General features: G+C 59.3%; 55 protein-coding genes, 1 other RNA gene and 2 CRISPR repeat arrays (1 of these 58 running past the window's edge). Of the genes, 18 read left to right on the plus strand and 38 right to left on the minus strand.

All coding sequences use genetic code 11. The annotated features are described in order from the left end of the window. Positions 1 to 525: 525 nt before the first annotated feature. The 4 genes from secB (at position 526) to PZA18_RS08705 (ending at position 3,328) form a co-directional block, all read left to right on the plus strand. Entirely contained in the window at positions 526 to 975 is a 450-nt protein-coding gene (secB, locus tag PZA18_RS08690; protein ID WP_284100433.1) for a protein-export chaperone SecB, read from the plus strand. Then, complete coding sequence (locus PZA18_RS08695; protein ID WP_284100434.1) at positions 956 to 1,402, plus strand: SH3 domain-containing protein; 447 nt, start codon at positions 956 to 958, stop codon at positions 1,400 to 1,402. The genes secB and PZA18_RS08695 overlap by 20 nt, the downstream gene beginning before the upstream one ends. Continuing rightward, a complete protein-coding gene (locus PZA18_RS08700; RefSeq protein WP_284100435.1) occupies positions 1,399 to 2,385 on the plus strand; it encodes an NAD(P)H-dependent glycerol-3-phosphate dehydrogenase in 987 nt (328 codons plus the stop codon). Before PZA18_RS08695 ends, PZA18_RS08700 begins: the two co-directional genes overlap by 4 nt. A 787-nt stretch (positions 2,386 to 3,172) precedes the next feature. After that, positions 3,173 to 3,328, plus strand: coding sequence for a hypothetical protein (locus PZA18_RS08705; protein ID WP_284100436.1), 156 nt, complete (start codon positions 3,173 to 3,175; stop codon positions 3,326 to 3,328). Between the two features lie 73 nt (positions 3,329 to 3,401). On the opposite strand, the gene PZA18_RS08710 is transcribed toward PZA18_RS08705, so the two are convergent. Further along, a complete protein-coding gene (locus PZA18_RS08710) occupies positions 3,402 to 3,638 on the minus strand; it encodes a hypothetical protein (RefSeq protein WP_284100437.1) in 237 nt (78 codons plus the stop codon). Next, a complete protein-coding gene (locus PZA18_RS08715; protein WP_284100438.1) occupies positions 3,635 to 3,835 on the minus strand; it encodes a hypothetical protein in 201 nt (66 codons plus the stop codon). The genes PZA18_RS08710 and PZA18_RS08715 overlap by 4 nt, the downstream gene beginning before the upstream one ends. A 385-nt stretch (positions 3,836 to 4,220) precedes the next feature. Here PZA18_RS08715 and PZA18_RS08720 point away from each other — a divergent pair, with 385 nt between their 5' ends. Next, a complete protein-coding gene (locus tag PZA18_RS08720) occupies positions 4,221 to 5,093 on the plus strand; it encodes a BRO-N domain-containing protein (protein ID WP_284100439.1) in 873 nt (290 codons plus the stop codon). Between the two features lie 29 nt (positions 5,094 to 5,122). Then, a CRISPR array of direct repeats spans positions 5,123 to 5,991; the repeat unit is 28 nt; unit sequence CTTCTAAACCGCCTACTCGGCGGCAAAC. Between the two features lie 134 nt (positions 5,992 to 6,125). Here PZA18_RS08720 and PZA18_RS08725 read toward each other — a convergent pair. From PZA18_RS08725 to PZA18_RS08735, 3 genes are read right to left on the minus strand one after another with little or no spacing between them, the layout of a single operon-like run. Then, entirely contained in the window at positions 6,126 to 6,809 is a 684-nt protein-coding gene (locus PZA18_RS08725; protein ID WP_284100440.1) for an autoinducer binding domain-containing protein, read from the minus strand. Positions 6,810 to 6,811: 2 nt separating this feature from the next. Then, complete coding sequence (locus tag PZA18_RS08730; RefSeq protein WP_284100441.1) at positions 6,812 to 7,057, minus strand: hypothetical protein; 246 nt, start codon at positions 7,055 to 7,057, stop codon at positions 6,812 to 6,814. After that, complete coding sequence (locus tag PZA18_RS08735) at positions 7,057 to 7,956, minus strand: hypothetical protein (protein WP_284100442.1); 900 nt, start codon at positions 7,954 to 7,956, stop codon at positions 7,057 to 7,059. Before PZA18_RS08735 ends, PZA18_RS08730 begins: the two co-directional genes overlap by 1 nt. 191 nt (positions 7,957 to 8,147) lie before the next feature. Between PZA18_RS08735 and PZA18_RS08740 the strand changes: the two genes are divergently transcribed. Both PZA18_RS08740 and PZA18_RS08745 read left to right on the plus strand, forming a co-directional pair. Then, on the plus strand, positions 8,148 to 8,696 hold the full coding sequence (locus tag PZA18_RS08740; protein ID WP_284100443.1) for a hypothetical protein: 549 nt from the start codon (positions 8,148 to 8,150) through the stop codon (positions 8,694 to 8,696). Positions 8,697 to 8,757: 61 nt separating this feature from the next. Further along, complete coding sequence (locus PZA18_RS08745; RefSeq protein ID WP_284100444.1) at positions 8,758 to 9,162, plus strand: hypothetical protein; 405 nt, start codon at positions 8,758 to 8,760, stop codon at positions 9,160 to 9,162. 244 nt (positions 9,163 to 9,406) lie between these two features. Here PZA18_RS08745 and PZA18_RS08750 read toward each other — a convergent pair whose 3' ends face one another. The 20 genes from PZA18_RS08750 to PZA18_RS08845 all read right to left on the minus strand — a co-directional run bounded on the left by PZA18_RS08750 (position 9,407) and on the right by PZA18_RS08845 (position 28,420). After that, the gene (locus tag PZA18_RS08750; protein ID WP_284100445.1) at positions 9,407 to 9,787 is read right to left on the minus strand and encodes a PIN domain-containing protein; all 381 of its coding nucleotides are present in this window, start codon (positions 9,785 to 9,787) and stop codon (positions 9,407 to 9,409) included. Next, the gene (locus PZA18_RS08755; RefSeq protein WP_284100446.1) at positions 9,784 to 9,981 is read right to left on the minus strand and encodes a type II toxin-antitoxin system VapB family antitoxin; all 198 of its coding nucleotides are present in this window, start codon (positions 9,979 to 9,981) and stop codon (positions 9,784 to 9,786) included. Before PZA18_RS08755 ends, PZA18_RS08750 begins: the two co-directional genes overlap by 4 nt. Before the next feature lie 95 nt (positions 9,982 to 10,076). Then, positions 10,077 to 10,475 carry a type II toxin-antitoxin system VapC family toxin gene (locus tag PZA18_RS08760; protein WP_284100447.1) on the minus strand — a complete coding sequence of 133 codons (399 nt, stop codon included), beginning with the start codon at positions 10,473 to 10,475 and terminating at the stop codon, positions 10,077 to 10,079. Next, positions 10,472 to 10,732: an antitoxin gene (locus PZA18_RS08765; RefSeq protein ID WP_284100448.1), complete on the minus strand. Its 261-nt coding sequence runs from the start codon at positions 10,730 to 10,732 to the stop codon at positions 10,472 to 10,474. The genes PZA18_RS08760 and PZA18_RS08765 overlap by 4 nt, the downstream gene beginning before the upstream one ends. Before the next feature lie 50 nt (positions 10,733 to 10,782). Continuing rightward, positions 10,783 to 11,310, minus strand: a complete 528-nt coding sequence (locus PZA18_RS08770; protein WP_284100449.1) for a hypothetical protein — start codon at positions 11,308 to 11,310, stop codon at positions 10,783 to 10,785. A gap of 95 nt (positions 11,311 to 11,405) precedes the next feature. Further along, entirely contained in the window at positions 11,406 to 12,011 is a 606-nt protein-coding gene (locus tag PZA18_RS08775; RefSeq protein WP_284100450.1) for a glycoside hydrolase family 19 protein, read from the minus strand. Beyond that, positions 12,008 to 12,535 (minus strand): hypothetical protein, encoded by a 528-nt coding sequence (locus PZA18_RS08780; protein ID WP_284100451.1) that lies wholly within the window; start codon positions 12,533 to 12,535, stop codon positions 12,008 to 12,010. Before PZA18_RS08780 ends, PZA18_RS08775 begins: the two co-directional genes overlap by 4 nt. Next, positions 12,532 to 13,035 (minus strand): hypothetical protein, encoded by a 504-nt coding sequence (locus tag PZA18_RS08785; protein WP_284100452.1) that lies wholly within the window; start codon positions 13,033 to 13,035, stop codon positions 12,532 to 12,534. The genes PZA18_RS08780 and PZA18_RS08785 overlap by 4 nt, the downstream gene beginning before the upstream one ends. A gap of 2 nt (positions 13,036 to 13,037) precedes the next feature. Further along, positions 13,038 to 14,048, minus strand: coding sequence for a hypothetical protein (locus PZA18_RS08790; protein WP_284100453.1), 1,011 nt, complete (start codon positions 14,046 to 14,048; stop codon positions 13,038 to 13,040). A 7-nt stretch (positions 14,049 to 14,055) separates the two neighbouring features. Further along, positions 14,056 to 14,724, minus strand: coding sequence for a hypothetical protein (locus tag PZA18_RS08795; RefSeq protein ID WP_284100454.1), 669 nt, complete (start codon positions 14,722 to 14,724; stop codon positions 14,056 to 14,058). Continuing rightward, positions 14,721 to 15,572 carry a hypothetical protein gene (locus PZA18_RS08800; RefSeq protein WP_284100455.1) on the minus strand — a complete coding sequence of 284 codons (852 nt, stop codon included), beginning with the start codon at positions 15,570 to 15,572 and terminating at the stop codon, positions 14,721 to 14,723. The genes PZA18_RS08795 and PZA18_RS08800 overlap by 4 nt, the downstream gene beginning before the upstream one ends. 5 nt (positions 15,573 to 15,577) lie before the next feature. Next, positions 15,578 to 17,098 carry a hypothetical protein gene (locus PZA18_RS08805; protein WP_284100456.1) on the minus strand — a complete coding sequence of 507 codons (1,521 nt, stop codon included), beginning with the start codon at positions 17,096 to 17,098 and terminating at the stop codon, positions 15,578 to 15,580. Further along, positions 17,095 to 23,364, minus strand: coding sequence for a hypothetical protein (locus tag PZA18_RS08810; RefSeq protein ID WP_284100457.1), 6,270 nt, complete (start codon positions 23,362 to 23,364; stop codon positions 17,095 to 17,097). The genes PZA18_RS08805 and PZA18_RS08810 overlap by 4 nt, the downstream gene beginning before the upstream one ends. Further along, positions 23,357 to 23,695: a phage tail assembly chaperone gene (locus PZA18_RS25755; RefSeq protein WP_456238570.1), complete on the minus strand. Its 339-nt coding sequence runs from the start codon at positions 23,693 to 23,695 to the stop codon at positions 23,357 to 23,359. The genes PZA18_RS08810 and PZA18_RS25755 overlap by 8 nt, the downstream gene beginning before the upstream one ends. Then, entirely contained in the window at positions 23,692 to 24,084 is a 393-nt protein-coding gene (locus PZA18_RS08820) for a hypothetical protein (protein ID WP_284100459.1), read from the minus strand. Before PZA18_RS08820 ends, PZA18_RS25755 begins: the two co-directional genes overlap by 4 nt. Positions 24,085 to 24,113: 29 nt before the next feature. Beyond that, positions 24,114 to 25,271 carry a phage tail tube protein gene (locus PZA18_RS08825; RefSeq protein WP_284100460.1) on the minus strand — a complete coding sequence of 386 codons (1,158 nt, stop codon included), beginning with the start codon at positions 25,269 to 25,271 and terminating at the stop codon, positions 24,114 to 24,116. A 15-nt stretch (positions 25,272 to 25,286) separates the two neighbouring features. Continuing rightward, a complete protein-coding gene (locus PZA18_RS08830; RefSeq protein ID WP_284100461.1) occupies positions 25,287 to 25,736 on the minus strand; it encodes a hypothetical protein in 450 nt (149 codons plus the stop codon). A 2-nt stretch (positions 25,737 to 25,738) separates the two neighbouring features. Further along, positions 25,739 to 26,029, minus strand: a complete 291-nt coding sequence (locus tag PZA18_RS08835; RefSeq protein WP_284100462.1) for a hypothetical protein — start codon at positions 26,027 to 26,029, stop codon at positions 25,739 to 25,741. Continuing rightward, positions 26,022 to 26,348, minus strand: a complete 327-nt coding sequence (locus PZA18_RS08840; protein ID WP_284100463.1) for a DUF2190 family protein — start codon at positions 26,346 to 26,348, stop codon at positions 26,022 to 26,024. The genes PZA18_RS08835 and PZA18_RS08840 overlap by 8 nt, the downstream gene beginning before the upstream one ends. An 11-nt stretch (positions 26,349 to 26,359) precedes the next feature. Then, positions 26,360 to 28,420: a ClpP-like prohead protease/major capsid protein fusion protein gene (locus tag PZA18_RS08845; protein WP_284100464.1), complete on the minus strand. Its 2,061-nt coding sequence runs from the start codon at positions 28,418 to 28,420 to the stop codon at positions 26,360 to 26,362. 235 nt (positions 28,421 to 28,655) lie between these two features. Between PZA18_RS08845 and PZA18_RS08850 the strand changes: the two genes are divergently transcribed. Further along, on the plus strand, positions 28,656 to 30,890 hold the full coding sequence (locus PZA18_RS08850) for a beta propeller repeat protein (RefSeq protein WP_284100465.1): 2,235 nt from the start codon (positions 28,656 to 28,658) through the stop codon (positions 30,888 to 30,890). Between the two features lie 542 nt (positions 30,891 to 31,432). Next, positions 31,433 to 33,646 (plus strand): hypothetical protein, encoded by a 2,214-nt coding sequence (locus PZA18_RS08855; RefSeq protein ID WP_284100466.1) that lies wholly within the window; start codon positions 31,433 to 31,435, stop codon positions 33,644 to 33,646. A 67-nt stretch (positions 33,647 to 33,713) separates the two neighbouring features. On the opposite strand, the gene PZA18_RS08860 is transcribed toward PZA18_RS08855, so the two are convergent. The 8 genes from PZA18_RS08860 to PZA18_RS08895 all read right to left on the minus strand — a co-directional run bounded on the left by PZA18_RS08860 (position 33,714) and on the right by PZA18_RS08895 (position 42,273). Beyond that, complete coding sequence (locus PZA18_RS08860; protein ID WP_284100467.1) at positions 33,714 to 35,222, minus strand: phage portal protein; 1,509 nt, start codon at positions 35,220 to 35,222, stop codon at positions 33,714 to 33,716. Then, positions 35,222 to 35,437: a hypothetical protein gene (locus tag PZA18_RS08865; protein ID WP_284100468.1), complete on the minus strand. Its 216-nt coding sequence runs from the start codon at positions 35,435 to 35,437 to the stop codon at positions 35,222 to 35,224. Before PZA18_RS08865 ends, PZA18_RS08860 begins: the two co-directional genes overlap by 1 nt. Further along, on the minus strand, positions 35,434 to 35,718 hold the full coding sequence (locus PZA18_RS08870) for a Mor transcription activator family protein (protein ID WP_284100469.1): 285 nt from the start codon (positions 35,716 to 35,718) through the stop codon (positions 35,434 to 35,436). Before PZA18_RS08870 ends, PZA18_RS08865 begins: the two co-directional genes overlap by 4 nt. Further along, on the minus strand, positions 35,715 to 37,649 hold the full coding sequence (locus PZA18_RS08875) for a phage terminase large subunit family protein (RefSeq protein ID WP_284100470.1): 1,935 nt from the start codon (positions 37,647 to 37,649) through the stop codon (positions 35,715 to 35,717). The genes PZA18_RS08870 and PZA18_RS08875 overlap by 4 nt, the downstream gene beginning before the upstream one ends. Beyond that, positions 37,646 to 38,179 carry a hypothetical protein gene (locus tag PZA18_RS08880; protein WP_284100471.1) on the minus strand — a complete coding sequence of 178 codons (534 nt, stop codon included), beginning with the start codon at positions 38,177 to 38,179 and terminating at the stop codon, positions 37,646 to 37,648. The genes PZA18_RS08875 and PZA18_RS08880 overlap by 4 nt, the downstream gene beginning before the upstream one ends. Beyond that, the gene (locus PZA18_RS08885; protein WP_284100472.1) at positions 38,176 to 38,898 is read right to left on the minus strand and encodes a hypothetical protein; all 723 of its coding nucleotides are present in this window, start codon (positions 38,896 to 38,898) and stop codon (positions 38,176 to 38,178) included. Before PZA18_RS08885 ends, PZA18_RS08880 begins: the two co-directional genes overlap by 4 nt. Positions 38,899 to 39,259: 361 nt before the next feature. After that, positions 39,260 to 41,572, minus strand: coding sequence for a DUF5906 domain-containing protein (locus PZA18_RS08890; protein WP_284100473.1), 2,313 nt, complete (start codon positions 41,570 to 41,572; stop codon positions 39,260 to 39,262). Between the two features lie 185 nt (positions 41,573 to 41,757). Further along, positions 41,758 to 42,273: a phage regulatory CII family protein gene (locus PZA18_RS08895; RefSeq protein WP_284100474.1), complete on the minus strand. Its 516-nt coding sequence runs from the start codon at positions 42,271 to 42,273 to the stop codon at positions 41,758 to 41,760. Between the two features lie 182 nt (positions 42,274 to 42,455). Between PZA18_RS08895 and PZA18_RS08900 the strand changes: the two genes are divergently transcribed. From PZA18_RS08900 to PZA18_RS08920, 5 genes are all read left to right on the plus strand, one after another. After that, complete coding sequence (locus tag PZA18_RS08900; protein ID WP_284100475.1) at positions 42,456 to 43,160, plus strand: LexA family transcriptional regulator; 705 nt, start codon at positions 42,456 to 42,458, stop codon at positions 43,158 to 43,160. Positions 43,161 to 43,293: 133 nt separating this feature from the next. Further along, positions 43,294 to 43,802: a CRISPR direct-repeat array (repeat unit 29 nt; unit sequence GGTTTGCCGCCGAGTAGGCGGTTTAGAAG). 421 nt (positions 43,803 to 44,223) lie between these two features. Then, positions 44,224 to 44,562, plus strand: coding sequence for a hypothetical protein (locus tag PZA18_RS08905; RefSeq protein ID WP_284100476.1), 339 nt, complete (start codon positions 44,224 to 44,226; stop codon positions 44,560 to 44,562). 11 nt (positions 44,563 to 44,573) lie between these two features. After that, positions 44,574 to 44,783, plus strand: a complete 210-nt coding sequence (locus PZA18_RS08910) for a TraR/DksA C4-type zinc finger protein (RefSeq protein WP_284100477.1) — start codon at positions 44,574 to 44,576, stop codon at positions 44,781 to 44,783. 18 nt (positions 44,784 to 44,801) lie between these two features. Further along, on the plus strand, positions 44,802 to 45,680 hold the full coding sequence (locus PZA18_RS08915; protein ID WP_284100478.1) for a DUF2303 family protein: 879 nt from the start codon (positions 44,802 to 44,804) through the stop codon (positions 45,678 to 45,680). A gap of 69 nt (positions 45,681 to 45,749) precedes the next feature. Further along, positions 45,750 to 46,004, plus strand: a complete 255-nt coding sequence (locus PZA18_RS08920; RefSeq protein ID WP_284100479.1) for a helix-turn-helix transcriptional regulator — start codon at positions 45,750 to 45,752, stop codon at positions 46,002 to 46,004. Here PZA18_RS08920 and PZA18_RS08925 read toward each other — a convergent pair. The 3 genes from PZA18_RS08925 to smpB all read right to left on the minus strand — a co-directional run bounded on the left by PZA18_RS08925 (position 45,982) and on the right by smpB (position 49,756). Next, positions 45,982 to 47,187 carry a tyrosine-type recombinase/integrase gene (locus PZA18_RS08925; RefSeq protein ID WP_284100480.1) on the minus strand — a complete coding sequence of 402 codons (1,206 nt, stop codon included), beginning with the start codon at positions 47,185 to 47,187 and terminating at the stop codon, positions 45,982 to 45,984. The genes PZA18_RS08920 and PZA18_RS08925 overlap by 23 nt on opposite strands. A 306-nt stretch (positions 47,188 to 47,493) precedes the next feature. Continuing rightward, positions 47,494 to 49,071: a glutamine-hydrolyzing GMP synthase gene (gene guaA, locus PZA18_RS08930; protein ID WP_284100481.1), complete on the minus strand. Its 1,578-nt coding sequence runs from the start codon at positions 49,069 to 49,071 to the stop codon at positions 47,494 to 47,496. A gap of 235 nt (positions 49,072 to 49,306) precedes the next feature. Then, positions 49,307 to 49,756 carry an SsrA-binding protein SmpB gene (gene smpB, locus PZA18_RS08935; protein ID WP_284100482.1) on the minus strand — a complete coding sequence of 150 codons (450 nt, stop codon included), beginning with the start codon at positions 49,754 to 49,756 and terminating at the stop codon, positions 49,307 to 49,309. A 439-nt stretch (positions 49,757 to 50,195) separates the two neighbouring features. On the opposite strand from smpB, the gene ansA reads away from it, so the two are divergent. The 4 genes from ansA (at position 50,196) to PZA18_RS08955 (ending at position 53,534) form a co-directional block, all read left to right on the plus strand. Then, positions 50,196 to 51,212, plus strand: coding sequence for an asparaginase (gene ansA, locus PZA18_RS08940; protein WP_284100483.1), 1,017 nt, complete (start codon positions 50,196 to 50,198; stop codon positions 51,210 to 51,212). Between the two features lie 76 nt (positions 51,213 to 51,288). Next, positions 51,289 to 52,569, plus strand: a complete 1,281-nt coding sequence (locus tag PZA18_RS08945; protein WP_284100484.1) for a sensor domain-containing phosphodiesterase — start codon at positions 51,289 to 51,291, stop codon at positions 52,567 to 52,569. Positions 52,570 to 52,663: 94 nt separating this feature from the next. Beyond that, positions 52,664 to 52,762: signal recognition particle sRNA small type (gene ffs, locus PZA18_RS08950), an RNA gene on the plus strand. 127 nt (positions 52,763 to 52,889) lie between these two features. Next, the gene (locus tag PZA18_RS08955; RefSeq protein WP_284100485.1) at positions 52,890 to 53,534 is read left to right on the plus strand and encodes a TetR/AcrR family transcriptional regulator; all 645 of its coding nucleotides are present in this window, start codon (positions 52,890 to 52,892) and stop codon (positions 53,532 to 53,534) included. A 104-nt stretch (positions 53,535 to 53,638) separates the two neighbouring features. Here the strand turns inward: PZA18_RS08955 and PZA18_RS08960 are convergent, their stop codons facing one another. Further along, positions 53,639 to 55,267, minus strand: a complete 1,629-nt coding sequence (locus tag PZA18_RS08960) for a GMC family oxidoreductase (protein WP_284100486.1) — start codon at positions 55,265 to 55,267, stop codon at positions 53,639 to 53,641. Next, on the minus strand, positions 55,260 to 55,649 hold the 3' portion of the coding sequence (locus PZA18_RS08965) for a hypothetical protein (protein WP_284100487.1). It continues 168 nt past the right edge of the window; the window shows 390 of its 558 coding nt (coding positions 169–558); the start codon falls outside the window, past its right edge — the gene reads right to left on this strand; it ends in the stop codon at positions 55,260 to 55,262. Before PZA18_RS08965 ends, PZA18_RS08960 begins: the two co-directional genes overlap by 8 nt.

Raw genomic sequence — 55,649 nt, forward strand, 5'->3', positions numbered from 1 at the left:
AGCACTCACACTTATCGACTGTATCTTGTTAAAGAACACTTGCTGGCCTGACTAACTATCGCTAAACTTCCCGGTTGCCCGTTTCGTTTCGCTGCGTCAGCAGCAGAGGAAGCGAACTATACGCCCCACCCCTGAACTCGTCAACACCCCACACCAAAATATCTTTCAGCAATTCATCAAATACCTGATTTATAACGAAATTTATTTGAAAAATCTTTGGCAATGCTCTCAGATTTTGTGGAAACAACCGATGAGATGAGGGAGATTTTGGTTAGAACTTGCTCTTGCTTTCAATAGAGAAGCGTAATTGGTCTAACTCGCACAACCAATCACTGCAAGATCCAGCAAGATCCAGACCGAAACACATATGTATAGTATGTGGAATGGAAAGAGTACTCATTATGTCGGTACCCAATACATGATCTCAGACACGGTTCTCTGGTTTATCTGCAGCTAACATGCGATGATTCCGGCCGCCTGATATCTAGGCCAATTTTGTAACAATTTTGAGTATTAGGAGTAGTAATGAGCGAACAACAGTCTCAACCCATGTTTTCAATTGAGAAGATCTATGTGAAGGATCTTTCTCTGGAGATTCCTCATGCACCTCAGGTATTTCTGGATCGTGAACAACCAGAAATCGACATGCAGCTGCATACCGAAGGCAAAGCAATCGACGACGGCTACTATGAGACTGTATTGACAGTGACGGTTACCGCCAAGGCCGGTGAAAAGACTATTTTCCTGGTTGAAGCGGCCCAAGCTGGCATTTTCCAAATTCGTAACGTACCCACCGAAGATCTTGACCCGATTCTTGGTGTCGCCTGCCCGAACATCCTGTTCCCGTATGCTCGTGAAACCATTTCGGATATGGTAAATCGCGCCGGCTTCCCTCCTGTACTGCTGGCTCCGATTAACTTCGAAGCGTTGTACATGCAGCGTCAACAGCAAGCAAATGGACAAGCGCCTAATTAATGCTTGCCTGGCGGGGCTGTTGCTGACAGCAGCTCCGTCTTTTGCGCTGGAATTCAGATCAACCGCAGAACACGGCACGATTTTGTATGAAAGCCCGTCAGAGCAAGCAAAGAAAGTGTTCCTCGTCAGCAAATCCACACCGCTTGAAGTCTTAGTCGAGCATAGGGACTGGCTCAGGGTGAGGGACCAGGCCGGATCGTTAGCCTGGGTTCAAAAGAAGTCCGTTTCCAGTCGGCGTACTGTTCAAGTTACCGCCATTAAGACAGAACTCCGAAAAGACTACAGCCCTAAATCCACCTTGATTGCTAGGCTAGAGCGAGGCGTAGTAGTTGACCTGCTGGACATGGGTAAAAATGGTTGGGTAAAAGTCCAGCATCGCGATGGCGCTGTAGGTTACTTAAGAATCGAGGAAGTCTGGGGCTTATGAAAATTACCGTAATGGGTGCAGGGGCTTGGGGAACTGCATTAGCCATCAGCCTTGCGGAGAAACATCAAGTCATACTGTGGGGGCGTGATGCCAACCAAGTACACGCAATGCAGACTGATAGGGAAAATACACGCTATCTTCCGGGGATCGCCTTCCCGAGCAACCTATCCATTGATGAGAGCTTAGGCCAAGCCACGCAGCAAAGTGATTTGGTATTGGTTGTCACCCCGACAGCAGGGCTCCGACCCAGCCTCAATGCTTTAGTCGCGCTACAGAAATCTTGTCCAGTTGTATGGGCATGCAAAGGGCTGGAAGTCGGTAGCATGCTTCCTCCTCATGCGATTGCCGACACCATACTCCCACCCTCTATTCCTAGAGGAGTGTTGTCCGGTCCAAGCTTTGCCCAGGAAGTTGCAACAGGCTTACCCGCAGCGCTCACTCTTGCCGCAGAAGATGCCGCGTTCGCCAACCATACCTCATCCGAGCTACATGGGCGCAAGCTGAGGGTTTACTCCAGTACCGATGTTGTTGGCGTGGAAATCGGTGGCGCAGTCAAGAACGTCATGGCGATTGCGGCCGGTGTATGTGATGGTTTGAAGTTAGGGAACAACGCCCGTGCGGCACTAATCACCCGTGGGTTAGCCGAAATTACCCGGCTAGGTGCGGCACTTGGAGCAAAAGCAGAAACATTTACTGGCCTTTCGGGCTTGGGCGACTTGCTTTTGACCTGTACTGGCGATCTCTCCCGCAACCGAAAGGTCGGCTTACTCTTGGCTCAAGGGCAAACCTTAGCAGAAGTACTAGCTAATCTTGGTCACGTCGCGGAAGGAGTCAATACAGCCAAAGAAGTTCTGCGGCAAGCTAATACCCATAGCGTTGACATGCCAATTACGGCAGCTGTTTGCCGTCTACTGTTTGAAAATGTCAGCGCAGCTGAAATAGTGGCAGAGTTAATGGAACGCGAGCATAAGCAAGAAGTATAGAGTTCTCCCAAAAACATCAACCCAAAAAACGCCTCGAATCTTCAGGGCGTTTTTTGGTTTGGAGTCAAGTCAACAGCGATAAGCCCCCGAAGGGAAATCACTCCCACTCAATTGTATTTTTGTTAAAAAATACTTTTTATATCAACGAACTAAAAAATTCCTCGTCGTTGATGCCATGAAAAATACCATACAAACTTGCCGAACTGCTGTCCAAACCTCATAAAACAGCAACACACACATATATATTTAGATCAGACGAGTGATGCTTTTTCGTTAAGGGGTGGATATGAAAATATTCTGTCGCGCCAACATTGTCTTGGCTCAGAGTTTTCTAATCATCCTGCTCACGAGGGCAGTCGCCGCTGGGTACGATCCAACCTGCGGGAACCTGCCAGTCCTCCAGGAACATTCTGGTGATCAAAAAATTGAGGGATGCATTTGTGATGCCCGGCTTCGCAACGTGTCCGCCCCACTCCGTGCGAACTTTCGCCTAAAAGCCGCATGCCACTTACAGTGGCCTTTCACGCAAGATGGAGTCAAGCCCATCAACATAGGCAGGGAGAGAGTGTCTTATGCACATTACACCCAAGGCAATCTGCCCGACGGGAGCTTATTGATAAAGGGTTCGGCTACATTGCGCGGTGAACTCGAATACATGAATGACCCCGAGGGCGACACTTGGTGGCGGTTCATGCCCGATGGCAAGCCCATTGCACCACGAGGGCCACTTGCACAAGAACTATCAGTCCTTCAGCTTTGGCGTATACATACACCACAAGATTTTCGAGTGCCAAAATCCCTGCGAAAGGCTGACTGCTGGCGCGCACGAGCTACCATTAGCTTCACGCATATCTGGCTGGAAATCAACGATGGCCCAGGCGCCGGCGCCTACCCTACTGACTACCGCATCGCCGATCCAACCGGCCATAAGCCCTGTCTGTAACGACAGAACAGACCATCCCCCGCCAAGCACTTGAAGTGGTGGAAATCGACTCTCCCAAAACACTGCAGGCCCTTCAGCCCGCCCAATTGATCACCTGACGCTGAATACACTGGCCGGTTTCTCCCCGGCTGGCTTCCCTTTGTAAAACGCAGACCTTGCCGGCAGTGGATTGTGCCTGTGCCACTGGCCAAGTATCCGGCCGTGGCGGGCCCAGCAGATAGCAGAGAATAATGCCGCCCAGAACCAGCGGCATCGCTGTTAAAAACGCCAGATCTTTGGCGTAGTCCAAACCATCGCCGGCATCCATCATTCGCGGGCCTCGCTGCACTGATGCGCGGCTTCCAGCTGCCGCAGCAGCACCCCGGCCAGGTTGCTGGTTATAAGCGGGGAGACTTGTGGCGCCAGCAGCTTGATGGCCAACGCCAGCGACGACGCCTCATCCAGCTGCTGTTTGATGCCCTCTACGGTCTCGACATCCTCACTCACTACCGCCATCGCACGACCCATGCTGATTTCTCCAAATTGTCTGACATTGTTTGTGCATGTCGTACACAGTCAGCGCGCCGGACCGCGCCAGACCTCTCGACAAGTCTTCAGTTTTTTTGTTTTAGAAGTGTAGCGGCGGGTGAAGTGGCGTCAATGCAGGGGCAGCCAGAACTGGCCGTTTCGGGCCAGTTCCAGTCATCGCAAAAGAATATGCGCGAATTTGCGTGAATGAGCGAAATGTCTATAATCGCGGGCAGGTGCTCAACACACCTCACAGTAATCCGCGCCGGCCGCGGAAATTTTTACGTCCATAGAATTCACTTGGCCTGCGCCAAGTAACGTTTATGGTCGGGTGGCGCGCAGCCATACAATACTCTCGAAAGAGAGGAAATCTGCGGGCGGCCCTGTGACCGTGTTGAAGCACCCGACTGCCCCTCTCAACAAGTGGCATATTCAACAAATCACAGGAGGCCAAGTCATGGCTAGTCAGTCTTCAGTCGTTGCATCAAACGACGTTCCCTCTATAGACACATTCAACTTCGATAGCTTGTCCGTCCGTACATTCAACAAAGCAGGAGAAATCTGGTTCGTTGCCGCTGATGTGTGCGCGGCACTAGATATCAACAATCCCAGTCAAGCGATAAGTAGACTCGATGAAGACGAACGATCTGCCCTCATTACTAATGAGGTCAGGTCAAAAAACGGTGTAGCACAGCGCCGCGAAGTTACCGTCATCAACGAATCCGGCCTCTACAGTCTTATCCTCACCAGCCGCAAACCGGAAGCGAAACGCTTCAAGCGCTGGGTCACTCATGAAGTGTTGCCTGCCATCCGCAAAACGGGCAGTTATCATCACACCGCTGATTTTGAAGACCGGCCGCTGGGCGAGGTCGGCGAATACATCGTGCGCAGTCATGGCCAGTTCATTGCCTGCTATATCACGCGCCACGGCGAAGTGTCGCGGGCGGTGAACGGGATGGTCCGGCAACACTTCAATGTGCGTCACGCCAGCGAGTTGACCACAGCACAGCTGCCCGAATTGTTGTCGCTGCTGGAAACCTGGGGCGACCATGCGTACCGGCTGTGGCGCGTGCTGTTCCAGCTCGAAACCACCGCACTCAAACAACCGCGCAAACCGTATCGCGAGCTGTACCCGGCCTGGCTCGTCGCGGAAATGGAAAAAATCGCGGTACCCGACCACCAAGACTGCGTGAAGCACACGGTACGGAAAGAATTGCCGGACTGGGCCCGCTGCCGGCTGCAGCGTCACGCCAGCTGAAAAAAACGGGGGCAGCTGCCCCCGTTATCCATTCAAACCGCCTACTCGGCGGCAAACACGAAGAAGCCCTTGGCGGCTGTGGCCATGCCCTTCTAAACCGCCTACTCGGCGGCAAACGACCGACATAACCGTTGCGCAGGCCCTGCGCACTTCTAAACCGCCTACTCGGCGGCAAACCTTTGTGTTGCGCTGCCCTTAGATCTGGTGTCCTTCTAAACCGCCTACTCGGCGGCAAACGTTGATCGTAGTTATTTCTTGCTGTCCACCAACTTCTAAACCGCCTACTCGGCGGCAAACCGGAGAAACTATCGAAGTTGAATGCGTGTGAGCTTCTAAACCGCCTACTCGGCGGCAAACCAGGTATGGAGACTCTGTAGTAGTGTTGTGTCCTTCTAAACCGCCTACTCGGCGGCAAACTACGCACGATGTATTCGCCGACGTCACCGAGCCTTCTAAACCGCCTACTCGGCGGCAAACGCCACCCGGCCATAAGCTTTGGTCGCCACGCTGCTTCTAAACCGCCTACTCGGCGGCAAACTAATCGCGGTCGGTGCTCAAAACACCTCGCAACTTCTAAACCGCCTACTCGGCGGCAAACTGCTCCACGGCTTCGCCTTCCAGCGGCTGGACCTTCTAAACCGCCTACTCGGCGGCAAACCATAAGGATTTCTGGCGCATCCACGACAATAACTTCTAAACCGCCTACTCGGCGGCAAACTCGGCAACCCGCTGGTACACCGCCGCCAGCTCCTTCTAAACCGCCTACTCGGCGGCAAACGCGTCAGAATGGTTGTCAGCGTGTTTCGCGACCTTCTAAACCGCCTACTCGGCGGCAAACCCTCCTGCAAGGCAGGCATCACCGCGCTGTAGCTTCTAAACCGCCTACTCGGCGGCAAACTGACGGGCGTGAGTCATTTTCTCCTTTCTATTGAATGGCTTATTTAAAATTTAATGCTCCACACTTCAATCGCCGACACAACGCGCAAGCGATTGAATTGAAAAAGAAAAACAAGCAAAAGAAAATATGAAGGGTTAGGCGAATGCGCGCGCATACAGCGCGGCCGCGCCGTTGATGTGGTTGACGCCGGCCAGCGAGCACAAGTGCCGGATCTGCCGGCGCAGGCTATCGAGGGTGAGGCTGCGGGGGTGCAGCAGCTGCTTGAGCGGCCAGCCCTCCAATACTCGACAGAGCAGGCTGTGGTCGGCGAAGGTCAGCCGTTCTGTGAATTGCTCGGCGTTGGCAATGGGCAGAATCGACGCGGCAATCGCATGGGCGAAAGTATGCAGCGCGGCCAGCCGGTCAATACATTCGTCAAGCGGTGGCAGTGGGCCATCGCGATAGACGCTGACAACCATTCTGACGCCATTTTTTTGACTGAGCGGCACATCAAGACCCGACTGCATACCCAGCGAGGCGTAGTACTCCCAGATGTCTTGCGTGCCGGTCTTCTCGTAGATGTCGCGACCCCAGACGATGGGCGCGACTTGCCGCAGCTGCTTTTGATGGACTGGATCGCGTGTCTGTAACTCTGCGTTACCGCTACCGTCCCACGACTTCGAAAAGTTATGCAATATGGTTTCGGCGACCTTGGCTGGCCGATGGTCGTAACCAACTGCATAGGTATCAAAACCCAGATTGCGCGCCGCACGCAGCGTCACGGCACGAATATCGTCGGCGGTTCGGAGTAGAAAAACGGTATCGGCCAAGTCAGACATGATCAGTTCTTGATAGGCGGCGGAGGCGGGGGAAAGAAGCTGATGGGCGCCGCATCACGCATCGGCGCTGCGGGCGGAACAGTGACAATAGGTCCGCCCGCGGATACTTTATCTAACTCTTCCATCGTCAATTCGCGCATCGGCGCAGCGGGCGGCAAGGTTGCAATCGGCCCGCCGGCTGCTACACGGTCGAGCTCTTCTAGCGTCAAGGTGCGCATCGGCACGACGGGGGTTACTTCGGACGACATCAGGCTTCCTTTGCTTCTTCAAGATTCAGCCCGATCAACTGGGCCAATAAGGGCAATATTTCGTTCGGCTGCCGCCCGCACTGCCAGGCCAACCCGGGCTTGACCGGCTCGGGCTGGGCGGCGTAATGGTGGGTGCTACCATAGATCAGCGGCACGGGCGACTGGCTCAGATTGCGCAGCCGCCGCGCCAGAAACTGCGGCCAGGCGTCGGCATCGTAGGTGCAACTGTCCGCAATCAGAATCGGCCGGCTGCCGGCAGGATAATGCCGCAGCAAGGTTTCAATCGCATTCACTGGCGTTGCCGCATGCGCAACCCCGGCCTCGCTCAACGCATACGACAGCGTATCACGCCAGCTTTCATCGTCACTGACCAGCCCCACCCAGTAATCATTCGGTGGCGGCTCGTCTTCCTCAACAAACCAGCCGGCTAGTGCCCACTTTTCGCCGAGCAACGGGGCGCAGAACGGCGCAATCAGCACCGTCTCACCCTCGCAATGCGCAACCCGCTCGCGCACATGGCGCTCAGGCAGTTGCAGGGATTGCTGCCCGCGCAGGTAAGCGGTCACAGGGATGCGGCAGGCGCCGTGCAACAGCTGTGCCGACACCGCCCGAGCACCGATCAGCTTGGGGTGCGTCGCTTCATACAATGTGCGGTCCATCACCCGTGCCAGCTGCTCTGCCACATCCATGGGCGGCACCATGCCCGCTTCAATCCGTCTGAGGGTACTGCGGGCGACCTCGGGCAGTGACGATGAAAACCAGCCAGCCAGGGTCTTGGCCTTGCCTGGCACGGGTCTGGTTTTCATAAAGATTTCAATATTTTGCATCAACACCGCATGCGCCGCCGGGGCGGCACTCTCTTCAAGATCGGGCGTCAATACGAGGTCACGAGGGGACATGAGGCAAGCGCGTCTACACTGCGGAAACAACAATCGGCGGACTCTACCAAAACTCGATCAAATTGGGAAACTCGTTCATCTGATTTGCACAAATTGCAATCAGGGTATTCCCGAGATGCGGGATTTGGCTATGATTCGCGAACAATTAGCGTCATTCGCAAACCACTCAATCAATAACACGAGGAGCCGAAATGAGAACTGCTTACAAGCTTATCCTGCCAGCCTTGACGCTGGCGCTACTGGCTGGCTGCGCCAACCGTCCACGCCAACCGGTCGCCAAGGCGCCCGTACAAACCGCCCCCGAATGGCGTGAAGTGACCCCTGAACGAGAAGAGGAATACAAACCTTACTTGAGGACCGGCACCAGCACGATACTAGGCCAAGCATTCATGAATCAGCGAGGCGGCGGCACGGTAAGAGCAGCAGGTAGTCTGGTAACGCTTGACCCGGCAACGACTATTGGCAGTGAATGGTGGACCAAGACCAGCCGAACCGACGCGGCGTATCAAGACATGCAGCCCCCATCTGTCGGATTTGCCAAAGCTCGCCGCGAGACCGTTGCGGATGCTGATGGTCGATTCAAATTCAGTCAGATCCCCGCCGGCAGATACTATCTGCGCACAGAAATCACGTGGCAGTCGGGCGGCTACTCTTTGCAAGGCGGCTTAGTTGGTCAATATGTAGAAATCCGTGACGGGGAAGTCAAAGAAATCATCATGAACCGGCTATCAAATGGGTGATTGAGCGATTATTCACTGCGGCGGGGGCATTTGGATTGCGCATTCTCAGGACACCATGACCATGCGAACAATGGAAGACGCCAAAGGCATCGTTCTCTTCCTTGACTGGGTGCGAGGCGAGGACGCTTACGCCGGGATGCTGGAGGGGACCCCTTACCTGGCGCGTAAGTTTCGACTGCTTCGGGGGAGGACCGCCATGAACAGCCCCGGTGTATATGTTCATGGCCTGGATGAACTGGAAGCGGAGATTGCGACACTGTCTCGCGACACGCCGATATGGGCCCCGCGTGAAAGCTGGTGCGCACGGCTGCTGGAGGCCCCAGACTGGCACCTGCGCCTGCAGAATTACCTGCTGATTCAGTGGTATCAGGAAGGCGGCGACCCCATGGCAACCCTTTCTTCAATAGTGGCCACCCTCGACTTCCGTGCCCTTTGTCAGCAGGAAGCTGTCGAGCCTGAAGATTGATGCGTCCCGTCGTTTAGCTAAGCCGAGACTGGATCTTGTCAACGAAACTGCTAATGGCCGCAGGGTGATATTGCTCCGTAAAGAGACTTCCCGGATACCAAAACCAACGGCCCTCACTACGAGGGCCGTTTGGTTTGAGCGCATCATTCAAAAACATCCAGGCCGCCTGTTCGGCGGGTATACAACGGCATCAAGGCCGGGGGCCTTTGCTCCACCTATCAACCGCCTGTTCGGCGGGTCACTTTCAGTGTACGGCTGGCTGATGTCGCAGGCCAAACCGCAAGGCCAGTTCAGCCAGCCGCTTATCGAGTGTCCACAGTTCCACTTGCTGCGTCAACATCGCTGACGTCAGCAGCAGCAGATCAACCAAGCCGACGCCGAGGCCATACAACTGCTCGCGTTCGATAAAGTCGAGGGCTTCACCCAGGCTGGCCTGCTTCACCGGCCGCAAGCTTTCCAGATCGGCCAGGGTCTGCTGGCGACGCGGCGGGGTGCCGCAGGCGATTTCACCAACTATCAGCGGGTGCAGCATCACCCGGTCTTGCGTCAAGAGCGTGATCAGATGCGGGTCGGGCTGGCGAAAGTGCGCCACCCAGACCGAGGTATCGACCAGCACCGACTTCACGTCGTCGCCTCGCGGCGCGGGATGTCGGCCATCTCCGGCGCAGTGCCGCCCAGTGCAGCCAATCGCTTGGCCGACTGCACCCGCACAAAGGTCTTGATTGCTTCGCGGAACAGATCGGCTTTATCCATCTCGGGTTCTGCCAGTTCCAGCGCGCGTTGGTAGAGCGCATCGTCAATGGTTACGGTGGTACGCATTTTGGCCTCCTTGCATCAAACATGATGTAAAGATACACCTAGATTGATGCGATAGGTAGCGCATAGCCTGCCCTCAAACCGTCTGGCCGGCGCTCCTACCGCGTCCAATCCTCCCACACCAGCCCTGTCACCTGGCCGAACACCTGATCATTGCTGACCAGCACCGCCCCGACGGCGGCTGCATGGCTGGCGATCAGCAGATCGAGCGGAGCCACGGTTTTACCCTGTTGTTCGAGCGCAGCGCGCAGATTGCCGTAATGGCGGGCGGCGCTGCTGTCCCAGGGCAATACGTCGAGCCGTTTCAGCAGCTCGGCCACGGCCGCATGCAGGCGGGTAGCCTCGGGGCGGCGGGCCAGTCCGAAACGCAATTCGCCCTCGGTGATCGCCGAAATACATAAGGCGGCCATCGGCACGCTTTGCAGGCGCTGGCAGACGGCCGGCTGCTGCCGAATCAGGTGACTGAGGGTGTTGGTGTCAAGCAGGTAGCGCGTCATTCCTGCCACCCGGCAAACGGATCACGCTCCACTTGGGTCTGGTTGCGTTCCTGCGGGCTCAAAAAATCGGCAGGAACGTCGATGCCTTGCAGCGCGGCAAAGAAGTCGTTCCAGTCGGCCGGTTTGCGCGAGAGGATGACATCGCCGGTGGCTGGGTCTTGCCGGATATAGACTTCAGTCGAATCGAAGCGGAAAGCCGCCGGCAGGCGTACCGCCTGACTGCGGCCATTGGTAAAGAGTTTGGCGGTCTGGCTCATGATGCGCCCCTGATAAATGGTATATACCAGAGCATATACCAGCCAGGCGCCTAGTAGAACTCCCTCTCCTCATTCCCCACCCACCTCACCCACCCCTGCAAATCCCTCAATCGCTGCGCAGTCTCGTTGCAGCTGCGGTAGTTGTCGATCACGGTCGGTAAGGCTTCAGCGGCTGTAGGGCCGCTGGCGGTTGCATCAGCGCTGGCGGTGGCGTCGGTCGGCTCGGGCAGTCGGCCGGTGGCGGCGGCATCGTGGAGGCGCAGCCAGTCAGCATCGAGGTGGCAAGCAGCAGGCTCAGGCCGGGGTTGGGCAACATAGCGGATCACCTCTTTGTTAATCGTGCGATAAACGGTCTGTTGGCGGCGGGTGGCGTCGGCGTGTTGCTGGGCCACGATCTGGCTGCGATCGGTGTCGGCACGTTCAATCTGGCGGGTGGTGTGCAGCCGGGCCAGTTGCGCCTTGGCCAGCTCGGCTTGGTGGTCTTTCGTGCTGGCAGCCGCGCCTTTGGCGTAGCCGAGGCCGAAGCAGAGGGCGAGCAGCGCGGCGGTAATCAGGAGGCGGATTAGCAGGTCAGGCATGCGGTCCTCGTTTGCTCAATTGGCAGGCAGGCCAGCCCGGCCTTGCTGTGGCAAGGGATGGCAGGGGTAGTGGTCTGTTTTATCCACAGCCGGTGTTAGTTGATCAGCCGCTGTTTCAGCAGGCCCAGCAGATACTGCCGGGCGTCCAGTCCGTTCAGTCCGCCATTGATCTTGCGGGTGACGGCGGCGCAGTTATCAGCGTCGGCGGCATCGTTGCAATCCCGGCTTTGCCAGAACCAGCCGGCCGACAAGGCGGCGTTGTCGGGTTTGAGCAGCAAGTCGGGGTTGTCGAGCAGGTCGAGGCCCAGCGCGGCGCCACATTCGGCATAGTTGGCCCGCCCGGTCAGCTGGAACAGACCCCGGCCGCGATAGCGCCAGCCGTCGCCGCTGGCTTCATCGCCATTGCCGTTGCGGTGGGCGTACACGTAGTTGGCGATGTCGATCGGCTTGCCGGCATAGTCCAGCGAGCGGGCGAAGTCGAAGCGTTGTGGCCAGACAGCACGCAGGCGGTCGGGCCGGTAGTGCAGGTTTTCTTCGAGGCTGCGCAGATCCACGGATTCGTGCAGGGCCTGCGCCAGAAAGTGGCATTGCCGTAGCGGGGTGTTGATCTCGAAGTGGTGCATGGCGACCGCCAGGGGTGCGCTCCAGCGGTCGGCCCGCAGTTCATCGGTCAGGCTCAACAGGGTTTCTTCAAACGTCATTGCGGTATCTCATTGACTGGGGGATCGATCTGGTCGCTCAGCGACAGTCCGGCGCGGCGGCGTAGCAGCAGAATGCGGCTCAACAGGGCTTCGTCTGCCAGCGGTTTGCCCAGCAGCAGGTGGTCGAGCACGCTATAGAGGCGGTCGATATGCAGACTTTGTTCGGCCAGATCGGCGCGCAGGCCTTCGAGCTCCTGCTGCACGCCGGCCAGACGTGCCGCAGTGCCGACGCTTTCCTGTTCGACCTTGAGCCGGCGCACCCGTTCGGCGTCGAGACTGGTTGAAAGCTGCTCAATAAGGGTTTGCTGGCGGGCAATCTCGGCATTCAGCCGCTCGATCACCTTGCTGTTCTCGTCGTCCGCCTGCGCTTGCTGGCTGGCTTCGCGCTTGTCGGCGCTGAGCTTCTGCTTGATCCAGTAAGCGAAGATAGCAAACAGCAAGGCACCAGCCGTCATTTCGCCGGGCTCGACCCCGAGCTTGCTGGCAAAACCGGTCAGGGGGCGCGGAGGCTGCGTATCGGTCATGGCAGCCCCTTCACCACCCGCTCATCCTCGGTGGTCGGGGTAGTCAGTATTTGCTGGATGCTGAGGGCGGTCAGCGGTCGGGCATCCGGGAAGTCGTCACTGGCCTGGGGCTGGCCGGTGGCCTGCACCCTTTGCAAGGCCTTGGCCAACTGAGGGTTACGCAGATCGACCTCGGCCCAGCTATCGACCAGCACCTGCAGCGCCCGGCAGGCGCGGGACTCCCCGGCGCAGATTGCCAGTGCCGCATCGCCAAGACGGGCCCAGAACGCGGCATGGTGAATGCGCCAGCGTTCGGGCAGCTCTGCCGGCTCCCAGTAGGAAGCGGTGACCCAGCGGTCACCGCGCCAGTTGGCCCGCAACTCGCCCTGGCTGCTGGACGTGGAGTCGAGTGGCGGTGGCTGATCGGTACTGCCAAAGGGGCCGGCCAGATCGCGACCGATATACCAGCCACGGTAGTCAAAGCAGTAAACAGGGGCGTTCAAAGTCTGTAGGCGGGGCATGCTTACCTCTGCGGATACACGATATCGAAGGCGCTAGCGTTGCTGAGCGCCACCTGTGGCGTTCCGGCCGAGGCCACCAGCCAATTGCCATTGAGCGGCAACACCAGCGCACCGCCATTGAAGGGCAGGCTGCGCACCGTCCAGTTCTGCAGATCGGGCGAGGTGATGGCGGTATTGCCCCCGCTGGCCACGGCGACATAACCGCCAGCCTGGTAGTGAACCGCGCGCCAGTACTGGCCATTCGGCAAGCTGGGCAGCAGATGCTGGCTCCAGCTGATGCCATCCAGCGAAGACAGCAGGACATTGCTGCTATTGCCGAGCAGCAGCAGGCGGCCATTGGCTTGCAAGGCCGCGTGGGGTTCCCAGTTGCCGCCGACCGGCAGGCTGCGCGACACCCAGCCGCCGAGGCCATCGACCGAGGTGTAATAACTGCTGCTGCCCGCCGCAAAGACAAAGAACAAGCCCAAGCCATAGCAACACGCCGCAAAGCTGCCACTGGCCGGCAAAGTGCGGCTGGTCCAGTTCACCCCATCCGGACTGGTGGCGTAGCCGGCACTGGCGATGGCGGTACTCAGGAACAGCCCGGCACCAAAGCAGCAGCTGGCCCAGTTCGCACTGACCGGCAGGGCCCGCTGGCTCCAGTTATCCCCGTCTGACGAACTGACGGCGATGGCCGAGCCATAGCCCACCGCCACATACACCCCGTTGCCGTAAGCCACCCGGCCGGCCCAGTTGCCAGCCACCGGCAGCGTGCGCGGCGTGAAGGTCTGGCCGTCGCTGCTGCTGAGGGCCTGGGTGCTATTGCTGGCCAGCAAGACCAGCTTGGGCCCGACACCGCCACAGGCGTAGCCGTTGGCACTGCCGGCCGGTTTCAGCAGCCACGGCGCCAGCGCCGGCGCCACCACCGTCGCGCCCGGATACTGGCGGGCAAACGCGCTATCCCACACCGGCAGCACCGCAGCCCCTTGAATGGGGGTGCTTGATCCCCCGCCAAATTGCGTTAATAGACTCATGACTTCCTCAGCTCAGGCACCAGCCGACCGGGCCGCCGACATAGCGCAGCGTGACCCAGACCGCAGGCAGGTTGATGGTCAGATCCTCGGCCAGCCCCATGATCGGGCTGCCATTGCGGCCCACCATCGGTTGGCCGGCCGAGGCGTTGAACAGGTGAACCGTGTAGCCCAGTGAGGGACTGGCCGGCAGGTTGACGGTGATGGCTTGGGACAGGATCAGCAGCTCGCCGGCCGTGGCCGTGGTATTGGCGCTGACGCTGCGGGCGGCAAGGGTGATGTCACGGCTATCGAGCGCCACGGCCGGCCCGGTCTTGCCGCACACCGAGGCCACCGGGCCGCCACTGATGGAATTGAGCAGGGCTTGTACCTGATCGCGCAGACTGGCCGTGGTGGTCGCCGACTGCTCGGCCGCCGTGGCACTGCCCGCCGCCGTTGTCACCGATTGCTGGGCCAAAGCACTACTGGTCGCTGCCGAGACCGCCGCCGCACCGGCCGCCGTCGCCGCATCGGCGACACCGCCGGCAGCGGTGGCCAAGTCATTCAGTGCGGCGGTGAAGTTGAGCCGGTGGCCGCCGTTGTCGAGGCCGCCCGGGTTCTGGGCGGACCACGGCCCGTTGTTGTAGAAGCTCTTCAGCTTGTCGATGGCGGTCTGAATCGGAATGCTGTACCCGCTCATGCGATCAGCTCCTCAATCACAAAGGCCTTGCGCTGGGCAGCGAACAAGGGGACTTCAATCGGCGACAGCTCGTGCAAACGGGCCGGAAACGCCTCGTGGGTAAAGCTGGCCGGGTCGTCCGGCTTGGCCAGATAGATCAGCTCACCGGTCAGGCCCAGCCGCCGTTCCAGATCCATCGTCGCCCGCGCTTCGCTGGCGCTGAGCCAGTCAAAGCTGATCTGCGCCACCCGCACCACTTGCCCGCCATTGCTGTAAACGGCGCCGGCTTCCGACTTGATCACCTTCTCGGTGCTGTCATGGCCCAGCTTGCGGCCCCAGCTGAAGTTACGCACCGGCTGCCAGCCGTCATACACCCCGGCCCGGCCGATCTTGATGGCGCCGTCCGGGTTGCTCGGGTCGTTGAGTTCACAGCGCACATAGGCACCAAGGCGTTCGTCGGGCAGCACGGTGAAGTGATGGCGCGGGTAGAACGCCCGCCGTTCCTCATCCAGCGTGCCGCTCCACCAGTTGGCATCCGACCAACGCATATCGGGCGTCGGCAGGGCCGGCCAGACCGGGCTCCAGCCGCTGTCGAATACGCTCTGGCTGAAGGCGGCATCGAGGCTGAGCCGCCAGCGCACCTGGGCCAGACTGCCCAGGTTATGCGCCAGCAGGGCCAGCACTCTTAAGGATCGCGGTTGGTCCAGCGTCAGGGTGAACTGGGTGGCCGTTGGGTTCAGGCCATTGGATTGCGCCGCCTGACCATAGGGCCGGCTGGCGAGATTGGGGCGGCTGCCGGCCAGCCAGTCGCCCCCGCTCAGGGTGGCGGCCTCGATCCGGTTCGGCGCCGCCAGAATGGCATTGGCCATAATCATTACCCCCATAGTTTCAAAGTGACGGCACCCGCCCGCAGATCCGGCGACCAGCCGATCAGGCGCAAGGCTTTGCCCGCCGCCAGACCGAAGCGCGGATGCTGCAGGGTCAGGCTGCAACCGAGTGACAGCTGACCCAGCTCGGCCGCCGTCAGTTGGGCTTCCAGTTGCCAGGTGCGACGCACCACGCTGTACAGCGCCAGCCGGCGCGCGGCCTCGGCTTCGGCATCCGCCCGCCGTCGCAGCAGCGTGGCCTGCGTCAGCTCGGCCGCCAGCGGGTGACGGGTTTTGACGGCCGCTGCCTGTAAGGTGGCTTTGCGCGTCGCCTCCTTGGCCCAGGTCTTCATCGCTTCGCTGGCGGCGCCGATCAGCTCGGCTTGCACCGTGTCGTTGCGGTCGTATTCCAGATTCAGCGTGTGGCAAGGCAGGCCGCGGTCGTCGTTGCCGCTGCCAATCAGCCGCAGCGAACCGGCGACGATCTGGGCCGGGCCCAGCGTCAGGATGGGATTGGCCGGGGCATCGAGCCGCCCCAGCCGGAACACATCGCGCCGGTCCGGCGCCACCCAGGCGCCAATCGAGCCCGCCAGCCGGTTGATCGCCTCCAGCGCCGTCAGCTCGTCAGCGACGTAGAGGCCGACCGGCGCCGGTTGCAGTGCATTCAGGGCGTCGACGTCGGCTTGGCTGATGTCGCCGGCCGCGATACCGGCCTCGCGCAGCACCTGCTGGATCAGGCTGGCGCAGCGGCTATCGGCGCTACGGGCATCAACGGTGATCTGTTGCGGGTTGCCACCGATGCGCAGATACGTCCCCGCTGGCGAAGACCAGACCCGGTAATGGCCAATCGCCGGTACCACCGTTTCGAGGTCGGCCTGACTGGTAGCGGGTGCATCGGCCAGCAGCTCACCGCCCTTGTCGCGCACGGCGCTCACCGTGGCGGCATGGCTGCATAGCAGATACAGGTTCTTGCTGGGGTTGACCCCTATCGGGCTGACGTTGGCGACTTCGCCATAAAGCCGGGGTTTGCGCCGGTCCTTCAGCTCGGCCCGGCCTTCGATGCCATTCGGCGCGGTATCGCTGCCCAGCAGCCGTTCGGCACACAAGGGCTGGTCCAGATCGACCAGCCGGTCCAGCACTTCCAGACTCAGCGTGTCGGTCTCGGCTTTCAGCCGCTCCATCCGGCAGCGGAAGGCCAGGCTGGCGGCAGCAAAGGGCTGGCGGGAATCGGCCAGATAGACCCGCAACGCCCGGCCGTCGATGGCGTGATCGAGCAGGCCATCCAGCCGGCCATCCGGGTTGACCAGCTTGAGCACGCCCCAGCCGATGCGGCTGGCGCCGTAGGTGGTGGCCTTGTCGAACAGGTTAGCTTCGAACGAAAAGGCTTCGGCCACTCGCGGTTCGAACCAGGCGGCCGGTGGGCTATCACTGGGCGCAGTCTGGAAACCGCCACCGGCGGCCCAGCGTTGCACCGTGGGCTGATTGGCGGCATCGAGGGTGTCGGCTTCAAATAACCAGACGGCGTTCATCGTCTATCCTCCTCGGCCGCTGCGGCCGTGCGTTGCAGATGACGGGTCTGCTGGCTGCGTTCAGCGGCTTCTTCGCGGTAGATGGCGGCAGCCTGACCCAGGCGGGCTTCGCTGGCATTGGCGCTGCGGGTGGCTTCGGCCTTGAGCTGGGCGACTTCGGCGCGGAGTTGGCGGATCTCGTTGATCAGGGCCGACGATTCGCTGCTGGCAGACTGGAAACGGCTCCAGTCAATCGAGACTGGAATGCTGCGACCATCCGGCAGCGGCACCACGGCTTCGGGGCCGGCTTCGCCGACGACCGAGGGTTCATGTGCGATGCCGCCCGTGGCCATCAGGCGGATGCCGTTGGCGCTGGCCAAGCCAACCAGATCGTCAGGGCTGATCTTTTGATGGGGATGGGCGCCATTCCAGAGCGCGGCCAGATCGCTGGCACGGTAGCCAAGGCCCATACCGGTCCTGATCGCCCCCAGCACATCGCCGTCGCGGGCTTGCTGGAGTATCGCGCCATCGCGCAGCGAGTCGCGGCCGGGGTGGGATGCCACCGGGGTAGCACCGGGAATCACCTCGCTCAGAATCTTGCGCAAGGACTCCGGCAGTTTTGTCACGGCCTGCGCAATCGCCCCACCCGCGCCGAGCGATTCGAGGACTTTGGCCTGGTCGTAACCGGTCTTGATCGCATTGAGCAGCTGGCCGTTGAGGTCGGTGCGCAAGGATTCAGCGCTCGACTTGAGGCCGCGTAACTCGGCCAGCGTGCGGTCACCATTACCGGCCAGATCTTTCAGCGCATCGGCCTGCCGTTCGGCCGCGCTGCGGGTATCGGCCCCCAGCGCCAGCAGCTCAGATTCCCGTCCACCGAACAGCGCGCCATAGCCCGCGGTATTGCCCCAGTAATCACGGCCCAGCTTGAGTTCGGTATCGATGGCCGATTGCAGCTTGCCACGGGCGTCGGCATCGCCGGCCTTGGCACGGGCAATCAACTGGTCGGCCTGGCGGGTGGCTTCGGCCAGCCGTTGCTGCAGCGATAGCGGCGACAGATCGCCGGTGCGCAGGCTGTTCACATAGTCGCCCAGCTGGGCGGCAAATTCGCGTTGCCGCTGCAACAGTTCCTTCTCGGCCGCATAACGCTCGTTCAACAGCTGCTGCACCGCCTGGGTGGCGCTGACGATGTCATCGGGGTTACCGCCCGCTTGGGCCGAAGCCAGGCTGGCGCGGGCGCCGAGCAGTTGCTCGTCGATCCAGCTGGTTTTCGTCCGCCGGCCGAGATCGATCTCGATCTGCGCCATATCGCTATCCAGCCCCTTGGCCAGCGCCTTGACGTTATCGAGCTGGCTATTGAGCGCCTGCACCAGTTCCAGTTGGCTGTCGAACTGGCTTTTTAGGGTGTCCAGATAAGCGGTCTTGGCCTCACCGGCCAGAATCACCGCCTGTTTCTGCTGGTCGTTGATACTGGCCCAATAGACACCGGCCGCCTGTTCCCAACTTTGGCCGGTCGATAGCAGCCATGCCTGCAAGCGGGCCGCGTCAGCGCCGAAGCTTTGCCACAAGCCGGTTTGCGTTTGCTCGTAACGGCCCCTGGCCAGATCGTGGTCGTACATCTGCACGCCGGCAGTGTTGCCCTGCGCGGCCGCCAGCCGGCGCCAGACGTCCACCCCCAGCGCATCAATACCGGCCTGCTGCAAGCGCTGCAGCTTGGCGATATTGGCTTCGGTCGCGCCGCCCAGCTCGATCAGCTTGCGCTGGCCGTCGTCGAACTTCTGATTGATCTCGGCCAGCCGCTGCGCCGCCTCGCTCTGGCCGATGCCGGCCAGCTGCTGGTTGAGGTCGCGCAGATAGTCGGCCAGGTCGTCGGCGCGTTGGGCCGCCTCGTCGGTGGCCTGGGCAGCCTCTTTCGTCTGGTCGCGGTCACGCCGCAGGCGTTCGGGGGTGTGGCGGTACAGACTGCTGCCAATCGGTTGCAGCGCCCGCTGGATCTGGTCGAGGGCGCCGGTGAATGCCGGGCTCTGCAGCAGCTCACCCATCACCTTGGCCACGGTGGTCGCCTGCTGGACCATGCTGTCAATCGAGGCCTGGCTGATGGCGGCGGTGACCGAGGTGCCGGCCAGCACCGCCTGCACGATGGGGTTGACCAGACCATGGGTGATGAGGTCGGTGATGTCGCCCAGCGCCCGATCCCGCATCGCCTGCTCGACCGAGGCCACCACCGTGTCAGCGAAGGCTTGGCCGGCGGCGCTGGCGTCAGCCGCTTGCAGGGCGTCGGTCAGCGCTGACTTGAGTGTGTCGGCCCCCAGACCCAGCGCCTTGGCCTGATCGGCCAGGGCGTCGAGGTAGGTCTGCTGGGCTTCGACCAGCGCCAGCAGGCCGGCAAACTGGCGACGGCCGGCCTCGGTGCTCAGATCCTGCGCCTGCACCAGCTGGCGGAAGCCGGCGGCGCTGGTCGGTAGCTGCTGGCCGAGCTCGGCATAGGCGGCACCGAGTTGCTGCTGCAGCACGGCGGCTTGCTGTTGCGCGGTCAGGAAGTGGTCCTGATAGCTGGCCAGCTGGCTCTGCAGGGTGTCGAGGCCCCCGGCCAGCGCTATCAGCTGTTCGCGCGCCGCCATACTGGCGAGGCCAACCGCGCCGAAGGCCAGTCTCGCATCGAGGCCGATGGCGGCCAGCGCGGCATCGGTCGCCTGCAGTTCAGCCACCAGCCGCACCATGGTTTCAAATGCGCCTTCGCCGGTCTGCTGGAACTGGGCCAGCCCCGGAATCAGGCTGTTGGCCATCTCGTCGCCAAGCTTGCCGAAGATCGCGGCGAACTGCTCTTCGATCTGTTTGCCGTTGAGGCCTTTCAGCGAGATATGGTCGAGGTTGAGGCGGAACGCCGCCAGCTGCTGCGTGAAGTCGGCGCCACGGGCACCGAGGGCTTTCGCGGCCAGGGTCACGCTATCGGCCATGCCCTGCACCACCAGCCCGAACTGGCGGCTGATGTCGTCGGACAGGGCAAACTGGCTTTCATTGGTGGAACGGCCCGTGGTCAGGCCAAGGAATTTTTTGGTGGTCTCGGTGCTGACATAGCCGCTGACATCGAGGCGCTGGCCTTGGGTCACGCCGCCCACCGTCTGACCGGGAGCGACCCGGATGCCGTTGTCGGTGACCTCGGTTTTGCTGCCGAACAGCTTGGCCACGAACGGCGCCACCGCGTTACCAAGGGTGGGACCCAGACTGGCGCCAAAGGCGGCAATCTTGCCCAGGCCACTGGTCTGGAAGGCGGTATCGACCAGCCCGGCTGGCGCCACCTGCAACTGGTTACGCACCGCCAGTGTCGCCACACCTTTGGCCGCCGCCTCCAGCGCCCGCAGGCTCTGCAGCATGCCCCGCTGCACGCCGAGTTGCTGGCCGGCAAGGTCTGCCATCAGTTCCAGACTCCGGGCCAGCGATTCGGACTTGGCGGTCGGGTCACCCAGCACCGAACCGGTGCCGGCGGCCTGCTGCCGCTGCTGGGCGATATCCGGCCCCGAACCACCGGCACCGCTGACCGCCACCCCAATCGCTGCCAGCATCGCCGCCACGGCGGCAAAGGCCGGGATATTGGCCGGGAACGGCGCAGTCAGCGCTGAAGCGAGGGCCGTGGTGCCATAAGCCTGTTGCTTGGTGCCCTCAAGCGCCAGCGTGGCCGGTACGGTGCTGGCGGTGGTGGTGAGCTTGGTGGTCTCGCCGGTGGCATGGGCAACGGTCAAGGCATTGGTGAAGGCCAGTTTCTTGACGAAGGCCTGCACCGCCATCGCCATTTCAAACAGCCGGAACGCCTTTTCGGCGGCAGCCAGTGCCTGATAGCCGCTGCTGCCTTCTTCGAAATAGCCCTTGGCGGCTGCGGTCAGGTCGCCATACATGCCAAGCTGGGCCCGGCTCTGCTCGGTGGCCGCGACCGACTGGGCCAGGGTTTTCGCCTTGGCCGAGCCTTGCTCGCGTGCCAGGGCAATCCCTTCGCGCTCATTGGCACGGATGTCGGCCAGACTCTTCTGGTAATCCGTCATCGCCGTCACCAGCCCACCCAAGGCCTTGCCACCGGTGCCAAAGGCGGAACTGAGGCTGCGGCTGATGCGCTGGCCGAGGTCGTCCCAGCTTTTGCCGATGTTGCGGGCGGCGTCGATGTAGTCGCGGTCGGCCTGGCGCAACTGTTCGGGCAGGGTGCTGGCGCCGGTCTTGTTGACGTTGCCGATCAGCCCCTGCACGGTTTTTTTCTGGTCCACCTTGCCGCTGCTGTTGGCGAGGACGTTCATCTTGTTGATCAGGTCCTGCAGCGCCGGCAGATAACGGCTGCGGATGGCCTGCTCGGCCTGCAGCAGATTCAGGCCACCCAATACGCTGCCATCAGGCCCGACGGCCAGCCGCAGCTGCTCGATTTCGCCCTGCATCTGCTGCAGGGCACTGTCAAAGCGCTGCTGGTCCTGTTCGAACGCGGCCGACAGCAACTGGCTCTGGCCAACGGCGGCATAGGCGGCCAGCAGATCATCGCGGCCATCGCGGGCGGCATCGGCCACCTTGCGGCCGTAGTCGCGCACAAATTGCTCCCCCGCCGCCGCCACCAGCTGGCCCTGATCCTTGAGGCTGGCTTCGCGTAGCTGGCTGAGCTCGGTCTGGCTGGCCTGTTCCAGCGTCAAGCGTTTGATGGCGCCATCCACTTCCAGCTTGCGCACGCCTTCCTGCAACCGCTCGGCCTCCGCCAGAAACTTGCTGGCCTCGACCGGCTTGCCGGCGGCCTGGGCGGCATCGGCCTTGATCCGCAGGAGGGCAGCCTGACCGCGCAGCGCCTCGCGTTGTTGCGCCAGCTGCTGGTCGAGATACTGCTTCTCGGACAGCAGCCCCTGCTTGTAACGCAGCTCCAGCCGGCTCTGGCTGGTTTTGAGCAGGTCCTGTTGCTGCTTATCCAGATTCTCCAGCTGCTGCAGATGGGCCTTGTAGGCCTCCTCCATCGCCTTGGCATGACCACGCAGATCCGGCGCCTGTGGCTTTGGCCGGCTGACCCCATAGCGCTGGTATTCGCGGTCTTCGACGGCGTTGCTGTCGAAGGAGCGGGCCGACAGCTCGCTGCCGAGCTTGAGCGCCGCTTCCGCCTGGGCAGCCTTTTCCAGTTTGGCCTCGAACTGCGCCAGCAGGGTCTGCCGCTCACCGAGCGCCACCGCCCATTGCTGGTTGGCGGTCTGCAGGGCCTTTACCCGCTGTGCCTCGGTTACTTCCATTAAGGTGGTCAGGTGGTCATTGACGCCGATCAGCTCGGTGGCCCACCGCAGGTGATGCGGCAACAGCGAGATCAGATCGCGGACGACACCCTGGACTGCTGTCTGGATTTCCAGAAACACCACCTGGAACGATTGGCCAACGGCCTTGACCACTTCGACCAACACCAGCAGCACATCGGCGAGTACCATGACGCCCCGCCCCAGATCGTTGAACAGTTCGCGCAGATTGCTGGCGCCCTGCAGGCCATCGAGCTGCTGCCGCAGGCTGCCGGTGGCACTCAGGTTGTCGAGCAGCACGGCATTGAAGGCGGTCAGCGCCGGCAGCAACTCGCCACCGATCCGCACCGCCAGGCCCCGGCTCGCCAGTTCCAGCTTGTCGAGCTGGTCATTGAAGTCGCCGGCCTGGCTGATGGTCTCGCCGCTGAAGCTGATCCCCAGCGACTGGGCTTCGGCGGTCAGGGCCTGGATGCCGTCGGCACCCCGGTTGAGAAAGGGAATCAGATCTTCGCCACTCTTGCCGAAGATCTGCATGGCCAGCGCCGACTTGCGGGCGCCGTCCTGATAGCCGGCGAATTTGTCAGCGAGCTGGAGCAGCAGCTGATCGGTCGGCCGCAACTGGCCGCCGGCATCGCGGGTCGCTATGCCCAGGGTGCGGAAGGTGGCGGCCAGATCGCTGCCGGGGTCGTCGATCTCGGCCAGATTCTTGGCCAGCCCGCGCAAACCGCCGCGCAGGCCATCAAGGCTGGTATCGGACAGGATGGCGGCGTAGTCGAGGGCGGACAGCCGGTCGGCGGCAATGCCGGTGCGTTCAGCCAGATCGTTGAGGCTGTCGGCGGCATCGATCGCGCTCTTGATCCAGCTGGCGAAGCTGCTGGCAGTCAGCACGGCAACCAGCCCGAGCAGGCCGTTCTTGACCGTTTCAAAGCGGCTGTTGAGTTGATCGGCGGCATCACGCAACCCGCTCAGTTCGGCACGGGCCCGCTCGAAGGCGGCCTGGGTCTTGTCCTGCGCGGTCAGCAGGATATTGATCTGGGGGGCATTACTCATGCGGCCGCTCCTTGTCTCGTTCGGCCTGCCAGGCCAGCCAGACGGCATCGCAGGCGCGGATCATCTGCAGCAGGAAGGGACGGTCGGCGGCATCGAAGCCCAGCAGCTCGGCGTAGGCGAGGATTTCACTGACCGGGATCGGCGCCGGGCCCCAGCCGGCGGGCCGGCTCGGGCTCAGATCATGGAAGGCCTGCCACCAGCGCAGACTGTCCGGCTGCAGCTCGGGTTGGGCGGACAGGGCGGCGGGACACTGGCCGGTTTCGGCCTCGACTGCCTGCAGCAGCGCCTGCTGCGCGCCCCACTCCAGCCACCAGCGCAGGCAGTCACTCAGTTTTTTACGGTGGCCTGTTCCTGCTCGTAGTCGAAGTTGGCCTTGTCCACCGCCTGTTTCAGGATGAAATCAGCGAAGTCTTCATGCTGTTCCAGCAGTTGGCGGGCCGCCTCGCGGCTGTAGGCGACGGTCTTGCCGTCGATCTGCAGCGCATCCCAGTCGAGCAGCACGGTTTCGGCCAGGCATTGCGCCAGCAGCTGGTGGCGCAGTTCGGGACTGGCACTGCCGTTGTCGAACTGGCGTTTGTACGGCGCCTGCAGTTTTTCAGCGCGGGCGCGGGCCTGGTGGCCATAACGGGCGATCAGATAGCGGGCGCCCGAGGCATCGGGCTCGGTCCAGACGCCTTGCGCCTTGGCCGGGTCGGTCATGTACAGCTTCTTGAAGTCCATGGGCTGTCCTTTGGGGGGTTTTTGAGGGTTTAGATGCCGCAACGGTCGAGCAGCACGGTCTTGCCGCTGCGCGGGTCCATGTAGGCGGTGAATTCAATTTTGGCCATGCAGAATTCATTGATCTTGCCGGCGGTCAGCGAGAACTTGCTGATCTGGCCGTTCGGCAGCTGGAAGGCGTAGCCGTTGCCGTTGACGTCCTCCAGCCGGAAGGCGAAGCCGGTTTCCTCATCGAAGTCGTGCTTGCGCTTGAGGCGGGCGGCGCCTTCGTTGAAATAGGCTTCGAAGCTGAACAGCACCGCCAGGGTGCCGGGGGCGATATCGACATTGCCCAGGGTGCCGCAGGCGGTGGCGGTCTGGGCGGCATTGTCGAGGCTGAGGCTGAACGATTTGATCTGGCAGGCCAGCGGCTGGCCGGCCTCGCGCAGATCGCGCAGGCTGCGCACGCCATTGGTCAGCGGGTGGGTCTGGCTCGGCTGGCGGTTGCCGGGCAGCTGGCTGCCGCTCTGGCTGGCTTCGCTCAGGCCGATGAAGTCGAAGCTGCCGGTGATCTTGCTCTGGCTGTCACATTGCAGGCTGAGCTTGTTGGGGTAGCAACCGCGATAGACCGTGCAATGGCCGGTGTCGCCATGCTGGCGTTCGATACTGAAGAAGCGCGGGGTGACCCCATTGACCAGACGGCTGCTTTGCACACTGACGCCGGCGGTGGCGGCTTCGGGCTTGAAACTGTTGTCAGCAAAGCTGAGGGCGGCACCGCTGGATTTGTCGAGGATCTGGAACCAGCCATTGTTCTCGGCCTGGCTGGCGCCGCTGATCTTTATCCACTGCCCGGCCACCAGTCCGGCAAACGGCGTGCCGCCACCGGCGGTCAGGCCATTGGCGCTGAAGGTGGCGGTGATGCTGGCGGTGGTCTCGACCCAGTTGCTGCCGAACAGGCCCCGCAGCAGGGCATCGTATTCGCGGTAGGACCATTCGATATTGATGCCGCCACGCGGATCGACCGAGGTGGTGGTCATGCCACTGATCTGGCGGTCGTCGCGGATCTCTTCCGACTGGGTCTTGCCGCGGTTGGCTTCCAGCGATTCGCCGGTAAAGCGCAGGGCGGCATGGTGACCACTATTGGGGGTCTGGCCGGGGATGGTTTCTTCGACCAGACCGAGGGTGACGCGACTGCTCGATGCAAAACTCATGGCAATTTCCTTGGATTAAATAATGCGGTCTGGCGCATCGGCGTAGACGCTGTAGCTGACATGGCAGATCAGCTGCAGGGTGCCGAGCGGCATTTCCAGCGATTCGTCAATCCCGGCCTGCACGCTGACCGGCAGCAGGCCGGCCGGCAAGCGGCCGCCAAGACTGCCGGCGGCGACCAGCGCCTGTTCCAGCTGCAGCAGGGCTTCGGCCAGCTGCTGGTCGAGATTCGGCAGATCGGCCTTGGCGACGATGCGCAGGATGATTTCGAGGGTGCGTTGCTGCAGGGCCGAGGGCTCGCCGGGGCCGCTGGCAATCAGCTCATCGCCACAGGCCACCAGCAGGCACGGGCCGCCGAGCCGGGCCGGATCGACAGCCCGAACCCGGCTGGGGTAGACCCGTGGGCCAAAGGCGGCCACCTGCAGATAGGGCAACAGCGCCTGCCGGATCTGTTCACGGGCGTGCATGGTTATTCCACCCGCAGCAGGTGGCGCCAGCCGGCGCCATCGACTTCGCAGCGCAGCACTTCCGCCCGCAACAAGGGCTGCTGATCGGCCCGGTAGAAGGTCAGAATGGCGCCTTCGCGCAGGGCGTCGGCACTGCGGAACTGTGGCTGATAGCCGGCGCCATAGCCGAGGGCATCAGCTGGCTGGGCCTCGTATATGCCCCAGACCGGTTGGCCATTCAGGTCGGCGTAGACGTCAGTCAGCCCTTCGCCGCTACGGGCCAGCCGCTGTTGCAGGCGGGCCCAGTCAGCCATTGAGGCAAAGCTCGGCACTGCTGCTGCCGGCAGCGGCTGGCGCGAACGCATAGCCGGCCAGGGTGTTACCGCTGGCGGTGCTGGTCAGCTGGCGGTTGCTGGCATTCCAGTACAGCAGATCGCCCTGGCTCACGGCGTCAGCCGGATTCTTCGGCAGCAGGAACACCCCCTGCATCTGCACCGCCCCCAACTGATTGACGGCGATGTCGCCGAGGGCGACGCCGAGCCGCTTGCCGAGGACGACCACCTCACCGGAACGGATCGGGCTGCTGGCCCGCACGTCCATCACCTGGCCGGATTTGACGAAGTTACGTGCCATACGGTCTCTCCTTAGGCAGTCGGGGTCATGGTGGCGCCGCGGTAGTCGATGGCGGCCACGCCGTAATCGAGCCGCACCTTGTAGCGGGCGCCGTCGATGCTGAAGCCGTTTTCCAGCTCCAGATACGGCGTGTCGTTGCCATCGAGGAAGGCAACTTCCAGCACCGGGGCTTCGTTCGGGTCGGCGAAGGCATACCAGGCCGAAGTCAGGCGCGGCGTATCGACCAGATCGGCAAACAGGCCGCGCACCTTGTTCGGCCGTTGCAGCTTGTTGGCGCTATCGGGGTCGTATTCGGCGCCGTTGATCACCCGCGCCTCGCCCCCGAGTCCGATCGGCCCCAGCCAGATCGCCGGGCGCAGATCGAGGTAGTCGTGTTTCGACACGTCCATTTGCTGCGCCATCAACACTCTGGCGGCCTCAAACGCCGCCACACTGGGCGCGGCGGCACTGGCCAGATTGCCGTGGGCGGCGCTGAACAGCGGCTGGCCGTCATCGAGCACGGGATTGCTCTGCAGCAGCGCGTAGACATCGGTTTCGAGGGTGCGGCGCGCCGAGCGGCCCATCATCGCCGCCAGCCCGACAAAGGCTTCCAGATCGTCATTGATCACCATCTGCCGCGACAGGCTGACCAGATAGCCCTTGGTGTCGGCGGCGATGCGGCTGCGCTCGCCATCAGGAATCGCCTGACTGGCGAATTCGCCCAGCTCGGTCAGCGGCGCCAGATTGCCGAGGCTGCCAAGGCGATAGCGCTTGTGTTCGCGGAAATCGCTGACCGTACCGCGCCGGCAGAAGCGGCTCCAGGTATCGCCAGCGGTGGCATAGCTGTTCTGCAGCGCCTTGTGCAGGGTGTTTTCCAGCAGGACGGGAAAGTCGCTGCTGGACTGGGTAAAAGCGGCGGCCACCAGCGCCATCTTGTCGAGGCCTTCGACCCGATGACCGGCGCGTTGCAGCGAGGCCCGCGCCAGATCGAGCAGGCTGAGGCCGCGGCAAGGATTGGCGCCATCGGCGCGGATCGGTCGCCCGTCAGCGCTACGCAAGCCGGCGCGTGCCAGCAGGGACTCGCTGGCAGCGGCGCGCCATTGGTCGGTCTCATCGGCCACCGTCTGCACCCTGCCACCGGCTACCGGGGCCGCGCCCTGGGCCAGATGCGCCAGCAATTGCTGGGCCGCCGCCTGCGGGCTGCACTCGGGGTCGGCTTCGCAACGGGCCTGCAGGCCGGCAACGCCTTCCTGTGACTGGAAATGGGCAAAGTTGGTCTGGATCGCCCGCCGGCGGAGCTGTTCCTGCCGCAAGGTATCGGCCCGGATCGCAGCAGCTTCCGCAGCGGTGGGGGCTACAGGTGTCGAGGGGGTGGCCGGTTCGGTGGCGGGTGCGGCCGTCGCGGCTTGGGGCCGGGACGCGGTCAGGTTGAGCGAGTGAGGCGGCGGAAAGCGCTGCTGCCAGTCTGCCGCCGCCGCAATCGGTGCCGGCAAGGCGGCCATGGTCTGGTCGATAAAACCGAAGGCTTGCGCCTCGCTGGCGGAATACCAGTGGTCCACCCCATCGCATAACAGGGCCAGGCAATCGTCGGTCGATTTGCCGGTCTTGCTGGCGTAGCTCACCGCCATCGCCTGCGCCCAGGTATCGAGCAGATCGGCATAGTCGCGCAGGGCGGTGCTATTGCCAGTGGTGGAGCCCCAGGGCGCATGCACCATCAGCAGCGCGTTATCGGCCATCTCGACCGTATCGCCCGCCATGGCAATCAGACTGGCGATACTGGCTGCGACGCCATCAATGCAGACGGTCACCTGCGCCGGGTGACGACGGATGGCGTTATAGATCGCCAGCCCATCCGGCACCGACCCGCCGAAGCTGTTGAGCCTGACTGTCAGCTGATCGACATCCAGTGCCGCCAGCTCGCGCACGAACTGCGCGGCGGTGACCGATTCGCCGTACCAGCTCTCGCCAATATCCCCATAGATAAAGATCTCGGCAGACCGTGCCGCTGCCCGCGGCCGGATCAGAAACACCTCGCCCGCCCGCGCGACGGCGGCAACGGGGCGGCTTGCATAGGCAGCCATGACTTGCGGCATTGCAGACTCCAGATGGCAGGGAAATGCCAGCAGTCTGCCGGGGTAGGCGTCCGGTTTTCAGGAGGGAGGTGGACTTTGCTGGATTAGGCTAGTCCAGCGTGAGGTAGTTGATGATTGTCAGACATGATGCGCGATAAATGATTTAAAATTAAGGGTTTGTGTCTGTCAGTTTCATCGCGTGTGTAGCCATCCCACCTCGGCAATGCCGAGGTTTCCAAGCCGAAAGGAATCTCGTATGACTCACTCCGCCTGGCGCCGAAGCGCCTTCCGGAACCTTATTGCCACCATCAGCCTGAGCTGCGCCACTTTACTTGGCGCCACGGTGGCTTCTGCCGAACAGAATAGCTGGACTCAGGGGGCTTGGCCGGAAGGGAGTTATATACACAACCTGACCGTGGACAGGAATGGTACGTTGTATGCTTCAAGTGGAGGTCAAATATACAGAAGTATGGATGGTGCCAGCAGCTGGACCTTAATTAATCCCAAGCAGGAGAATACATATAGCCATGGGCTTGAGCTAGATGCAGATGGTAATCTATATTCTCTGCTGAACGGGCGACTTTACCAAATTAAAGACAAAGAAGAAAACCCGCGACCAATTTCAGAAGGGGTTAATTCATTTGTGATCGATAAGTTACGCAACTACATTTATTATACTTCAGCGTACGGTTCAGATGTTTTCAGAAAGAAACCCGGGGAAAAGTCTTGGGTATCTGTAGGTATAGATATATTACCCAAAGATGTCAGTTACATCATAAGCATTAATTCTCGTGGTGTGATTTATTTAAATTCAACGCATAGTTCAACCATTTACCGCAGTGAAGATGCTGGCAATAATTGGGTGCCCTATAAAATTAGCAATTCAACTGGAACAAGACGTATTAGTTCTCTTGTACATGGAGTTGGAGATGTTTTGTACGCCAATGTCTGGCCGGAAGGGCTCTACAAAAGCAGTAATCATGGCATTAGCTGGTCAGAAGTAACACATAATATCTGGGACTCGCAAAGGGAATTCGCTCCTTATGCTTTGGCAGTTGATGCAAATGGCGCCTTGTATGCCAGAGCCGGCCCTCGCATATATAAGACTCGAAATGACGGAGAAAGTTGGGAGCCTGCCAACAATGGGCTAGCAGCAAGCGCATATGGCATTGAATTCGTATTTTCTCCGGATGGGAATTCATATGCCAAAACCAGTGCTGGTGTTTTTAAGAGTACCGATAGTGGTGAAAATTGGATCTTGTCTAGCAAAGGTCAAGAGCGGCTGTCGGCATCTGCGATAGCCTTCACTGATGAGTATGCATATGCCGCCACAGAAGCTGGTATTTTTCGTAGTGCCGATAACGGAAAAAAATGGCAACCATTTAATAATGGATTATCAAATCAAGTTGTTAATTCAATATATGCCGATAGCAAATACAACCTTTACGCAGGGACTTGCAATGGGGTATTTGAATTAAAATATAAATCTGATAGATGGGTGCATATAAGTGGCTATCTGTACACCAGCCCTATTGATTTGTCTTGCATATATTCAATTGCAAAAGATGGTTATGGCCGTCTATTTGCCGGCTCGGAACGTGGGATTTTCAGAAGCAGCAACGGCAATTCAAACTTTGTATATACACATACACAGTCCTCTGGTCATGTCGCCTCAATTGTGATTGATGCAAAAGGTTATTTATTAATTACTGACGACAGCGGGGGCTATAACTCATATTACAGTAGCGATCACGGCGATCATTGGCAGCAGTGGATACATTCCGCAAAAGCGTATAACTTAGATTCCCACGGAAATATTTATAGCATAAAGCAGCATAAGATATTAAAAAGCTCTGATTCTGGCCATTCCTGGGAAGATGTTACTGAATTTCCGATATACCCTAACGGGCTTGATCGCCTATATATTGATCCCAGCGATAATTTATTCACCTACTTTAAGGGAGGAGTCTACAGCGACCAATTGGAAAGTGGGGTATATCGTAGTAGAGATGGTGGTCGCAGCTGGGCACCTTATGGCACGGGCTTAACCGGTAAGACGGTTTACTCCCTCACCAAGAATGAAAGTGGCACTCTGTTCGCCGCCACCGATCAAGGGGTATTCCAGATCGCCCCCAGCCCGCTCAAACCGTTCAGCATTGAGGCGACTGTCGGTGGCTCGGCAAGCAAGCCTACTTTGACCGCCCAGGTTAGTGCCGATAGTGAAGATGCCAGCCAGTCCGGCAATCTGTATGTGGCGGCAGCCAACGATCGTTATGCCTTCATGCTCGGCCCCAAGGGCTGGACGGCCTTTGATCCGCTGAACCCGGCTGCTTATGCGCCTGTTACCTTGGGTAGCCATACCATCCCGATTCTGGACGGCAAGCTGGATGTCTCTGCTTACAAAGGCATGAAGATCTATGCCGGTTATGGCCGTAGCCCGGCGGATCTGATCCAGAACCAGAAGTACAAGCACATCTACACCGTGCAGTAAGCACTGCATACTGAAACGAAGCCCGTGATTGCATCAGCATCACGGGCTTCGTTTTTTGTGGCGGCGACATACTGCGGGCCCAGCCAGTGCCACCGTCACCGAATCGCCATCCCTGCGCTCGCCAATATCACCGTAAAGACCTCCGCCGACCGCGCGAGGGCACGGGGATGGATAGAGGAAGGAAAAAGCGCTGCCGACATGACCGACTCCAGGCCAAAAATGCCGGCAGTCTGCCGGGGTGGGTGCCCGGTTTTTAGGAGGGAGGTGGACTTTGCTGGATTAGGCTAGCCCAGCATGGGGTAGTTGATGATTGTCAGACATAAAGCGCAGTAAATGATTTAAAATTAAGGGTTTGTGTCTGTCAGACTCATCGCGTGTGTAGCCAACCCACCTCGGTAATGCCGAGGTTTCCAAGCCGAAAGAATCTCGTATGCACCCTCCTTGATCAACGGTTTTGTATTCAGTCTAAAATGATCAATGAACAGAACTGATTGCCGTTTTTAAAACCAGGCCAATGAATATAAATTGGCGAGAAAATCGACATGAAAAAATCTATTTTTTTGGAAACATTTAGAGAATGTTATTTGCATTGGTGTCTTGTCTTGACGCTGCTTTTAAGTACAGGCGTAGTGCACGCTGGGGTTGGCAATTGGAGGCAGCCGTGGCTGGTGGGGGAGCCGGTGAATGCACTAATAATAGATCGCAATGGCGATTTGATTGCAGGCACAAGACTAAATGGAATTTATATCAGCAAAGATGGCGGGGAAAACTGGAACCCATCCAATAATGGATTGGAGAATTTTAATATTAGATCTTTATTTAAAATAAATAATGGGGATATTTTTGCAGTAACAGGGGGGGATAAGGTATATAGAAGCTTCAACAATGGCGTCAGCTGGTCTCTTGTCTCATTTTCATCTAGAGTTAATGCCATAACATCGGATTTAGTCGGTGGCTTGTATTTCGGCACCGAAGACAAAGGACTATTTAAAAGCAATGATAATGGAAATACCTGGTTCTCAGTTAGTGTCGATTTGCAAAATAAAAACATCAGCTCACTGATTTTGGATTCTTCGGGTGATATTTATGCAGCAGGAAATCGTGAAATAGTAAGAAGTAGCGATCATGGAAAAAACTGGATCAAGGTTAGTAGTAATTTTAAAGGCTATGGAATTTACCAAATGGCAAGCGATGGGAAAGGTAATTTATATGTTGGTGCAATAAATGGGCTTTACAAGAGTGGGGATAAAGGCAATAGTTGGACATGGTTGCGTAATTTAGGTGATGAAATTAGAGATCTAGTAATTGATTCAAATGACACCTTGTATGTTACTGAGGGCAGCGCTCTTTCAACCGATGGTATCCATAGGAGCTTTGATTATGGGGCGACATGGACACAAATTAAAGACACCACGAATTTACATGGGGCAGTAGCGCTAGTAGTAGATAAAGAAAATAGACTCTACTCTTACATTGAAAGTTCTGGAATTTTCAAAAGCAATGACAATGGAAATAACTGGAATAGAGATAAAGGGATTAATCTCGACCGTACAGCGAAATTATTTGATGATAGTTATGGAAATTTATTTATTACCTCAAGCAGTAAATTATACAAGAGTAGTGACGGCGGGTTAAGCTGGGTGCATTTTAAAAACTTTATCCATGAATTCTATGAAGATGCATTGGTTGTCAATTCGGCCCATGGGCTTTTTGTTGGATTAAATTCAACAAAAACCATTTATAGGAGTGTGGATGATGGCAAAAGCTGGGAAGAATACCAGAAAGCTCCCTCGCACTTTAATTTAAACTCACTTCTTATGGATAAAAAGGGTAATTTATTTGCAATAACAAATTTGGGGATTTATAAGTCCGCCATTGGCCAAAGAGATTGGAATTTAATTTCCCCAATGCGCACCTATTACACAGCTTTTATTTCTGACAATGGAAATACTATAGCAGCAATCGGGTACAATTCCTGGTCAGACAATCACTTCATAGCAATGACTGTCGATGGAGGCGCAACATGGGGCAATCCATATATGTTTAGCGAATGCGGAGCCATCTCAGTCATTACTATGAATTCCCAAGGAGATATTTTTGCTGGAACGCAACATTGCGGAATTCTTAGAAGGGAAGCTAAATATAATCACGATTACTGGAACGTAATGCTTCCTGGGAAAAATATAACATCTTTAACGCTGGGTGCGAAAGGAAGCATGTACGCAGGCACAAATGGCAATGGAGTGTGGGCAAGTAATGATGGATTAAGCTGGTTGCAATTTAGTGCCGGCCTAGGGGAGCTTAATGTCAATAGTTTGCTGATAGATAAAAAGGGTACTCTATATGCACTTTCATCCTCAAAAATAAATTTTACGCACAATATTTATTCCAATCACTCCGCCAATAATGCAGAATTTGAAATTAAGTCTGCAGTGGACGGCACCGGAACTAATCCGGTTCTTGCTGCAAACATTAAGGTTGGGGAGCGTGATGAGGGGATGCCGGGCTTTCTTTATATTGTTGCATCCTACGGGTCTGAGTTAATTCAACTCAGTGCAGCGGGTTGGATTCCTTTAAAAGGGAATGAACTGATTCCCTATATGTCAGTTACTCTCGGCTCTCATGCTTTATCTCTGCTAAATGGGGACTTGGATGTCTCTGCTTACAAAGGCATGAAGATCTATGCCGGTTATGGCCGTAGCCCGGCGGATCTGATCCAGAACCAGAAGTACAAGCACATCTACACCGTGCAGTAAGCACTACATACTGAAACGAAGCCCGTGATTGCATCAGCATCACGGGCTTGTTTTTGGCCGCTGCCAATCATTCTGGTGCTTCGCCCGTCACCACCGGAGCAGGCTTTGTCACCCCCTCCGCACTACTCAACACCAGCCCCCTCTCCTTCACCAACTGCCGCCAGCTGGCGAGTTGTTCCAGCACGTCCATTGGCTGGGCGCCGCGTTTGCGGATGACTTCGAGTTCACTGGCGAAGCCGGCGCGGGTGAGGGTTTCCCAGGCGAGGGCTTCTTTCATCGGGTCGATCCAGGGCATGGACTGGCCGACAAACAGTGCGTCGTCGGCGCGTTGCGGGTCGAGGTCGGGGGGCATCGGCACGATGCCGGCGAGGTGGGCGGTCTGCACAAAGCTTTGCCACACCGGTTGCACGAACTGGCCGGTGAATTCGTCGGTCAGCACGGCGTAATGCACCCACTGTTCCACCAGTTCCTGCCGCTGGCTGCTGTAGGTGCCGTTGTAGTCGCGGCTGACGCTGGAGTAGCTGGCGCCGAGGCCGGCGGCGACGGCGCGTAGCTGGCCCTGGCGCCAGCTGACCAGATTGGGATTGGGCCGGTTGCTGTCGATCAGGCTGATGTCTTCGCCGGCGGCCAGGCTGTCGATGATCATGCCCGGCGCCAGGCGCAGGTCGCGCGGCAGCGGTTCGCCGTGTTCGTCGCGGGCGGTCTGGCTCGGGTCGTACAGATCGGGCGTGCCGCGTTTGACGTAGGCGGTCAGCATGGCGGCCACCTTGGCGGCGATGCGCTCGCTTTCCTCGTAATCCTTCAGGTCTTCGAGCCGGGTGAGGATGGCGGCGAATTCGGAGACGCCGCGCCGCTGGTCGATGCGGTCGAACAGGGCCAGATGCAGGATGCGGTCAGCACTGATGCGGCGCAGTTCGTTGGCCTGGCTGCCGTGGTCGAGCGGGTGCTGGCGATAGACCCAGTAGCCGACCGGCCGGCCCCAGCCATTGGTTTCGATGCCCTGCTGGATGCTGGCGCCATCCTGATAGTCGAGCGGCACCCGGTCGGCTTCGAACAGTTCCAGGCTGTAAGGCACGCGGCTGCCGTGGTCGAGCTTGGCCACCGGCCCCATCAGCTGCTGGGCAAACACTTCGCCATCGCGCAGCCAGCTGCGGGCGGCCATTCTTTGCAGGCGCGTCCAGTGGTGGCGCTGACTGACTTCGGGGCAGCGGCACCAGTCGCGCCAGGCTTCGCGCAGGGCGGCGGCATAGGCGGTGTGGACAGTGCCATCCGGCAAGCGGGGTTGTGGTTCGATGCCGATGCCACTGGCGCCCACCACATTATTGACCAGAGTGCGCAGCGCGCCCCGGGCAATATCGTGATTGCGCTCAAGATGGCGGGCAGCTGCGCGCAGGCTGGCGGCGGCCTGCTGCACCGGCTGGTTGGGGCCGCTGTCGCGGCGGGCCTTGCGATAGCGGCTTTTCTCGGCCCCTTCGTAGGCGGCGCGCAATTGCTGGCGGCGCAGGCCGGCGGCCGGGTCGAACCAGCCGAGCAGCCGGTCGAGCCAGTTGGTCTGGATGCTGGCGGGGCGGGCCATCAGTCGAGCCTCGCCACGCTGAAACCGAGGCTGCCCTGCCCGCTCTGCTGCCGTTGCTCGGCCTGCTGCCGCCGTTCCCATTCGCGGCGGCCGGCGCGGATCTCGCTCAGATTCTCCAGCGTCAGGGCACGGTCGCCCCAGCTGACGGTCTTGCCTTCGAGCACCGCCTGTTCGGCAGCGAGGTAGCGGTTGATCATGTCCTGGCTCTGGCTCATCGGGGGTTCCTTGTCTGGATGATTTCGTAGAAGCGCGAGCGGCTGAGGCCGTATTGACGGCAGAGGGCGTCGCGGTTGCGGCCGTTGAAGTCGCGGCGGATGGCGGCATCGCGCGGGGCGCGGTCGGGCGCCGGGATGTACCAGGCCTCGCCGCCCATCTGCCGGCACATCTGTTCGACCACCACGGCGGCCAGTTGGTTGACGGGCACCGACGACGGCAGGCTGTGGCGCAGGACGTCGGTCATGGCTTGTTGCAGCAGCAGGCGGGCTTCTGTCGTCATAGGCGGTTTATCCAGTCATCGGCGGCGAAAGGGGAAGACGGCCGCTTGGGCCGGCGCGGCGGGTGGGCCACCGGGGTGGCCGGGGCCGGGGTGGCGGCAGGCGGGGATTCGGTCTGGCCAAGGCGCCTGAGCGGCTGCGCCAGCCGGGCCCAGTCGGCGGCGCTGTAGCGGTGCAGGCGCAGCTCGGGGTGGTGGGTGGCGGCATAGGCATAGACCCAGGTGTCGAGCGCTTCATTGCGACGCCCCCGGCGCAGGGTGAAGCGGTTGCGGACCGGGTCGTAGGTTTCGGCGGTCAGGCCCCGGTAGTACTCGGGCGGCAGCTGGTCGGAGAAGTGGACCAGCCTTTGTTCCGGTTCGCGCCGGGCGTCGGCGCCGAGCCAGGCGTAGAGCTGGTGTTTGATGGCGACGGTGCCAACATGCTGGATCATCACGCCGCGTTTGTCGGTGCGGCCGGCCCAGGTCACGTCCTGCGGTTTTGGTTTGGACAGTACCGGCGCGTTATTGGGCACGGCACCGAAGATCACCAGCGGCCGGCGGATACGGCGTTGCCGCACATAGTGTTTGACGGCTTCGGTACGGTGGCCACCGGCGTCGATGGCGGTGGCCTCAACCCGCAGTTCGCCGCCCAGGGCGTGCGGGATCGGCCGGTTCAGCAGCTCGGTCAGGGCATCCCACACCGTCGCTTCGGCCGGGTCGCCCGGCAGTTCCACATAGTCGAGCACCCAGCTGCGCAGCGCCTCACCCCAGCCGACGATCTGCACGGCCAGCCGGTCATCCTGGGTATCGACACCGGAAGTGACCGCCCGCACTTCGGCCGGTGCCTGCCGCAGCGGGTAAGGCAAGGCCCGGTCGGCCAGCATGGCCTGCTGCACGGCGCGCATGGCCGGGTCTTCCCAGGTTTCGGCCAGCCGGTCGTTGACGAAGGTCTTGAGTTTGGCCGGGTCGTTCTGGGCGTCGAGCCATTCCTGCGCCAGCGCCTGCCAGCGTGGCCCCAGCCCCAGCTGGTAGTAGAGGCCGTTGATGTGGTAGCCGCGCAGGCTGGCTTCGGGTTTGGCCGCCACCCATGCGCCGGCGGCAATCATGGCGGTCTTGTGGGCTTCGTCGATATGGGCGCCGCAGTCGCGGCAGACGTACCAGACCCGTTGCACCTGGCCCTCCTGCGCCAGCCAGTGCAGGCCCGACCATTCGAGCGGCTGGCGGGCAGCGCAGTGCGGACAGGGCACCTGGTAGCGACGCTGGTCGCTCTTGTCCCATAGGGCTTCGATCCGGCTGACGCCGCGCAGCTGCGGGGTGGAGATGTACAGGCGCTGGTAGCTGACCGGGAAGGCCGAGGTGCGGCCATCGAGCATCTTCACCGGGTCGTCACCGCCTTGCAGGCAGGCGGCGAATTCGTCGAGTTCATCGACGATCAGGGTCCGCACGCTGGTGGACTTGAGCCGGCTGGGTGAGCCGGCGTGTTCGATATAGAGCTGACCGCCGTCGAAGTCCTTGAACTCGCGCCGGTTGGCGGCTTCGCGGCTGTTGAGGGTGGACAGCGCCCGCTGCATGGCCGGGGTGGCTTCGATCGTCGGCTGCAGCTTCTGGTCGATCCATTTGTTGAACGAGACTTCGCTGGGCAGGGCCACCATCACCGGGCCGGGGTGATAGTCCATGCAGTAGCCCAGGGTGTTGACGGCCACCTCGGTCTTGCCGAACTGGATCGGGAACATCAGCACGATATCGCGCACCGGGCTGCGCAGCGACAGGCAGTCGAGCGGTTCGCGCAGCGGCGGGTTGCTGGCAGTGCGCCAGCGGCCGGGTTTGGCACTGCCCTTCTGGCTCAGTCGCCGTTCCTGGTCGGCCCAGTCGCTGACGCTGAGCGGCGGCCGGGGCCGCAGGCGGCGGCTGAGGCTGGCGGCCAGACGGCGGCGCGGATCGGCATAGGGGCTCATGCGGCGGCGCCTTCGCCGATCTGCGCGAACTGGTCGGCCAGATCGTGCAGCAGGCGGTCGATCTCGTCGGTCAGCAGCAGGCGGCAGCGCTGTTCGTCGGCCTCTATCGCCAGCAACGGTGCCAGACTGGCCGGCAGCAGCTGCAGCCGTTGCTGGATCAGTCCGGCAATCTCGGCCAGGGCCTGTTCGACGTCGGCCAGCGGTGCCAGTTCGCCGCAGGCCAGGGCATGTTCGCGGGCGGCGGCCTCGGCGGCGTAGTGTTCCTTGCGAGCGGTACTGGTGGCTTTGCTGGGGATGCCGACCTCGGTCTGCGTGGGGTCGCTGGTATCGCCCAGGCGCTGGCGGGCGTTGCGTTCGCGCACGTCGGGCCGTTGCTGGCCATCGGTCTCGGCCAGCCGTTGCAGGCTGGCAGCCACATCAACCTGGCCATCGACCATCACCAGCCGGTCAGCCTGCTTGAGCGCGGTCACATAAGGCCGGCTCCAGCCCTGCATGCGTGCGAATTCGGCCTGGCTGACGGTGGCGCTCATGTGTTGAAGGCCCGGTTGAAGGCATCGGGAAAGTGCTGGGCCATGCCCTGCTCGGCCAGTGATTGCAGATCGAGCCGGGGCCGGTAGTGGGCCGCCGGCACGAACAGCAGCAGGGGCCGGACGGCGTCGCCCAAAGCCGTCGGTACCGACTGGTAGATGCCGGGCTGGCGGATCACGTGGCTGTCGAAACCGGCGCGGGGGCCGACCGGCACCACCAGAAAGCGGCCGTAGCGGCGCTGGGCGGCGGCCTGTTTGCGCGCATCGCCCCGGCTGGCACCGCCATAGCCGCTGTCGGTCAGGGCGCGCAGGATGGCCACCAGCCAACTGCGGGGCAGATTGCCAAAGCTGTCTTGCGGTGCGAGCTCGCTGGCAACGGTGACATAGCCGGCCGGCAACAGGCCGTTGGCCTGCAGGGCGCGTTCGTAGGCTTTAGGTGTGCGGGGTCCGCCCTCTACCTCGGCCTGCAGGGTCTGGGTCTGCCGGGGCTTGAAGCGCACTTCGGCCGCGAGCTGATCCGGCCGGGCCAGCTTGAGCTGGGTGCTACGCAGGATGAACGGGGTCGGACGGTCGAAGGCGGCGGGCAAGGCCTGCTGGCTCAAGGTCTGGCTGATCTGCCGGGCGGTGGCCGTCAAGGCCAGCGCGGCACAGCGGCGGGCCTTGGGGCCGGCATTCGCCAGCAACAGCGCGGTCTGTTGGGTGTTGAGTTCAACCCGGATCATGTCATTTCTCCGGCGTGGTGAAGGGTGCGAACCCCTTGCGTGAGGGGCTTTCCTGTTAATTTTTCTTTTAAATCAATCTTGTGAAGAGTGTGAAGGATGTGAAGGGTGCAGGCAGGCGCGCGCGACGCGCCCGCACGGGTGCCTGCCTGCGCACCTGCGCCCCCGCACCTATAGGAAATAGGCTTAGACCCTTCACACCCTTCGCAAGCCAGTCCTGACGCGGCTTTGCGCGCTTCACAGGCGCCTTCACAGCACCCTTCACACCCTTCACAACTCAGGGCGAGCGCGGGCATGACCTCGTCCGGCGCGACGTCGCCGGGATAGGTCATGCCGTTGGGGCGGATGCGAAAGCGGGCCATGCTCAGGTCTCTGCCCAGTTTGCGGCGGTGCCCCGGCGCCATTGGGCCGAGCCATCGATGAACAGGCCGGCGCAGTGGCCGAGCCATTCGCTCTGCTTGCGGTCGGGCGGCGCTTCCACCCCCGGCGGCCAGATGAAGGTGGCTTGCTTGATGCTGCCGCCGGCATCGTAACGCAGGATCTTCTTGGCCACGCCCTGGAAGCGGCCGACGCGGTTCAGCATCAGGTTGGATGGCGGATAGCGCTGGTAGCCATTGCGGTCAGCCCAGCTCTTGAACAGTTTGTACAGGTCTTCGCTGCGGCAGGGCAGCACCGGCACGCCATCCAGTTCGCCCCGGCTCCAGGCCAGCCAGAAGCGCTCGGTCGAGTCGCGGCTGGTGTCGATCAGCTCGACCTTGGCCTCGGTGACCGGAGGCGGGGTGTGCGGGCCGAAGTCACCCAGATCCAGCTGCAGCAGGTAGTCATGCAGGGCGGCGATACCGCCGGCGTCGATCTCGGCTTTCACCTCGGCATAGAACTTGTATTCGAGCTTGGCCGGGGTCCAGATCACGCAATGACGGCGGTCGTCACTTTCGAGCACCACCGGCAGGTTCTCGTTCGAGAGGAACACCATGTTGATGTGGTTGCGCTCTTCGTGGGCGGCCTGGTTCTTGGGGTTGATGCGGATCCATTCGCCAGTGATGAAGCACTTGAGCAGGTTTTTGACGTGGTACAGCTCCTGGCGAGCCACCACTTCATCCGCCACCAGAAACAGGCGGCCGCTGGCCCAGTCGTTGAATTTGTCTTCGATGGCCTGCTGGTTGACGATGCGGCCGTAGCGACCATAAATCGCCCGCACGGCTTCAAAGAACAGGTTCTTGCCGACGCCCTGCGGCCCGTGCATGACCACGGCGCTCATCATCTTGGCGCCGGGGTGCTGGATCGGGTAGGCCAGCCACTTCAGCAGCCATTGGTAGAGCGCGACAAAGTTCGGATCTTCGCCGCACAGGTATTGCAACAGGTCGAGCAGGCGGCTGCAGTCGCCCGGCTTGGGCGTGGTGGGCCAGCCGGACCAGAGATTGCAGCGGATGTCGGGGTCTTTGCCGGTCGGGTCGAAGCCGACGTTGTGCAGAAAGGCGGCCTGCCGGTTGGGGCTGCGTTGCCATTGCCGGACATATTCCTTGTCACAGCAGGCGTTCCGCAGGTCGGCGATGTCGAGCAGCATATGGTGTTTGTGGTCGAACACCAGCCCATTGCCGCCGTAGATCAGGGTGTAGCGGCTGTCCATCTCGCGCGGGTCGTTGATCAGCTGCGGCTGATCCGGCTGGGCGGGACTGGGGTCGGTGGCGGCCGATGGCCGGCTGGCCCGCCAGCCCAGTTGCTGCAGCCGGGCTTCGATCTGGCTGCGCACGACATGCACGCCTTCCGCCAGGTGCAGGTCGTTGAAGTCGGTCGGGCCTTTGCGGTCGGTCGGCCGTTCGGCGGCAAACTGCGGCAGCAGCCACTCGCCGCCCACCGCCAGCGCAGCGGTATTGGCGGCTGACCGCCCCGGGTTGCCGGCGCTCAGGTAGTCGTCATCGCCACAGATCAGCAGCTTGCAACGGCGATAGCGCTTGTGCAGCGCCTGCGCCACCGGCAGCAGATTGCCGGCATCGAAGGCTACCGCCACCGGCAAGCCGGTGGCTTCATGCAGACTGGCGGCAGTAGCGTAACCCTCAGCCACCAGCAGCAATTCATCGGGGCTACCACCTAGCAGGAAGAAGTGGCCCTTCTTGGCAAGGCCTCGCGGCCAGAAATCCTTGTCGCGGCCTTTCTTGCGCTGGTCGGCATAGATGATCTGCAGGCCATGCAAGCGGCCACCGGCATCCAGCAACGGCAAGGCCAGGTTGCCCTGCGGCGTGAAGCGCACACCGTGGGCGGCAACACCTTTGCGCCGCAGATAGCCGCTGTCACCCGTTGGTGACAGGCGCTGCCACATCCGGCTGGCTTCCTGTGCTGCCCGTTCGGCTTCGACCCGGCGCAGGCCATCGGCCCGCCTGCGGTCTTCGGCCAGCTTGGCCTTGAGCGCCTGCATCTGCTCGTCACTGAAGCGCTGGCTGTCATCCAGCACAATCTTCTGCGCATGGTTGTCGGTGCCGTGCCAGATGCCATAACTGCCTACGAGCAGGCAGAGACCATCATCCCGCACGATCTCGGCCAGGCTGTACCAGCCGCGCCGCTCGCGATCACCCGCCACCGGGCAACGGCGAATGCGCCCGGTTTCCAATGGCAGGCGCGGCAACAGGCCAGCCCCTTGCAGCTGGTGGACGACATCATCGTAGTTGGTGGGATAGCTCATTTGTTAACCATGTAAAACATGCACTGAGTACCCATTTATCGGGCCTCGAATTACCCGCACATAGCAAGCCAGGGAGAACCTACCCACGCTGGCAAGGTTTTGTGTGGGGTGTTCACTGAACATGGGCCAAGGGCGCGGCGGCTGTCGGCCTGACGGGGGAAAGGGGCGTTGCGGGCAGAAAGCGCTCATACCGCAGCCACCCCAAAGCCAAGGCGACTGCGTTGATAGAGCGCCCGCGAGCGTTCGCGCAGCGATGCAAGACTTGTCATCGCTGCATGAATCTCACGCTCGATTGATAGAAACTCCACATCGCTAATTGCGCCGTCAGACAGCGCAGTAGCGAGCGTATCAATCGCTTGCGCTTGCTCTTTGACTGCTTTGCAGATGCTGCGTGTGAAGTCTGTTGCATCAGAAGCGCCGGCAGCGGGCATCGACACAAGCAGAAAACCGTGTCGTTGCACTAGCGCCGCCAATGTCTCCTGCCAACCCACCACCCCAGCATCTTCCAGAATGTGAAGTATCTGGCTCAGCTCATCGCAATAGCCGATGCGATGCGTTGCCACCTGCTGACGCAATTTGCTGTAGAGCGCGCCCTTGCTGATGCCGAGCCGTCCCGCCAGTGCTTCAATCCCGCCCGGATAGCGACCGCAGGCTTTATAGAGCTGGTCGAGCGGATGGCTATCGTCTTTTCTGCATGTCATGACAGACCTCACATTGACGTTCATCAGCTTCTGCGAGCCGTTTACAGTGAAGAAAAAGCGGGGGGCCGAAGCCCCCACGCAAACCCGCTGGCGCGGGGAGGAGGAGAAACAGACATGAACGCGCGATGTGTCATTGCGTGCAGATTAATACGCTACGTATATATACGCAAGGAAAATAATATATGCACGTACTAGATAATATGCACTGCGACAAAGACGATTGCGTGATGACAAAGCACTCACAACTTGCAAATAACTTGCTGCAGCTACTTCGCGAGCACGACGTAAGTCAAAATCGACTCGCAGAAGCAACAAATGTCTCGCAAGCAACAATCAGCAGAATAATCAACAGTAAACATCAAGATGCGAGCACTGATACGCTCATAAAGATTGCTCATTTTTTCGGAATAACCGTCGAAAAACTGCGCGGCCAGGCCGTTCCCGCTCACGCGTCAATAGCGGCGGCACTCGCAAGCGCCGGTAGCGGCATCGCGATCTATCCGATCAAACTGCAAAAAAGAGACGGTGCGGTTATTGCGCAAGCAGACAAGCTCGGGCGCTCGCTCGACTTTCCCGCACTGCTCGATATCGAAAATGTGGGCAGGGCTTGGGCATACATGAAAATGCCGGATGACAGCATGTATCCGCACTTCACGGCCGGTGATCTGCTGATCGCCGATCTCAACTACAAGACAATCAACGAGGGCCGTTTCTACATTTTTGCAATCGGCGACGAGCTGATTGTTCGCATCGTCAATCGACAGAGTGATGGCACGCTTCGCTTACGCGCGACAAATCCAGAACGCTATCCAGACATGCAGATCAATGACAGCGAACCGAATATCGCAATGCTCGGGCGCATCTTCATTCGCCAACACCTGCTTTGAGCTTCACAAATAACGAAAGGAGAAAATATCAATTAAAACAAAGAACTACATCGAAAACATCAAAATCAAGTCATTTAGCATAATGAATAGTCAAGCCTTTGATTATTCATCACATTTATTGGAAATTCTCCAGGGTTTGCCGCCGAGTAGGCGGTTTAGAAGCTGGGGCCAGCCCCGTGGAAGGCGACATCACGGTTTGCCGCCGAGTAGGCGGTTTAGAAGGCAAGCGTGTGCTGTGTGACGCGATGCTCGCGGTTTGCCGCCGAGTAGGCGGTTTAGAAGTTCATCTTGATTCCGGTTTTAGCTAGCTGTTTGTTTGCCGCCGAGTAGGCGGTTTAGAAGTCCAGCCCCCGATCTCTTGGGGTTTAGCCGGTGTTTGCCGCCGAGCAGGCGGCTTAGAAGGAGTGGATCACCGCCCAAGGGGGCGAGCTGTGGTTTGCCGCCGTGTAGGCGGTTTAGAAGAATTCGCTTTTTTGCATCTCTGAACTATCTGCGTTTGCCGCCGTGTAGGCGGTTTAGAAGATCAGGAAGGCGAACAGGTCGCCACCCTGCGCGTTTGCCGCCGTGTAGGCGGTTTAGAAGGATTGCTGATCGCTTCAGCACGAGCCTCTGCGGTTTGCCGCCGTGTAGGCGGTTTAGAAGAAGCAGGTGATTTGGAAAAGCTCGCGAAAGCGGGCTTTTTTCGTATCAGCCGCAGTTAACTATACGCAATGATAATTTTATTCTTAAAACGTCATTCATTTCTCTCTCTTTGTGATGTAATGTGAATACATGTATACGTTACGTATATTTTCAGCTGCTCACGCAGCTTTTTTCACAAGAGCGACAACCATGCACACGAACGAACCAAAAACCGTGAAGTTCTGCATCAATTGCATCCACCACAACCACGTCGAGCAACCGCCAAAAGGCATGTCCAGCCACCAATGCACCCACCCGCGTGCCGCCCACCGCGTTACCGGCGCACCGGCAAACTGCGAAAGCATGCGCTGGAGTCCGTTATGCGGGGATAGCGCTCTTCTATTTGTTGAACGTACATAGCTCATAACCTCAGGAGACCCCCATGCGACTACTTTCCGACACACTCAGAGACATCGGCGCCGGCGCGTTGAACCATGAAGCCAGCGAGGCGTTGTCATCGCTAGTGCAGGCGGTGGATGAACACGGCAAAGCCGGTGCCCTCACCATCAAGATCAATCTGAAGCCGGCCGGACATCGCAGTTCCGGCACATTGACAGTCAGCTACGACGTCAGCGTGAAGAAACCGAGCGGCGAGCGGCCGAGCCAGATCATGTGGGGCACGCCCGAAGGCTCACTGCTGGCCGCAGACCCGCGCCAGCAGGCCCTGGACCTGCGCGAGGTACCGCGCCCGGCTACCGAACTCAAGACCGTCAACGGCTAAGCGTTCTGATCATGGCCAAGCTATTCGATCAAGCCGCAGAACTCGAAGCCCAGCACCGCGAGCACGCGCTCGCCAACCAGCTGGCGCTGATCCGCCAACTGCACAGCCGCCCGCCTGCAGACAACTGCTGCGATTGCGACGAACCAATTCCCGAACCACGCCGGCTCGCCGTACCAGGCTGCCAGCGCTGCATCGACTGCCAAACCCTCAGCGAACGCTAAACCCAACCGGAGGATGCCGTGTATCAAGACCCCACTACGCCCGAAAATTGCCCGAACCTGCTGCAAACCGCACTGAATGCCGCTGCCCAACCCAAGCTGGAACATATCTCGCTCGACCAACTGATTGCCGGCCAGATCCCTGCCCTGCTGGTGCCCAAGACCCATGACATCAAGCTGCTGGACACGCTCGAAGCCAAGCTGCCGGGGCCACTGCGCAAATCAGGCCAGGTCAGCGTCGATGACGCCGACAGCTTCATTCAATATCTGAGCACGCATGGCGACCCCGAAGGCACTACGGTCTGGATGACGGCCGACTTCAGCCGGGGCAGCGTGCTGTTCACCGGCATCCTCAACGACCACAGCCGGCACGATGCGGCATGGCGTGACCATACCGTCCGCTTTGAGCCCGTCTATTCGGAAGAGTGGAAACGCTGGACCAGCAAGGACAAGACGGCGATGTCGCAAACCGAATTCGCCAGCTTCATTGAAGACAATCTGGGCGAGATCGCCCCGGCGGAAGGCATGCCCACCGGCAGCCAGATTCTGGAAATGGCGCTGACGTTTGAGGCAGCCGCCGAAAAGCGCTTCAAGAGCGCCACCCGGCTGCAGTCGGGCGGTGTCTCGCTCGAATACGTCGATCAGGAAGACGCCGCGACGCTGGCGCGGATGCAGATGTTCGAACGCTTCGCCCTGGGCATGGCGCCTTTCTTTGGCGGGCAAGCCTATCGCATCGATGCCCGCCTGAAGTACCGCATCCGCGAAGGCAAGCTGGCGCTCTGGTACGAACTGATCCGCCCCGACCGCGTGCTGCAGGATGCGACCGAAGCCCTGGCCGCCAAGATCCGCAATGAAGCGGGCTTTGCCTTCTATGTGGGCAAGCCGCTACTCAAGCCCTGAAGCGAACCGGTTGCAACCATACGCCCCGCTTGTTAGCGGGGATTTCTTAAGAACAACAGGAGAAACACCATGCGCGAACTGACCATTGAAACCGTAAAACCCGGAATGCAGCTGATCAACCGGCGGCAGCTACACAAGATCGTTCCGCTCTCGCCCAAGACCATTTACAACCTGGAAAAGCGCGGCGACTTCCCACAACGGATCGCCCTCACCAGTCGTAACGTCGCCTGGGTTCTTTCTGAAGTCGAGGAATGGATCAACCAGCGTCAGGCCTCAGGCGCGAAAGCCAACCGTCCCGGCGTTACGCCGCATGTACGCGCTTGACGGTCCACTCATCAATCATGTCCGCCCAATCCTGCAACAAGGCCGTGCGCTGTTCCCGGTACTCAGCCTTGTTGTAGACGGCCCTGACGCCCTTCTGCTCGTGCGCCAGGCATTTCTCGATCCAGTCGGTGTTATAGCCAGCCTCGTGTAACAAGGTGCTGGCCGTACGCCGTAAATCATGCGGACCGAACTTGGCCAAGGGCTTCCCCTCCTTCTGTGCCAGGCGATAGGTCAGTGTCAGTACCTGATTGAGCGTCGCGCTACTCATTGGCAGATCTGAATCATACCGGGACGGCAGCACATACTCCGACCCGCCCGCAAAGGTCTTCAGCGCAATGAAGATATCCAGCACCTGCCGGGACAGAAACACCAGATGCGGATTGCGCCGCTTCATCCGCTCCTTCGGAATCGTCCAAAGTGCTTCGCTGAAACTGATCTCGCTCCACTTGGCATTGGTCAGTTCGCTTTTGCGGACCATGGTTAACAGCAACAGCTTGGCAGCTGCCCGGATCATTGGCGTGGTACCGATGCGCTCAATGTACTGGTACATCAGCGCAATCTCGTCGGGCGTCAACGCCCGGTCGCGGGGCTCGAATCTCGCAATGGTCACTGACCGCACCAGATCCGCCGGATTCTCCACCTTCTGACCTCGTTCAATCGCCCACCGGTAGACCTGCGATACCACTTCCCGCACATGCACTGCCGTCGCTGGCGCACCGCGATCGATAATGGTATCGGTCAACGCCCGCAAATCCTCGTGGGTGATCTCATCCAGCTTTCGATTGCCGAATTTCGACTTCACATCGCGCTCGTAAATGGAACGGCGCATATCGCGGGTGGAGTCGGCCATCTGATAACCACGCAGCCACTTTTCCGCCCACTCGCCAAAGGTCTCGCCACCGCTGACACGAGCCTTGGCACGCGCCTTTTCCTTGGCGGGCGACTTGCCTTTCGCAAGTAATTTCTTGGCCTCCCCCAGCCGCTCACGGGCTTCCGACAGCGAGATGCCCCCGATACCGTAACGTCCGAAGGTAATCGTCTCTTGCCGGCCATTGATTGCATAGTTGTAACGGAACGAGATGGAGCCGGCCGGAGTGACGGCTACATAGAGACCATCGCGGTCGTTCACTTTGTAGAGCTTGTCTTGCGGTTTGAGGTGGCGCAACTTGGTATCAGTGAGCATGATCAAGGTCTTGATAGGCGAAAAATACCATGATGAAAGTGACCATCTTTTTCAAGCTTAAATCCTTATACATAAAGGGTTTAAGTGATTTTCATACCATGATACCCCAGGAAATGGCTACATGGTATCGATGGCTGATCATGGCATCACATCAAATCTGTACCACAAACCATGCCATGAAAATTTGTGACTCACCGGTGCCGGTTTGTACTAGACATTCCTGAACAGGAAATAAGAAAAGCCCGCAGTGACGCGGGCTTTTGCATGTTTCTTACCAGACAGTGAAGCCGATTTTCTGACGGAAAATCACTCCCACTCGATCGTTGCAGGGGGCTTACCCGAGACATCGTAAACCACCCGATTGATGCCACGGACTTCATTAATAATTCGATTCGACACTCGGCCCAGTAATTCATAGGGCAACTCGGCCCAGTGTGCTGTCATGAAATCACTGGTAACTACGGCTCTGAGGGCAACAACGTACTCATAGGTACGACCATCCCCCATCACCCCTACCGACTTGACCGGCAGGAAGACCGCAAATGCCTGGCTTGTCTTGTCGTACCAACTCTTGCCATCGGTATCTTTAGTGTTACGAAGTTCTTCAATAAAGATATGGTCGGCACGTCTTAGCAGGTCGGCGTGCTCTCGACGGACTTCACCAAGAATCCGTACGCCAAGGCCCGGGCCAGGAAACGGATGGCGGTAAACCATTTCTGGCGGCAAACCTAAAGCCACTCCAAGTTCTCGCACTTCATCCTTGAATAGCTCGCGTAGTGGTTCTAGCAGTTTCAGGTGCAGGGATTCCGGCAGGCCACCGACATTGTGGTGACTCTTGATGGTGTGTGCTTTCTTTGTCTTGGAGCCAGCCGACTCAATTACATCAGGGTAGATAGTGCCCTGAGCCAGCCATTTTGCTTGCGGCAGCTTCTTCGCCTCACGCTGGAAAACTTCTACAAACTCGCGACCGATGATCTTGCGCTTTTGTTCCGGATCGGAAATACCTTGCAGGTGATGCAGAAATTCGGCGGAGGCATCAACATGGATCACTTTCACCCCGAGGTTGGCGGCAAAAGTTTGCATGACGTGCTCAGCCTCATTCAGGCGAAGCAGGCCATGATCCACAAAAACGCAGGTAAGCTGATTGCCGATGGCACGGTGGATCAACGCAGCAGCAACGGAGCTATCAACACCGCCAGACAATCCGAGAATGACTTCCTCAGCACCGACCTGCTCACGGATCTTCTGGACGGCCTCTTCAATGTAGTTCGGCATAGTCCAAGATGGTTGAGCCTTGCAGATACTCAGAACAAACTGGCTTAGTATCGCTTTGCCCTGTTTGGTGTGGGTCACTTCAGGATGAAACTGTACGCCATAGATCTTGCGTGCATCGTCGGCAATCGCGGCAATCGGGCAAGCCGTGCTTTCGCCAATAACAGAGAAACCCGCCGGGAGGGCGGTAACTTTGTCTCCGTGACTCATCCATACATCCAGCAAGTTACCGCCCTGTGGATCGACTTTGTCCTGAATGCCCGCAAACAAAGCAGCATGGCCGAGTGTACGAACTTCTGCGTAACCGAATTCACGAACCGTACCCGGTTCAACTTTGCCACCCAGAGCCTGGGCCATCCATTGCATACCGTAGCAAATCCCTAGAACAGGCACCCCCAGTTCAAACAGCTTCGGATCTGCATGATAGGTATCAGCGTCGTAAACAGAATTGGGGCCGCCGGACAAAATAATGCCCGTCGGTTTGAACTCGCGAATGAACTCGATGGAAGCATCGTAGGGATGAAGTTCGCAATAGACATGCGCTTCTCGGACACGGCGCGCGATGAGTTGGGCTACTTGGGAACCGAAATCGAGGATGAGGATTTTGTCCATGAAAAGGTCTCGCGCAAAAACCGGATTTTACCTGATCCAGGCACTATTGACGTTTCATTTTCGGATCAAACCTGAGGGAGAGGTGTTGTGATAGATCGCCCAGTTGGGCCAACCTGACTACTCTCATCACACTCCGGCGGCCATAGGCAGCCGGAAATGGGCCGTACTGAAGAGATATCGTTTCGGCAAATACGCTGTCATCGCTCAGGACTCAGGCAGATGACAGGCGTGTGCGCTAGCGCACTTTATGTTTCATCAGGCGCTGCTTGTCTCGCTGCCATTCCCGGTCTTTGGTGGACTCGCGCTTGTCATGCAGTTGCTTACCCTTGGCAAGGCCAATCTCGATCTTGATGCGACCTTTGGCATAATGCATATCCAACGGCGCCAGGGTATAGCCGGCTCGCTCGACGCTGCCGATCAGACGATTGATCTCCCGCTGGTTCAGCAGCAGCTTGCGATCTCGTGTAGGGTCAGGATGAATGTGGGTCGAGGCTGTCGGCAGCGGTGAAATGTGGGCGCCTACCAGATAAAACGCACCATTTCGCGGCAGCACGTAGCTTTCCTTGATCTGTATTCTGCCAGCACGGATAGCCTTGACTTCCCAGCCTTCCAGCACCAGCCCTGCCTCGTATTTCTCTTCAATAAAATAATCGTGATAGGCCTTACGATTCTCGATAATCGACATGGATAATTTCCAGGTGATAGAGTGCCGCGCAGTTTTTTAGGGCACTCGTTTACACTTAAATTAAATACAAAGCCCCTGCCTGAGCGGTGCCGAGGTACGGTTTTCAACGCTACCATGACGCCGTGACCGGGAATCACGGCATTGGCAATTGCGAATACCCGCCAGAAGTACAGGTCCAGGGCTCAAGCAAAATCCAGACAAACCAAGGCGATACAGAAGCCGCATAACCCCGTAGGGGCTTCATCGCAATGTATCCAGCCGTAGCAAAAAATATGATCAGGGTCAGAATCTGGGTGAAAGCATAGCGACATGCCACCAATTACAGACAAGATGATCACCGGACTCTCACTCTCTTCGGACCGAAGAAGGCGAAGAACAAGATCAACCGGGCCAAGGATTCTACTCCAATCATAGCGGCCCCCTCAAAACGCGAATGCTCATGTCACACCAACGAATCCTTGCAATCTACACCGGCGGCACGATCGGCATGCAGAAAACCGAGCGGGGTTATGCTCCGGTGGCAGGTTACCTTGCCAAGCGCCTGGCTGAGATCAGCCAAAGTACCGCAGACTTTCCTGAATATGTGCTGAAGGAATACTCGCCACTGATAGATTCCTCCAATCTAACCCCCTCCCACTGGAATCAGATTGCTAAGGATATTAACCAGCACTACGCCGAGTTCGATGGCTTCGTCGTGATTCATGGTACAGATACCCTGGCCTATACCGCGTCAGCCCTGAGTTTCATGCTGGAAAACCTGAGTAAGCCTGTCGTACTCACCGGGGCGATGGTTCCTCTGGCAGAACTTACTAACGATGCCGAGCAAAATCTGCGCGATGCCTTCTCCTGGGTATGCATGGCTGATATTCACGAAGTCGTGATTGCGTTTAATAGAGCCCTGTTTCGGGGAAATCGTTCACGCAAATTATGGGGAAATGACTTTGGAGCCTTTGGCAGCCCCAACTACCCGATTCTGGGCAAGGCTGGTCAGCAGAATGCATTGCATCACGCCCTGCTGCTCCCCAAGCCACAAACTCCATTCACTCCCCGGCTGATTGATGCAGATCTGGGCATAGCCGGGGTCAAGCTCTACCCTGGCTACACCAGCCAACTGCTACAAGCTGCCTTGTCCATACCGCTACGTGGCTTAGTTTTGGAAACATATGGTGCGGGCAATGCCCCAGATGCGGATGAGGCGTTGATCCGGGCGCTTGGCCAAAGCGCGGGTCGAGGTACCATCATCATCAACTGCACCCAATGCGTATCCGGCCGCGTCGCCATGGATACCTATGCGGTTGCCGACAAGCTGGCGTCGGCTGGCCTGATATCGGGCCACGACATGACGCCCGAGGCTGCAATCACCAAACTCTACTATTTGCTGTCACAGCCATCCGGGCCATTCGAACTGGCAGACCTTATCTCCACCAGCCTGCGAGGAGAGTTGAGCCCCTGCTGACAGGAATCCACAACAAACCAACTGCACCAGCAAGTCCCCTGCCGCACTGCAAAGCTGTGTCTATAATCGAACAGCCATGCAAAACAGCTCACACTCTCCCTACCGCTTTCATGCACTGCTGGCACGCCTGACCGAAGAAGCCGGGCGCCACAGTGCCAAGCATGCTGAGTTTACGTTGCATAGCCACTTCCAGCCGATCTTCAGCTTGGCGCACCGACGGGTTGTCGGGCACGAAGGTCTACTTCGGGCCACAGCGGAAAGCGGCAAAGCCGTCAGCCCCTACACGGTTTTTGCCAGCGCACGTAGCGAATCAGAAATTGTTTTGCTTGATCGACTGGCCCGACTGTTGCACGTATCCAATTTCATCAACCATCCCGTCGAGCATCAGTGGTTGTTCCTCAATGCTGAGCCGAATGCCTTTATCCACGCTGGCAAATATGGGCCGTTTTTTGCTGAGCTATTCGATCACTACCAACTACCGCCGCACCAGATTGTTATTGAAGTGCTGGAGACAGCCATCGATGACAACCGCTTGCTGGGCCACGCAGTCGAGTATTTCCGTGAGTTGGGATGTCTGATCGCGATTGATGATTTTGGCGCAGGCCATTCCAACATTGATCGCATCTGGCGACTCAAGCCAGACATCGTCAAGCTTGATCGAACCCTGATCACCGAAGCCAGTGATAACCGGGAAGCACGGCACATTCTGCCCGGTCTGGTCGGTCTGCTGCATGAAGCTGGCGCGTTGGTTCTGGCAGAAGGTGTTGAAACGGAAGCCGAGGCCATGCTGGCCATGGAGTCGGACTGTGATCTGGTGCAGGGTTATCTCTTTGCGCTGCCCAGCCCATCATTTGTGGAGGCACAGGACAGCGATGAGACCTTCAATTCCTTGTGGAATCACTTTGACGAGCGAGTCAAGCACGAGATTGAGCACAATCAGACTATCCTGATCCCATACACCCAGGCATTCAACGACGTCGCCCAGCAAATACGCGAAGGTCGCGAATTTCTGGATGCAACCCAAAGCTTTCTTGAGCTTGGGCTAGCGTTACGCTGCTTTCTGCTGGATGCGGAGGGCAGGCAGATCGGTCGTCATACCACGCAGTTTGCCCAAGCCAGCCGAAGCGAACGCTACCTGCCATTGCTGGATACAGAGGGTGCCGTCTGGTCCCGTCGTCAATACTTTCGCCAAGCGATGAAGCGCTTTGGAGAAATTCAGGTTTCCCGGCCGTATTTATCCCTGGTCAATGCCGATTATTGCGTCACCTTATCGTTGGGAATGCAGATTAATCAGGCACCTTGTGTGCTGTGTGCCGACCTGCTCTGGCTGTCAGAAAACGAAGATACCGATCTGTAGCCACTCCGGGTATCCGCCAACAGACTGGCCGGCGCGCGGACGGACTGGTATACTGCGGCCTCGCTGTCAGGTTTTGCAGGGCAGCGAACTCAATGGCGGGTCTCCCCGCATTGCAAGGTCGTGAACCTGGTCAGGTCCGGAAGGAAGCAGCCACAGCGATTTATTGCAAGTGCCGGGGGTCGGGCTCGCCACCTCCCCCTCCTCACCGCCCGTCATCTTGATAGCAAGTAAGCGAAAAGCATACTAGCCTTAGATCAGCACTAGAGCTTTTGCTCGTCATGTAGCAAAATTACGGGATTTTTGCGTAGTTTCCACAAGCCATGAAAACCTATGACCGGATCGTGCAGGAAAGCCTCAAGCTTTTTAATGAGCATGGAGAGCGCTCCATCACGACCAATCATATCGCTGCCCATCTAGGGATCAGCCCAGGCAATCTGTACTATCACTTCCGCAACAAGGAAGAGATCATCTATCAGATTTTCTGCCAATACAAAACCTACATCCAGCAGCATCTGCAATTGCCGGAAGACCGGCCGCTGCTGATGGATGACATGATTCATTACCTCGATACCGCCTTCGTTGCCATGTGGCAGTATCGGTTCATGTTTTACGACCTGCCCGGCATCCTGTCCCGCAACACTCGCATGCAGGAGGAATACACCGTATTCCTGCGCCAGGATCTGGCAAACATCCTGAGCCGCCTGTTTACCGAGTTTTCGCATGTCGGGATCATTCGGGTCGCCCCAGAAGACATCGAACCGCTATCCGTGAATACCTGGCTGATCGTCAAATTCTGGTTCGCCTTCCATCAGACGGCCAATCCAACCGTCCCAATCACTGAAGACACCGGCCGGCGCGGCGTATTGCAGGTTTTGTCGCTGCTCAAACCTTATGTGCAACCAAGCTTCATGCCCTTGTATGAAGAGCTGGAAGCAGCCTTTGGCCGAACCATCACCAGCGCCTGATCGTGCGCCTTGCCCGGCCTCATGGCAGTGAAAAGACAACGCCCCATCTCTGGGGCGTTGACGTATGGATACTTGAACTTAGGCTTTGTCAGGGTAGATACGCCTCAAGCGGCCAACCAATCCACAGGCCGACCGATCAACTGCCCAGCCAATCGAGAGGCGTTACGTGCAACCAGGCCATAAATCGACAACTGCGGGTTGGCGCCAATGCTGGTCGGAAAGGCGGAACCATCAAACACGTAGAGATTATCGACCTGATGATGACGACCGTTGACATCGACGACGCCTTGCCTGGGGTCTGCACTCATGCCGCATCCCCCCATGACGTGAGCGCTGACGATCTTGGCTCGCAAGATCTCAAGCGGTAGTTCACTGATGCCCCGCTTAGCCTCAGCCCAGCTTGAATAACCTTCCACGCCGATATCCTCATGGATAGGCACAACCCGTGTCGCCCCGGCAGCAAACTGCAGCTCGGCCATCGTCAGATAGGATCGGCGCAACCCCTCCCAGACAAAATCCGTAATCGGGTAATCCAGTACCGGCGTCCCATCACGTTTGAGTTCCACGTTGCCACCCGGACTATCAGGATGAAAGCCATCCCGCAGCAAGGAAAGCACAACCTGCAGCTGAGCAAAGCGTGACATGACCGAGCGATGCTTGGCACCAAAGCCCGTCATGGTGATGGCAGTCAACACAGGATGTAGCGGCGGAACTTCCAGCTTGTAGCCAATGGGCCCATCAATTGGCTGGCTTTCGAGAAAGTGGTCGGAATAAATACTTTGCGGGGCACCGTTCCAGCCTTCTACCTTGAACGGCATGAACGCGCCAGAAATATTGACCGGGTGCAGGAAAGTGCGCTTGCCCACACGCTGGTAGGGATTGAGCCCCTCGTCCGAACGCAGCAGTAATCCCGGTGTGTTGATCGACCCACCTGCCAGCACAAAGGCTTTTGCCAGCACACGGATCTTACGACCCGATGGATAAATACCTCGACCATCCATGGCACTGGCTTCAATGGCCTGGGCCTTGCCCCCCTGCATCACTATCCGCTCGGCGCGGGCACGCGTGACCAGCACGGCGCCTTTGTCCAGCGCTGAGGGAATGGTGGAGACCAACATCGACTGCTTGGCATTGACCGGACAACCCATGCCGCAATAGCCAAGGTTCATGCAGCCATTCACATTGCGCCGGATATGCGACCAGGAGATCCCGAGTCTGTCCGCGCCCAGTTTGAGTACCGTGTTATTGACGTTGGGTTCGACATTCCAGTCGATCACATTCAGGCGCTTTTCCGCCTTCTCGAACCAAGGCTGCATCGACTCAACCGTCAGTGCCTTCAAACCAAACTGCGACTGCCAGTATTTGAGCGTACTAGGCGGCGTCCGAAAGCTCGATGTCCAGTTGACCACGGTTGAACCGCCCACCGCACGCCCCTGCAGGATGGTGATGCCCTTATCCTTGGTCTGCCGCCCTGCCGACTCTTGATACAGATTTGGATACGCGTTGGCCTCGGTCAGGCGGAAATCCCGGGAGGCGAAATGCAGCGCCCCCTCCTCCAGCAGCACGACCTTGAGCCCCGCCTTGGCGAGAATCTCGGCACTGACTCCGCCGCCAGCACCTGTTCCAACAATGACCACATCCGCCGTCAATTCCAGATCGGTGTTGAGCTGCGAAGCGTCCTGCACTTTCCAGCGACCGGAGGCCAGACCTTCGGCAATTACATCCTTAGCCATGTTTAAAAAAATCCTTTACGAACGCGGGTGGACCGTCATAACCGATCCCTACCCAGGCATGCGGATTGCCGTACCAGGCTGCAAAGACCACCTGATGCAACGCCTGATAACCGCTGCGCAGCAGCACTAGGCTGCTATAGCGCCAGCGGGAGAGGAAGTTGCCGATATCATCATCGCTTGCCTCGCCCCAAGGTTTGGTGATGCCAACAACCCAGCGACGAGTAAAGCGATTGGTCAGTAGCATCAACAGCTGTTTGACTTCATCCTGAACCACGCCCGGCAAGCCACTGATTGCGATATCTGCGCCATGCACAAACTCCTGCAAGGCTATATCGCGGGCTGCCGGTGCCTCAGGCAAGGCGCCCGCCAGCATCACCCGGCC

Source organism: Parachitinimonas caeni, from assembly GCF_030129945.1.
Classification (GTDB): domain Bacteria; phylum Pseudomonadota; class Gammaproteobacteria; order Burkholderiales; family Chitinimonadaceae; genus Parachitinimonas; species Parachitinimonas caeni.

Coding starts and splice junctions, on each gene's coding strand:
- secB (WP_284100433.1), top strand. CDS start 526: ATGAGCGAACAACAGTCTCAACCCATGTTTTCAATTGAGAAGATCTAT.
- PZA18_RS08900 (WP_284100475.1), top strand. CDS start 42,456: ATGCACGTACTAGATAATATGCACTGCGACAAAGACGATTGCGTGATG.
- PZA18_RS08860 (WP_284100467.1), bottom strand. CDS start 35,222: ATGGCCCGCCCCGCCAGCATCCAGACCAACTGGCTCGACCGGCTGCTC.
- PZA18_RS08820 (WP_284100459.1), bottom strand. CDS start 24,084: ATGGACTTCAAGAAGCTGTACATGACCGACCCGGCCAAGGCGCAAGGC.
- PZA18_RS08775 (WP_284100450.1), bottom strand. CDS start 12,011: ATGACGTTTGAAGAAACCCTGTTGAGCCTGACCGATGAACTGCGGGCC.
- PZA18_RS08735 (WP_284100442.1), bottom strand. CDS start 7,956: ATGTCCCCTCGTGACCTCGTATTGACGCCCGATCTTGAAGAGAGTGCC.
- PZA18_RS08805 (WP_284100456.1), bottom strand. CDS start 17,098: ATGAACGCCGTCTGGTTATTTGAAGCCGACACCCTCGATGCCGCCAAT.
- PZA18_RS08695 (WP_284100434.1), top strand. CDS start 956: ATGGACAAGCGCCTAATTAATGCTTGCCTGGCGGGGCTGTTGCTGACA.
- PZA18_RS08765 (WP_284100448.1), bottom strand. CDS start 10,732: ATGAGCCAGACCGCCAAACTCTTTACCAATGGCCGCAGTCAGGCGGTA.
- PZA18_RS08715 (WP_284100438.1), bottom strand. CDS start 3,835: ATGGGTCGTGCGATGGCGGTAGTGAGTGAGGATGTCGAGACCGTAGAG.
- PZA18_RS08800 (WP_284100455.1), bottom strand. CDS start 15,572: ATGGCCAATGCCATTCTGGCGGCGCCGAACCGGATCGAGGCCGCCACC.
- smpB (WP_284100482.1), bottom strand. CDS start 49,756: ATGTCGATTATCGAGAATCGTAAGGCCTATCACGATTATTTTATTGAA.
- PZA18_RS08810 (WP_284100457.1), bottom strand. CDS start 23,364: ATGAGTAATGCCCCCCAGATCAATATCCTGCTGACCGCGCAGGACAAG.
- ansA (WP_284100483.1), top strand. CDS start 50,196: ATGTCACACCAACGAATCCTTGCAATCTACACCGGCGGCACGATCGGC.
- PZA18_RS08885 (WP_284100472.1), bottom strand. CDS start 38,898: ATGATCCGGGTTGAACTCAACACCCAACAGACCGCGCTGTTGCTGGCG.
- PZA18_RS08755 (WP_284100446.1), bottom strand. CDS start 9,981: ATGCGTACCACCGTAACCATTGACGATGCGCTCTACCAACGCGCGCTG.
- PZA18_RS08710 (WP_284100437.1), bottom strand. CDS start 3,638: ATGATGGATGCCGGCGATGGTTTGGACTACGCCAAAGATCTGGCGTTT.
- PZA18_RS08785 (WP_284100452.1), bottom strand. CDS start 13,035: ATGCCCCGCCTACAGACTTTGAACGCCCCTGTTTACTGCTTTGACTAC.
- guaA (WP_284100481.1), bottom strand. CDS start 49,071: ATGGACAAAATCCTCATCCTCGATTTCGGTTCCCAAGTAGCCCAACTC.
- PZA18_RS08725 (WP_284100440.1), bottom strand. CDS start 6,809: ATGTCTGACTTGGCCGATACCGTTTTTCTACTCCGAACCGCCGACGAT.
- PZA18_RS08745 (WP_284100444.1), top strand. CDS start 8,758: ATGCGAACAATGGAAGACGCCAAAGGCATCGTTCTCTTCCTTGACTGG.
- PZA18_RS08835 (WP_284100462.1), bottom strand. CDS start 26,029: ATGGCTGACTGGGCCCGCCTGCAACAGCGGCTGGCCCGTAGCGGCGAA.
- PZA18_RS08850 (WP_284100465.1), top strand. CDS start 28,656: ATGACTCACTCCGCCTGGCGCCGAAGCGCCTTCCGGAACCTTATTGCC.
- PZA18_RS08770 (WP_284100449.1), bottom strand. CDS start 11,310: ATGCCTGACCTGCTAATCCGCCTCCTGATTACCGCCGCGCTGCTCGCC.
- PZA18_RS08920 (WP_284100479.1), top strand. CDS start 45,750: ATGCGCGAACTGACCATTGAAACCGTAAAACCCGGAATGCAGCTGATC.
- PZA18_RS08740 (WP_284100443.1), top strand. CDS start 8,148: ATGAGAACTGCTTACAAGCTTATCCTGCCAGCCTTGACGCTGGCGCTA.
- PZA18_RS08870 (WP_284100469.1), bottom strand. CDS start 35,718: ATGACGACAGAAGCCCGCCTGCTGCTGCAACAAGCCATGACCGACGTC.
- PZA18_RS08780 (WP_284100451.1), bottom strand. CDS start 12,535: ATGACCGATACGCAGCCTCCGCGCCCCCTGACCGGTTTTGCCAGCAAG.
- PZA18_RS08855 (WP_284100466.1), top strand. CDS start 31,433: ATGAAAAAATCTATTTTTTTGGAAACATTTAGAGAATGTTATTTGCAT.
- PZA18_RS08955 (WP_284100485.1), top strand. CDS start 52,890: ATGAAAACCTATGACCGGATCGTGCAGGAAAGCCTCAAGCTTTTTAAT.
- PZA18_RS08760 (WP_284100447.1), bottom strand. CDS start 10,475: ATGACGCGCTACCTGCTTGACACCAACACCCTCAGTCACCTGATTCGG.
- PZA18_RS08905 (WP_284100476.1), top strand. CDS start 44,224: ATGCGACTACTTTCCGACACACTCAGAGACATCGGCGCCGGCGCGTTG.
- PZA18_RS08880 (WP_284100471.1), bottom strand. CDS start 38,179: ATGAGCGCCACCGTCAGCCAGGCCGAATTCGCACGCATGCAGGGCTGG.
- PZA18_RS08875 (WP_284100470.1), bottom strand. CDS start 37,649: ATGAGCCCCTATGCCGATCCGCGCCGCCGTCTGGCCGCCAGCCTCAGC.
- PZA18_RS08825 (WP_284100460.1), bottom strand. CDS start 25,271: ATGAGTTTTGCATCGAGCAGTCGCGTCACCCTCGGTCTGGTCGAAGAA.
- PZA18_RS08840 (WP_284100463.1), bottom strand. CDS start 26,348: ATGGCACGTAACTTCGTCAAATCCGGCCAGGTGATGGACGTGCGGGCC.
- PZA18_RS08945 (WP_284100484.1), top strand. CDS start 51,289: ATGCAAAACAGCTCACACTCTCCCTACCGCTTTCATGCACTGCTGGCA.
- PZA18_RS08790 (WP_284100453.1), bottom strand. CDS start 14,048: ATGAGTCTATTAACGCAATTTGGCGGGGGATCAAGCACCCCCATTCAA.
- PZA18_RS08960 (WP_284100486.1), bottom strand. CDS start 55,267: ATGGCTAAGGATGTAATTGCCGAAGGTCTGGCCTCCGGTCGCTGGAAA.
- PZA18_RS08890 (WP_284100473.1), bottom strand. CDS start 41,572: ATGAGCTATCCCACCAACTACGATGATGTCGTCCACCAGCTGCAAGGG.
- PZA18_RS08830 (WP_284100461.1), bottom strand. CDS start 25,736: ATGCACGCCCGTGAACAGATCCGGCAGGCGCTGTTGCCCTATCTGCAG.
- PZA18_RS08845 (WP_284100464.1), bottom strand. CDS start 28,420: ATGCCGCAAGTCATGGCTGCCTATGCAAGCCGCCCCGTTGCCGCCGTC.
- PZA18_RS08910 (WP_284100477.1), top strand. CDS start 44,574: ATGGCCAAGCTATTCGATCAAGCCGCAGAACTCGAAGCCCAGCACCGC.
- PZA18_RS08895 (WP_284100474.1), bottom strand. CDS start 42,273: ATGACATGCAGAAAAGACGATAGCCATCCGCTCGACCAGCTCTATAAA.
- PZA18_RS08925 (WP_284100480.1), bottom strand. CDS start 47,187: ATGCTCACTGATACCAAGTTGCGCCACCTCAAACCGCAAGACAAGCTC.
- PZA18_RS08795 (WP_284100454.1), bottom strand. CDS start 14,724: ATGAGCGGGTACAGCATTCCGATTCAGACCGCCATCGACAAGCTGAAG.
- PZA18_RS08865 (WP_284100468.1), bottom strand. CDS start 35,437: ATGAGCCAGAGCCAGGACATGATCAACCGCTACCTCGCTGCCGAACAG.
- PZA18_RS08730 (WP_284100441.1), bottom strand. CDS start 7,057: ATGTCGTCCGAAGTAACCCCCGTCGTGCCGATGCGCACCTTGACGCTA.
- PZA18_RS08700 (WP_284100435.1), top strand. CDS start 1,399: ATGAAAATTACCGTAATGGGTGCAGGGGCTTGGGGAACTGCATTAGCC.